General features: G+C 70.9%; 43 protein-coding genes and 3 rRNA genes (1 of these 46 cut by a window edge). 31 read left to right on the top strand and 15 right to left on the bottom strand.

Annotated features, from left to right (window positions below; genetic code table 11):
* The 3 genes from GTY67_RS03535 to fxsA form a co-directional block, all read left to right on the top strand.
* Positions 1-246, top strand: the 3' end of a protein-coding gene (locus tag GTY67_RS03535) for an amidohydrolase (RefSeq protein WP_161277745.1). 1,401 nt of this gene lie to the left of the window's left edge; 246 of the gene's 1,647 nt are visible here — the last part of the coding sequence; the start codon falls outside the window, past its left edge; its stop codon occupies positions 244-246.
* A gap of 539 nt (positions 247-785) precedes the next feature.
* Complete coding sequence (locus GTY67_RS03530) at positions 786-1,553, top strand: polyprenol monophosphomannose synthase (RefSeq protein WP_093692809.1); 768 nt, start codon at positions 786-788, stop codon at positions 1,551-1,553.
* Positions 1,554-1,628: 75 nt separating this feature from the next.
* Complete coding sequence (gene fxsA, locus GTY67_RS03525; RefSeq protein WP_093692810.1) at positions 1,629-2,222, top strand: FxsA family membrane protein; 594 nt, start codon at positions 1,629-1,631, stop codon at positions 2,220-2,222.
* Between the two features lie 152 nt (positions 2,223-2,374).
* On the opposite strand, the gene GTY67_RS03520 is transcribed toward fxsA, so the two are convergent.
* The 4 genes from GTY67_RS03520 to GTY67_RS03505 all read right to left on the bottom strand — a co-directional run bounded on the left by GTY67_RS03520 (position 2,375) and on the right by GTY67_RS03505 (position 5,952).
* Positions 2,375-2,749, bottom strand: coding sequence for an RNA polymerase-binding protein RbpA (locus GTY67_RS03520; protein ID WP_003959706.1), 375 nt, complete (start codon positions 2,747-2,749; stop codon positions 2,375-2,377).
* A 266-nt stretch (positions 2,750-3,015) separates the two neighbouring features.
* Positions 3,016-4,389, bottom strand: a complete 1,374-nt coding sequence (locus tag GTY67_RS03515) for an MFS transporter (RefSeq protein WP_093692811.1) — start codon at positions 4,387-4,389, stop codon at positions 3,016-3,018.
* Between the two features lie 46 nt (positions 4,390-4,435).
* Entirely contained in the window at positions 4,436-5,200 is a 765-nt protein-coding gene (locus tag GTY67_RS03510; protein WP_161277744.1) for a glycerophosphodiester phosphodiesterase family protein, read from the bottom strand.
* Positions 5,197-5,952: a hypothetical protein gene (locus tag GTY67_RS03505; protein WP_161277743.1), complete on the bottom strand. Its 756-nt coding sequence runs from the start codon at positions 5,950-5,952 to the stop codon at positions 5,197-5,199. Before GTY67_RS03505 ends, GTY67_RS03510 begins: the two co-directional genes overlap by 4 nt.
* 102 nt (positions 5,953-6,054) lie before the next feature.
* On the opposite strand from GTY67_RS03505, the gene GTY67_RS03500 reads away from it, so the two are divergent.
* Positions 6,055-7,554 carry a PLP-dependent aminotransferase family protein gene (locus GTY67_RS03500; protein WP_093692814.1) on the top strand — a complete coding sequence of 500 codons (1,500 nt, stop codon included), beginning with the start codon at positions 6,055-6,057 and terminating at the stop codon, positions 7,552-7,554.
* A 189-nt stretch (positions 7,555-7,743) separates the two neighbouring features.
* Here the strand turns inward: GTY67_RS03500 and GTY67_RS03495 are convergent, their stop codons facing one another.
* Together GTY67_RS03495 and GTY67_RS03490 are read right to left on the bottom strand one after the other, a co-directional pair.
* Positions 7,744-9,402 (bottom strand): hypothetical protein, encoded by a 1,659-nt coding sequence (locus GTY67_RS03495; protein ID WP_161277742.1) that lies wholly within the window; start codon positions 9,400-9,402, stop codon positions 7,744-7,746.
* A 37-nt stretch (positions 9,403-9,439) separates the two neighbouring features.
* Positions 9,440-9,634 (bottom strand): hypothetical protein, encoded by a 195-nt coding sequence (locus tag GTY67_RS03490; RefSeq protein ID WP_003970432.1) that lies wholly within the window; start codon positions 9,632-9,634, stop codon positions 9,440-9,442.
* A 322-nt stretch (positions 9,635-9,956) separates the two neighbouring features.
* On the opposite strand from GTY67_RS03490, the gene GTY67_RS03485 reads away from it, so the two are divergent.
* From GTY67_RS03485 to GTY67_RS03455, 7 genes are all read left to right on the top strand, one after another.
* A complete protein-coding gene (locus GTY67_RS03485; RefSeq protein WP_161277741.1) occupies positions 9,957-10,349 on the top strand; it encodes an ankyrin repeat domain-containing protein in 393 nt (130 codons plus the stop codon).
* Between the two features lie 290 nt (positions 10,350-10,639).
* Complete coding sequence (locus GTY67_RS03480) at positions 10,640-12,058, top strand: HEAT repeat domain-containing protein (protein ID WP_161277740.1); 1,419 nt, start codon at positions 10,640-10,642, stop codon at positions 12,056-12,058.
* 57 nt (positions 12,059-12,115) lie between these two features.
* Positions 12,116-12,688 carry a DUF4240 domain-containing protein gene (locus GTY67_RS03475; RefSeq protein WP_161277739.1) on the top strand — a complete coding sequence of 191 codons (573 nt, stop codon included), beginning with the start codon at positions 12,116-12,118 and terminating at the stop codon, positions 12,686-12,688.
* Positions 12,689-12,741: 53 nt separating this feature from the next.
* On the top strand, positions 12,742-16,338 hold the full coding sequence (locus tag GTY67_RS03470; protein ID WP_161277738.1) for a hydantoinase B/oxoprolinase family protein: 3,597 nt from the start codon (positions 12,742-12,744) through the stop codon (positions 16,336-16,338).
* A gap of 105 nt (positions 16,339-16,443) precedes the next feature.
* Positions 16,444-17,970 carry a hypothetical protein gene (locus GTY67_RS03465; protein WP_161277737.1) on the top strand — a complete coding sequence of 509 codons (1,527 nt, stop codon included), beginning with the start codon at positions 16,444-16,446 and terminating at the stop codon, positions 17,968-17,970.
* Between the two features lie 55 nt (positions 17,971-18,025).
* On the top strand, positions 18,026-18,994 hold the full coding sequence (locus GTY67_RS03460; RefSeq protein WP_093692822.1) for a hypothetical protein: 969 nt from the start codon (positions 18,026-18,028) through the stop codon (positions 18,992-18,994).
* A 58-nt stretch (positions 18,995-19,052) separates the two neighbouring features.
* A complete protein-coding gene (locus GTY67_RS03455) occupies positions 19,053-23,807 on the top strand; it encodes a hypothetical protein (RefSeq protein WP_161277736.1) in 4,755 nt (1,584 codons plus the stop codon).
* A gap of 48 nt (positions 23,808-23,855) precedes the next feature.
* Here GTY67_RS03455 and GTY67_RS03450 read toward each other — a convergent pair whose 3' ends face one another.
* Positions 23,856-24,209 (bottom strand): hypothetical protein, encoded by a 354-nt coding sequence (locus GTY67_RS03450; RefSeq protein ID WP_093689595.1) that lies wholly within the window; start codon positions 24,207-24,209, stop codon positions 23,856-23,858.
* Between the two features lie 628 nt (positions 24,210-24,837).
* Between GTY67_RS03450 and GTY67_RS03445 the strand changes: the two genes are divergently transcribed.
* The 4 genes from GTY67_RS03445 to GTY67_RS03430 are packed head-to-tail and all read left to right on the top strand — an operon-like array spanning position 24,838 to position 29,391.
* Complete coding sequence (locus GTY67_RS03445; protein WP_161277735.1) at positions 24,838-27,870, top strand: nitrate- and nitrite sensing domain-containing protein; 3,033 nt, start codon at positions 24,838-24,840, stop codon at positions 27,868-27,870.
* Positions 27,867-28,310 carry a roadblock/LC7 domain-containing protein gene (locus GTY67_RS03440; protein ID WP_093689592.1) on the top strand — a complete coding sequence of 148 codons (444 nt, stop codon included), beginning with the start codon at positions 27,867-27,869 and terminating at the stop codon, positions 28,308-28,310. The genes GTY67_RS03445 and GTY67_RS03440 overlap by 4 nt, the downstream gene beginning before the upstream one ends.
* A gap of 9 nt (positions 28,311-28,319) precedes the next feature.
* Complete coding sequence (locus GTY67_RS03435) at positions 28,320-28,802, top strand: DUF742 domain-containing protein (protein WP_161277734.1); 483 nt, start codon at positions 28,320-28,322, stop codon at positions 28,800-28,802.
* The gene (locus GTY67_RS03430; RefSeq protein WP_093689588.1) at positions 28,783-29,391 is read left to right on the top strand and encodes an ATP/GTP-binding protein; all 609 of its coding nucleotides are present in this window, start codon (positions 28,783-28,785) and stop codon (positions 29,389-29,391) included. The genes GTY67_RS03435 and GTY67_RS03430 overlap by 20 nt, the downstream gene beginning before the upstream one ends.
* 135 nt (positions 29,392-29,526) lie before the next feature.
* Here the strand turns inward: GTY67_RS03430 and GTY67_RS03425 are convergent, their stop codons facing one another.
* The 4 genes from GTY67_RS03425 to GTY67_RS03410 all read right to left on the bottom strand — a co-directional run bounded on the left by GTY67_RS03425 (position 29,527) and on the right by GTY67_RS03410 (position 32,594).
* Positions 29,527-30,717, bottom strand: a complete 1,191-nt coding sequence (locus GTY67_RS03425) for a lipid-transfer protein (RefSeq protein ID WP_161277733.1) — start codon at positions 30,715-30,717, stop codon at positions 29,527-29,529.
* Entirely contained in the window at positions 30,714-31,181 is a 468-nt protein-coding gene (locus GTY67_RS03420; protein WP_202461306.1) for a zinc ribbon domain-containing protein, read from the bottom strand. Before GTY67_RS03420 ends, GTY67_RS03425 begins: the two co-directional genes overlap by 4 nt.
* A 142-nt stretch (positions 31,182-31,323) precedes the next feature.
* Entirely contained in the window at positions 31,324-31,671 is a 348-nt protein-coding gene (locus GTY67_RS03415) for a DUF962 domain-containing protein (RefSeq protein ID WP_161277732.1), read from the bottom strand.
* Between the two features lie 107 nt (positions 31,672-31,778).
* Positions 31,779-32,594, bottom strand: a complete 816-nt coding sequence (locus GTY67_RS03410) for a M15 family metallopeptidase (RefSeq protein ID WP_161277731.1) — start codon at positions 32,592-32,594, stop codon at positions 31,779-31,781.
* Between the two features lie 60 nt (positions 32,595-32,654).
* Between GTY67_RS03410 and GTY67_RS03405 the strand changes: the two genes are divergently transcribed.
* Positions 32,655-33,221, top strand: a complete 567-nt coding sequence (locus tag GTY67_RS03405) for an NUDIX domain-containing protein (protein ID WP_161277730.1) — start codon at positions 32,655-32,657, stop codon at positions 33,219-33,221.
* A 211-nt stretch (positions 33,222-33,432) separates the two neighbouring features.
* Here the strand turns inward: GTY67_RS03405 and GTY67_RS03400 are convergent, their stop codons facing one another.
* On the bottom strand, positions 33,433-35,796 hold the full coding sequence (locus tag GTY67_RS03400) for a glycoside hydrolase family 31 protein (protein ID WP_161277729.1): 2,364 nt from the start codon (positions 35,794-35,796) through the stop codon (positions 33,433-33,435).
* A gap of 214 nt (positions 35,797-36,010) precedes the next feature.
* Between GTY67_RS03400 and GTY67_RS03395 the strand changes: the two genes are divergently transcribed.
* Positions 36,011-37,990: an acetoacetate--CoA ligase gene (locus GTY67_RS03395; RefSeq protein ID WP_161277728.1), complete on the top strand. Its 1,980-nt coding sequence runs from the start codon at positions 36,011-36,013 to the stop codon at positions 37,988-37,990.
* A gap of 75 nt (positions 37,991-38,065) precedes the next feature.
* Positions 38,066-39,016 carry a hypothetical protein gene (locus GTY67_RS03390; protein WP_161277727.1) on the top strand — a complete coding sequence of 317 codons (951 nt, stop codon included), beginning with the start codon at positions 38,066-38,068 and terminating at the stop codon, positions 39,014-39,016.
* Positions 39,017-39,082: 66 nt separating this feature from the next.
* Here the strand turns inward: GTY67_RS03390 and ptsP are convergent, their stop codons facing one another.
* On the bottom strand, positions 39,083-40,753 hold the full coding sequence (ptsP, locus tag GTY67_RS03385) for a phosphoenolpyruvate--protein phosphotransferase (RefSeq protein ID WP_093689572.1): 1,671 nt from the start codon (positions 40,751-40,753) through the stop codon (positions 39,083-39,085).
* A 76-nt stretch (positions 40,754-40,829) separates the two neighbouring features.
* On the bottom strand, positions 40,830-41,279 hold the full coding sequence (locus tag GTY67_RS03380; protein ID WP_161277726.1) for a PTS glucose transporter subunit IIA: 450 nt from the start codon (positions 41,277-41,279) through the stop codon (positions 40,830-40,832).
* A 721-nt stretch (positions 41,280-42,000) separates the two neighbouring features.
* Here GTY67_RS03380 and GTY67_RS03375 point away from each other — a divergent pair.
* The 13 genes from GTY67_RS03375 (at position 42,001) to GTY67_RS03315 (ending at position 57,334) form a co-directional block, all read left to right on the top strand.
* Positions 42,001-43,526, top strand: a 16S ribosomal RNA gene (locus tag GTY67_RS03375).
* Between the two features lie 299 nt (positions 43,527-43,825).
* Positions 43,826-46,950: ribosomal RNA gene (locus GTY67_RS03370) — 23S ribosomal RNA — on the top strand.
* Between the two features lie 79 nt (positions 46,951-47,029).
* Positions 47,030-47,146, top strand: a 5S ribosomal RNA gene (rrf, locus tag GTY67_RS03365).
* Together the 16S, 23S and 5S rRNA genes form the textbook arrangement of a ribosomal RNA operon.
* A 160-nt stretch (positions 47,147-47,306) precedes the next feature.
* Positions 47,307-47,915, top strand: coding sequence for a CDP-alcohol phosphatidyltransferase family protein (locus GTY67_RS03360; RefSeq protein WP_015607274.1), 609 nt, complete (start codon positions 47,307-47,309; stop codon positions 47,913-47,915).
* A gap of 114 nt (positions 47,916-48,029) precedes the next feature.
* Positions 48,030-50,525, top strand: a complete 2,496-nt coding sequence (locus GTY67_RS03355; protein ID WP_015607273.1) for a mannose-1-phosphate guanyltransferase — start codon at positions 48,030-48,032, stop codon at positions 50,523-50,525.
* 100 nt (positions 50,526-50,625) lie between these two features.
* Positions 50,626-51,540 carry a DUF881 domain-containing protein gene (locus GTY67_RS03350; RefSeq protein WP_093694811.1) on the top strand — a complete coding sequence of 305 codons (915 nt, stop codon included), beginning with the start codon at positions 50,626-50,628 and terminating at the stop codon, positions 51,538-51,540.
* Positions 51,537-51,869, top strand: a complete 333-nt coding sequence (locus tag GTY67_RS03345) for a small basic family protein (protein ID WP_003970459.1) — start codon at positions 51,537-51,539, stop codon at positions 51,867-51,869. The genes GTY67_RS03350 and GTY67_RS03345 overlap by 4 nt, the downstream gene beginning before the upstream one ends.
* 5 nt (positions 51,870-51,874) lie before the next feature.
* On the top strand, positions 51,875-52,699 hold the full coding sequence (locus GTY67_RS03340) for a DUF881 domain-containing protein (protein ID WP_161277725.1): 825 nt from the start codon (positions 51,875-51,877) through the stop codon (positions 52,697-52,699).
* Between the two features lie 190 nt (positions 52,700-52,889).
* Positions 52,890-53,675 carry an FHA domain-containing protein gene (locus GTY67_RS03335; protein WP_093694807.1) on the top strand — a complete coding sequence of 262 codons (786 nt, stop codon included), beginning with the start codon at positions 52,890-52,892 and terminating at the stop codon, positions 53,673-53,675.
* Positions 53,676-53,716: 41 nt separating this feature from the next.
* Complete coding sequence (locus GTY67_RS03330) at positions 53,717-54,460, top strand: MerR family transcriptional regulator (protein ID WP_093694805.1); 744 nt, start codon at positions 53,717-53,719, stop codon at positions 54,458-54,460.
* A gap of 53 nt (positions 54,461-54,513) precedes the next feature.
* Positions 54,514-54,987: a bifunctional nuclease family protein gene (locus GTY67_RS03325; RefSeq protein WP_006123076.1), complete on the top strand. Its 474-nt coding sequence runs from the start codon at positions 54,514-54,516 to the stop codon at positions 54,985-54,987.
* Positions 54,988-55,156: 169 nt separating this feature from the next.
* A complete protein-coding gene (locus GTY67_RS03320; RefSeq protein ID WP_018516177.1) occupies positions 55,157-55,783 on the top strand; it encodes a MerR family transcriptional regulator in 627 nt (208 codons plus the stop codon).
* 99 nt (positions 55,784-55,882) lie between these two features.
* Positions 55,883-57,334 carry a DNA polymerase IV gene (locus tag GTY67_RS03315; RefSeq protein WP_093694803.1) on the top strand — a complete coding sequence of 484 codons (1,452 nt, stop codon included), beginning with the start codon at positions 55,883-55,885 and terminating at the stop codon, positions 57,332-57,334.
* Here the strand turns inward: GTY67_RS03315 and GTY67_RS03310 are convergent.
* Positions 57,259-57,627: a PRC-barrel domain-containing protein gene (locus GTY67_RS03310; RefSeq protein WP_093694841.1), complete on the bottom strand. Its 369-nt coding sequence runs from the start codon at positions 57,625-57,627 to the stop codon at positions 57,259-57,261. The two genes, GTY67_RS03315 and GTY67_RS03310, sit on opposite strands and share 76 nt — an antisense overlap.
* Between the last annotated feature and the right edge of the window lie 44 nt (positions 57,628-57,671).

Below are 57,671 nucleotides of genomic sequence, written 5' to 3'. Positions count from 1 at the left end.
GGCGGCTGGCGGGCCATCGGCCGCGACGACGCGGGGCTCCTGGTGCCGGGCGCACCGGCCGACTACGCCGTCTGGCGGACCGCCGAACTCCTGGTCCAGGCCCCCGACGACCGGGTCGCCCGGTGGTCCACCGATCCCCGCTCCGGCACGCCCGGGCTGCCGGATCTCACCCCCGGCGCCGAACTGCCCGTCTGCCTGCGGACGGTGGTCTCCGGACATACGGTCTACGTACGACCGAACGAGTGACGTCGGGAGATTCCGTACCGCCGATCGATGGCACGGCCACGCGTTCACGACCTGCGGATCTTCGGCACTGACCAGGCATTTTGCACAAAAGCCGCAGGTCGCACGGGTGTTGACAGAACGCGCCCACGGGCCGGTAGGTTCGGCCGGGTCCACCACAGGACGTCCGACCGGTTAAACCTCCACGCAGTCGTCGAACGCCGCTGGGTCATGGGGTGGTGCGCCGCACCGGCTCACCGCCACTGACAGCCAGGTTCAGCGCCCGCGCCTCGGGGGCGAGGGAAGGTTTCAGCCGGACGGAGGGTGCGACCCGGGTGGGGCCCGGACGTTCAGTAGACAACGGCTCTCGGTCGACCCGCAGCCAGCGGGTCCCAGGTCGGCCCGAAGGGCGCCGGGCCCCGATCCGCAGTTCCGTCCGTGGTTCTGTCCGCAGTTCCGGCCATCTGCCCGGCCTGTGCCACACGCCCGCGCGACCGGGGAGGACTCCGGCGGCCCCGCGCTGGATATGGTGTCCCCCTGTGTACGGACTTTAAGGGGCAGTAGTGAACGACGGCGGTCAGAGGCAGTTCGGCCCGCTCGGCAAGGTCCTGGTGATCATTCCGACCTACAACGAGGTCGAGAACATCAGGCCGATCGTCGACCGGGTGCGCACGGCCGTGCCGGATGCCGACATCCTGGTGGCCGACGACAACAGCCCCGACGGCACCGGAAAGGCGGCCGACGAGATCGCGGCCGCCGACGGACAGGTCCACGTCCTGCACCGCAAGGGCAAGGAAGGGCTCGGCGCCGCCTACCTCGCGGGCTTCGCCTGGGGCGCCGAGCACGGCTACGGCGTCCTCGTCGAGATGGACGCCGACGGCTCCCACCAGCCCGAGGAGCTGCCCCGGCTGCTCACCGCGCTCAAGGGCGCCGACCTCGTCCTCGGCTCCCGCTGGGTGCCCGGCGGCCGGGTCGTCAACTGGCCCAAGAGCCGCGAGGTCATCTCCCGGGGCGGCAGCCTCTACTCCCGCCTCGCCCTCGGCCTCTCCGTCCGCGACGTCACCGGCGGCTACCGAGCCTTCCGGACCGAGACCCTCCAGGGCCTCGGACTCGACGAGGTCGCCTCCCAGGGGTACTGCTTCCAGGTCGACCTGGCCCGCCGCTCCGTCGAGGCCGGCTACCACGTGGTCGAGGTCCCCATCACCTTCGTGGACCGCGAGGTCGGCGACTCCAAGATGAGCCGGGACATCCTCGTCGAGGCGCTCTGGCGGGTCACCGGCTGGGGCATCACCTCCCGCGCCAACAAGGTCCTGGGCCGCAGGAAAGCCTGACCCTCCGGGGCGTACGGGGTGGTCCATGATCACCCCCTTACGCCGCTTCCACCTCCGTACGGGCACACTGGTTGCATGACGACCGGCACTCCGCCCCCGATCCGTCCCCGGCGCTCGCGCGCCCGTAGATTCCTGCCGCTGGCCCTGGCCGCCTGGCTGGTCCTGGAGATCTGGCTCCTGACCGTGGTCGCCTCGGCCGCGAACGGGCTCACCGTCCTGCTGCTCCTGCTCGCCGGAGCGGTGCTCGGCACCGTGGTGATCAAGCGCGCCGGGCGCCGCGCCTTCAAGAACCTCACCGAGACCCTTCAGCAGATGCCCGGTCAGCCCGGCGCCACGGAGGCCCCGCAGGTCACCGGCGGAAAGGCCTCCAAGGGCAACGGGCTGCTGATGCTCGGCGGCCTGCTGCTCCTGATCCCCGGCCTGATCTCGGACGCGGCCGGTCTGCTCCTGCTGGTCCCGCCCGTCCGTACGCTGATCAGCCGCCGCGCCGAGCAGTCCCTGGAGCGCCGGATGCGGGCCGCGTCCCCCGGCAGCCTCTCGGACGCCTTCCAGCAGGCCCGGATGCACCGGCCGGACGGAAAGGTCGTCCAGGGCGAGGTCATCCGCGACGACGCCGACCAGCCCCCCTCCGGCCCGGACGACGAGCCGCGCCCGCCGCTCACTCCCTGAGGCCCGGGCAGGCCGGCTCCGGACAGGGATAGAGCCGCGGGCCGTGACACACGTTCTGTGTCACGGCCCGCGGCTCTTGTGCTGTGCTGTTGTCGCGCTCAGTGCGGTGTTACGCAGAGTGCGGTGTCACGCAGTGCGGTGGCGCTACGCGGTCAGGCAGACTTCCTGCTGTCCCGCGGGTGCACGGCGATGTTCATGGCTCCGGAGCGCAGAACCGCCAGCCTCTCGGCCAGCACCTCCTCCAGCTCCTCGCGGGTGCGCCGCTCCATGAGCATGTCCCAGTGCGTACGCGCAGGCTTGCCCTTCTTCTCCTCGGGGCCATCCCCGTCCACCAGGAGTGCCTGGGCGCCGCACGCCTTGCACTCCCACTCCGGCGGAATTTCCGCCTCCACCGAGAACGGCATCTCAAATCGATGTCCGTTCTGGCATGCGTACTCCACCGCCTGGCGCGGGGCCAGATCGATGCCGCGGTCCGTCTCGTAGCTGGTAACCACAAGTCGCGTGCCGCGAAGAGCTCGCTCACTCATGAATCGTGCCTCCCGGGCTTGTCGCCCACAGGACAAAATGTCGCTGTCGTCGTCATCCGGTCAACGTCCGGTCGCTGGCAAAGATTCCCGTCGCCGGTCATGCGTCGCCCGTTCGTGCCGCTGCTTTATCTGGGTTGAGTACCCAACCTTGCCCGGTTTGTCACCTCTGGTGGGCGTTGTCACCCAACGGTTGAGCTGTTTACACTCGCAGTAACGGTCCTCCGGGCAGGCCAAAGGCGTACACTACCGGCCTTTGACTTCAACGTCTAAATCCGTTCCGGCACGGGGTTGCCCGCGGCCGTGATCGCACGCCGTACGGGCACCCGCGCGAGCAGCACCGCGCCGAGGGCGAAGAACACGATCAGCGAGATGATCGCCTCCCGGTAGCTGCCGGTCAGCTGGTACGCCAGACCGAACACCAGGGGCCCCAGCCAGCTCAGACCGCGGTCGCTCATCTCGTACGCCGAGAAGTATTCGGCCTCCTTGCCGCGCGGCACCAGATGGGAGAAGAGCGAGCGGGACAGCGCCTGGCTGCCGCCCAGCACGAGTCCGATGGCCGCCGCGAGAACGAAGAAGAAGACGGGCGCGTCGGCGGGCAGCAGATAGGCGGCGATCAGGATCGCGGTCCATACGACCAGCGAGCCCAGGATCGTGTGCTTGGCGCCGTACACCCGGGCGAGCCGGCCCATGCCGAGCGCCCCCGCCACCGCCAGGATCTGCACCAGCAGCACGGCGACGATCAGGGTCGTCTGGTCGAGGCCCAGCTCCTCGGAGCCGTACAGCGAGGCCTGGGAGATCACCGTCTGGATGCCGTCGTTGTAGACGAGGTAGGCGAGCAGGAACGAGAGCGTCAGCGGGTGGCGCCGCATGTCCTTCAGGGTCGCCCTCAGCTGTTTCCAGCCGGAGCCCACCGCCCCCTCGCCGTCCGGCGCCACCCGGCGGTCACGCAGCCTGCGCAGCGGTACGAGGGTGAACGCGCCCCACCACACACCCGCCGACGCCAGGCAGATCCGTACCGCGTCGGACTCCGCGAGACCGAAGGACTCGTGGCCGGTGTACAGGATCAGGTTGAGGACGAGGACCAGGGCGCCGGAGGTGTAGCCGAAGGCCCAGCCGCGCGAGGAGACCGCGTCGCGCTCCTCCGGCTCGGCGATCTGCGGCAGATACGCGTTGTACAGGACCATCGACACGGAGATCGACGCGTTCGCCACGATCAGCAGGAACGCGCCCAGCAGATAGCGGTGGCCGTCCAGGAAGAACATCCCCGCTGTCGCCGCGGCACCTGTATAGGCGGCCGCCGCCAGCAGCGGCTTCTTACGGCCCGTGCGGTCCGCCGCCGCGCCCACGATCGGCATCAGGATGACGGCCACCACGATGGAGGCCGAGACGGAGTACGCGAACAGCGAGCCCGCGCGCACCGGTATGCCCAGCGGGTGGACGAAGCCGTCGGGGTCGGCCGCCGCCTTGGCGATCGACGTCAGATACGGACCGAGGAAGACGGTCAGCACACTGGTGGAGTAGACGGAGCAGGCGAAGTCATAGAAGTACCAGCCGTGCTGCTCCCGTTTGCGGGCCGCCGCCGACCCGTCGCCCGGCGGATTTCCGGCCGGATCTGTCGTTCCTGCGGTTCCGGTGCTCAACCCGCGCCCCCTCGGTTCTCGCGTGCGGACGTGGACGGGCCCGGCGTCAGGCCCAGGCCCCTCGCTCGCTCAGCACCGTACGCAGCGTCTCGATGTGATCGGTCATGATGCCATCCACTCCGAGGTCCAGGAGTGCCGCCATCCGTTCGGGCTCGTTGACCGTCCAGACGTGCACCTGGAGCCCGAGCGCGTGCGCCGTACGGACGAAACGGGCGTCGACCACCGGGATGCCGCTCTGCCGCTCGGGGACCTGCGCGCAGACCGCGCCCGTGCGAAGCGCCGCCGGGATCCCGTACGAGCGCAGCCGCAGCCCCAGGACCCCGCGCACGCCGTACGAGGTGGCCAGGCGCGGGCCCGCCAGGCGGTGCGCGCGGGCCACCCGGGCCTCGGAGAACGAGCCGACGCAGACCCGGTCCCAGGCGTCGGTCCTGCCGATCAGCTCCAGGAGGGGTTCCAGCGCCGGTTCCGCCTTGACGTCCACGTTCCAGCGGGCGTCGGGGAACTCCTCCAGCAGTTCCTCGAAGAGGGGGAGCGGCTCGGTGCCCCCGACCCTGGCCCGGCGCACCTCGCTCCAGGGCAGTGCGGAGATCCTGCCCGTGGCATCGGTGACCCGGTCCAGCGTCGGGTCGTGGAAGGCGACGAGACGGCCGTCCGCCGTCGTGTGGACGTCGGTCTCGAAGTAGTGGTAGCCCGCCGCGGCCGCCCGGCGGAAGGCGGCCGCGGTGTTCTCCACCCCGTCCGCCGCACCGCCGCGATGGGCGAAGGCAAGGGGTGTCGCGTGATCCAGATAGGGGTGGCGGCTCGGTTTCACTGCGGCAGTATGGCCTGCCCGGATGGAGGGGTGGCAACGGGGTCGGGTCCGGCGGGAGTCACGGGGGTGGCCTGTTCGGCGGCTGTCACGCCGGGCGTCGCGGTGGGCGCGGAGCCCGACGGGCCGCTGATGGGTGCCGTGGCGGGTGCGGGCAGTCCGAAGACCCGCAGGAAGAGCTGGGCCAGCGGGCCGATCGCCAGGGCGTACAGGACCGTACCCACCCCGAGTGAGCCGCCCAGCAGGAAGCCGGTGACGACGACGGCCACCTCGATCGCCGTACGGACCAGCCGGATGGAGCGGCCCGTGACCCGGTTCAGCCCGGTCATCAGCCCGTCGCGCGGACCCGGGCCGAAGCGGGCCGCGATGTAGAGCCCGGTCGCCACCCCGTTGAGCACGATGCCCAGCACCATCACCGGGATCCGGAGCCCGAAGCCGTCGAGGTCGCCGACGAGGGCGAGCGTGCCGTCCATGGCCAGGCCGACCACGAAGACGTTGGAGACGGTGCCGAGCCCGGGGCGCTGCCGCATCGGGATCCAGAGCAGCAGCACGATCGCGCCGACGATGATCGAGACGACGCCGATCGAGATGCCGGTCAGCTCCGCGAGGCCCTGGTGCAGGACGCCCCACGGCTCCAGGCCGAGTTCGGCGCGGACGAGGAGCGCCGAACTCGCCCCGTACAGCGTCAGACCGACGTACAGCTGGACCAGCCGCCGGGTGAGGTGGGTGGTGCCACGGGCGGTGGTGCTGGACACGAATTGCCCCCTGGTGTGGTGGTAGTGGACTGCTGCATGTCACTCTGTGGCAGGGGATCGGCCACCAGACATGGCCAATTCGAGGAAGGTGGACTGATTTCGATGGCGCAGTGGACTTCGACCGTGGGGGCGGCCCAGCTCGCCCGGCAGCTCCAGGCCCAGCAGCCCCGGCCCACCGGCCCGGCCGGACGGAAGCCGCCCGCCTACCGTGCGCTCGCCGACGGCGTACGGCTCCTCGTGCTGGAGGGCCGGGTCCCGGTCGCCGCCCGGCTGCCCGCCGAACGCGAACTGGCCCTCGCCCTCTCCGTCAGCCGCACCACCGTCGCCGCCGCCTACGAGGCGCTGCGCGCGGAAGGGTTCCTGGAGTCGCGGCGCGGGGCGGGCAGCTGGACCGCCGTCCCGGCCGGGAACCCGCTGCCCGCCCGGGGCCTGGAACCACTGCCCCCGGAGTCGCTCGGCTCCATGATCGACCTGGGCTGCGCCTCGCTGCCCGCCCCCGAGCCCTGGCTCACCCGGGCGTTCCAGGGGGCGGTGGAGGAACTGCCTCCGTACGCCCACACGCACGGCGACTACCCGGCCGGGCTGCCCGCGCTCCGCCAGATGATCGCCGACCGCTACACCGCGCTGGGCATCCCGACCATGCCCGAACAGATCATGGTCACCACCGGGGCGATGGGCGCGATCGACGCCATCTGTCACCTCTTCGCGGGCCGCGGCGAACGGATCGCGGTCGAGTCCCCCTCGTACGCCAACATCCTCCAGCTGATGCGCGAGACGGGCGCCCGCCTCGTCCCGGTCGCCATGGAGGAGGGCATCGGCGGCTGGGACATGAACCGGTGGCGCCAGGTGCTGCGGGACTCCGCGCCCCGGCTCGCCTATGTGGTGGCCGACTTCCACAACCCGACCGGCGCACTCGCCGACGAGCAGCAGCGCCGCGACCTGGTCGACGCCGCCCGCTCCGCCGGTACCGTCCTGGTCGTCGACGAGACGATGACCGAACTCCGCCTGGACGCCGACACCGCCATGCCCCGCCGGGTCTGCGCCTTCGACCCGGCCGGCAGCACGGTGCTGACCGTCGGCTCGGCCAGCAAGGCGTTCTGGGCCGGGATGCGGATCGGCTGGGTCCGGGCGGCCCCGGACGTCATCCGCTCCCTGGTCTCCGCCCGCGCCTACGCCGACATGGGCACCCCGGTCCTGGAACAGCTTGCCATCAACTGGCTGATGGGTACGGGTGGCTGGGAGCAGGCGGTCGAGATCCGGCGCGACCAGGCGCGCCAGAACCGCGACGAGCTGGTCGCCGCGGTGCGCCGGGAGCTGCCGGACTGGGAGTTCGCGGTGCCGCGCGGCGGGCTGACCCTCTGGGTGCGCACGGGCGGCCTCTCCGGCTCCCGGCTGGCGGTGGCGGGCGAGCGCGTCGGCGTACGGGTGCCCTCGGGGCCGCGCTTCGGGGTGGACGGGGCGTTCGAGGGCTATGTGCGGCTGCCGTTCACGGTGGGCGGCCCGGTCGCGGAGGAGGCGGCGGTGCGGCTCGCGGCGGCGGTGGAGCTGGTGCGCTCGGGCGCGGGTGCGGGGGCGGACGCGCCACGGAGCTTTGTGGCCTGAGGGCCTGGAGGGGCCCGATTGGTCTGAGGGGCCTGACGGGTCTGAGGGATAGGGGAGACGCCTGCGAGTGGGGAGCGGCCCGGCCGAGCGGCGCTGCCGCGCTACGGGAGCACGGACGCCTGCGGGCGGGGAGCGAGCCCTTCCGGCCCGTCTCCCCGCCCGCTGTGTGTCCTTCCGGCTGACCAGGGCTCACCCCTCCGCGATCGCCGCCTGCGCCTTGGCGAGCTGCCCGGTCGGCGCGGCCTCCACGGCCACCGGAACCTGAGCGGTGTCCTCGTCGTCACGCGAGCCGGAAGCGTCGTCGGCCGGTGCGTCGGGCTCGGCGCTCGGCCGCGCGGCGGCGCCCGGCCGCTCCGGCAGCACGTCCAGCACCGCCTGCCGGTGGGCCTCGCTCGCGGCCTCGTCGTACGGGTCCGGGGTCGCCGGTACCTGGAGGCGCAGGACCGGCCCGGTGCCCAGCCGCGCGTACCCCCGGCCGGCCGGGACCTCCGGCGGCGGGGTGGTGTTCGGCTCGGCGCCGAGCACGGCGGTGATCTGCTCGCGGGAGGCGGGGCCGAGGACGACGCGGGCCCGGGTGTGGGTCCGTACGGTCTCCGTGAGGCCGTCCAGGGCGTCGAACTGGTCGGCCAGGACCACGGTCACCCCGGCCGGCCGCCCGTGCCGCAGCGGCACCTGGAGCAGCTCCAGCGGGTCGGTTCTGCCGTCCGCCGCCGCGAGGTGGCCGAGGACGCCGGGGCGGTCCAGCAGGATCCAGAGCGGGCGCTTGACGTCCTCGGGGACCGGGTGCCCGCCCTGCCGGGCCCGGTTGGTGAAGATCAGGCGCCGCTCCGTCTCGTGCGCGGCCCACTCCAGGGTGGCGAGCGCCCCGCCCAGGCCGGACTCGACGGCGAGGACCCCGGTGAGCCCGGTGAGGGCGCCGTGCTCCCCGGTCCCGCTGCCGTCGATGACGAGGACGTCGCCCTGCTGGAGGGCTTGGAGGGCGATGGAGCGGACCAGGGTGGTGGTGCCGCTGCCGGGCTGTCCGACGGCCAGCAGGTGGGGCTCGGTGGAGCGGTTGCCGGTGCGCCAGACGACGGGGGAGGCGTCCACGGTGGTGTCGCCGTCGCGGACGGGGACGGTGCGCCGGACCGCGTCGGGGTCGGTGAACCCGAGGACCGTCTCACCGGGTGCGGTGACGAAGCGCTGGGCGGCGATCGAGGTCGACAGGGGGGCCGGGACGGTCATGACGAGGCGGTTGGCCTCCTCGTCCCAGGCGAAGTGGTACTCGCGGCCGCGCCCCGACTTCGTGTGCAGCAGCTGTTCGATCCGGGACCGCGCGGCGGCCTCGCCGTCCGTGAAGTACGCCGGGTAGGAGACCTGGAGGCGGGTGAGGCGTCCGTCGCCGTCGAAGGCGTACCCGTCGAAGGCCTTCTCCCAGTCGCCGCCGTGGGCGAAGAGCGGATCGGGGTCGTCGGGCACCGAGAAGTACGGCACGAGCGCCTCGTACAGGGCGCGCAGACGGATGGACTCCGCCTCGTCCGGGCCGGTCTTCACGGGGGTCCGCTCCCGCCCCTTCCACGCGGCGGCGCCCATCACCGTGATCAGGGCCAGGATCGGCCCGTACGGCACGAGCGCCACGGCGAGCACGCAGGCCGCGGCCAGGAACAGCTTGGGACCACGCCGTTCCTTGGGGGTCGCGACCCACTTCTGCCGGCCGGACACGGCCAGCAGCCGCAGACCACGCAGGATCGTGATCAGCGGATGGAGCACATCGGTGGCACTGTCGGCGGCCGTGCGCGCGATCTCTCTGCTGCGAGTGATCGAAGCGCTGCCGCTGCTCAGAATGCGGGGGAGTGGTCGCCGGGCCACAGCTGTCTCCTGAAGGGGTGGGAGCGGTTGCGGAGCGTCAGAACTTGATCCCGCCCAGCAGACCGGCGAGGCTCGCCCCGCCTGCCGTGATGCTCGGCGCGATCGCGGTGCCGGCCAGGTAGAAGCCGAACAGCGCGCAGACGATGGCGTGGGACGCCTTGAGCCCGTCCTTCTTGAAGAACAGGAAGACGACGATGGCGAGCAGTACCACGCCCGAGATGGAAAGGATCATGAGCGGATCTCCTGGTTGAGGGGACAGTCACCATGAGTCCTTCCAGGATCACGCGAAGTATCTATACGATAAAAGGTGCAATCGAGTGAATAAGTATCATTTTCACTTGACTGGCCGACGGGAACCTGAGGCCCGCGCGCGGTATTACGGAGTCCGTGCCGGGCAGGAACCATCCGCGGTGATCTTTTGCCGTAACCGGGCCCGGTCATGTCCGACCCGGAGCAGTACCCTGTCGATTCACTCGTACGGCCCCGTGCCGTACACCCCCCGGTCAACAGCGGCGGCGAGAGCCGCCGCACGGTCAAGGAAGGCGGCCCGCGCGATGAGCGAAACTCCCGATCCCGAGGTGGTCGAGCTGGCGACCAAGGTCTTCGGCCTGGCCCGCACCGGCGAGACCGAGGCGCTCGCCGCGTACGTCGACGCCGGCGTCCCCGCCGACCTCACCAACGACCGGGGCGACTCGCTGCTCATGCTCGCCGCCTACCACGGGCACGCCGGAGCGGTCACCGCCCTCGTCGCCCGCGGCGCCGACCCGAACCGCGCCAACGACCGCGGCCAGACCCCGCTGGCCGGAGCCGTCTTCAAGGGCGAGGACGCCGTCATCGACGCCCTGCTCACCGCGGGCGCCGACCCCGCCGCCGGAACACCGTCCGCGCGGGACACGGCCCAGATGTTCGGCAAGGCCGACCTGCTGGAACGCTTCGGTGCCCGTTGAGGCAGGGGCGGGCGCGCCTGCGGGCCCGCCCGCCGAGGGGTCCGCTGACCGGTCCGTCGTAAATGTGGTCGCGGTGGCGAAATGGCTGGGTCATCATGACGTCGCGGGTCCGTTTCGGGCCACCGACGAGAGGCAGAGGAAGATGGTCTACACCAAGCACAAGACGGCGGTCGGCCGATCATGTCGCTGCGCGGCGTAGGGGTGTCCCCCGGACACCCCCTCGTGCCCACGGGGCACGGGGCACAGCACAGTCCCGGTTGCGTCGACAGCTTGATGTGAGGCTCTCTCCCATGTTCGATCCGTTCATAGCGCCGAGCGGCACCCTGCTCGGCCTGCTGCAGAGGGGCCGCGGCGACGGCACGCTCCACGCACTCGCCGCACCGCGCCCCGAGGCCCTCGCGGCCCTCAACCACTGCGTCGTGAGCGACCCCCGTCACGACTGGCAGGTGGAGAACCGCTCCCTCTACTACGCACGCCTGTATCTGGATCTCGACGGCGGCATCGAAGAGATCGAGCGCCACCTCGGCGACCCCGACGACCACACGGACACCGACGACTCCCGTACCGGCCTCGCGCTCTCCGTCCTCGGCCACCTCGCCTCCTACGGACGCGACGACGCCCTCGCGCTGCTCCGCCGCTACGCGGCCACCGGCGCCAACTGGGCCTGGGCCCTCGACGAGCTCGCCCTGCGCGACGACGACGCGGGCCTGCGCTCCCTCGCCCTGCCCGTCCTGGGGCGTTTTCCGGCCACCGAGGAAGGCACCGCCGAGCTCGCCGCCGCCGTACGCGACTCCTTCGAGCCGCGCCCCTGGCGGCTCTGGGCCGACGACCCGCGCGAAGCGGTCGGCGCCCGCGTGCGGGCCGCCACCGAACAGGGCTCGTTCGACCGCTGGCAGCGCCAGATGCGCCCCGGCGGCCCCCGCCCCGGCTGGAGCGTCCAGGCCGTCTTCGACTGGGCCCAGCAAGCCCTGGAACGCGGCAGCGAACTGCACGTCCCCGCGGCCCGCTGCCTCTCCGCCGTCGCCGGACCCGACGACCGTCCCCAGATCGTCGAGGCCGCCCGCAACGGTTCCGACGGCGCCCGCTGCGCCGCCCTGCACCACCTCGCCGAGGCGGCCGACCCAGCCGTCCTCGACCTCATCGAGGCCGCCGCCCTCAGCCCCTCCCGTACGGTCGCCGACGCGGCCGTCGCCGCCTTCGAGCGGATGTGCGGTGACGAGGCCGTGGAACGCGCCCGGCGCTGGGCCAGGCGCCCCGACGCCCTCGGCGCCTCCGCCGCCGGGATCCTCGCCTGCCGCGGCACCGCCCAGGACGCTCCCCAAGTCCTCGGCGCGCTGCGGGAGGCCGTACGCGGCGACGGACCCGACGCCCCCCGGCTCTGGACCCTTGTGGACGGCACCGGCCGCCTCGGCATCGCCTGCGCCGCCCCCGTACTGCGCCACGTCTACCGCGAGACGTCCTCCTCGCACCTGCGGGGCCGGGCCGCCCGGGCCCTCGCCGCCACCGACCCGTCCTTCGCGACCGGCTTCGCGGTGGAGTGCCTGTGGGACTGCGAGGAGACCACCCGCGAGGTGGCCGCCCTGCACGCCGAGACCGGGGACATCCGCGTCGCCGAACGCCTGCGCCGCCTCGCCGCCGACCCGGCCGAGGAGGCCGAGGTGCAGACGGCGGTCCGGAGCCGGATCGGACCGGACGCACCGGCGCTCTGACCGTTGCCGTTCCCGTGGGAGGGGGGCGTTGTCAGACCCCCCTCCTACGCTTCTCACATGGACATCAACGAGTGGTGGGGGCTCGTCGGAAGCGCCCGTGAGGCGGCCGGGGACCGGGCGGACGACCGGGACCTGCCCGACGATCCGCTGCCGGGCGCGCTGACCGATGTGCTCGCGGCCCTGGAGCCCGCCGAGATCGTCGACTTCGCCGCGACGGCGTACGAGGTGACCGCGTCGGCCTACCGGTGGCCCCTGTGGAACGCGGCGTACGTCATCGAGGGCGGCTGCGGTGACGACGGGTTCACGGACTTCCGCGACGGGCTCGTCCTGCTCGGGCGGGAGGTCTTCACCCGGGCCGTGGCCGACCCCGACTCGCTGGCCGGGCTGCCCGTCGTGGTCCGGATGAGCCGTGGGGAGAGCGGCTGGATCGGCTACGAGTCGCTGGCCGGGCCGGTCAGGGAGGCGTACGTGCGCGCCGGGGGAGCGGCCGACGGATTCCACGCGGCCGTGGAGGCGGCCGACCGGGGCCGAATACGGGCCGGGGAGCCGGGCGGCGAGCACTGGGACGCGGAGGACGCCGACGCCACGCGCCTCCACCTGCCCCGGCTGGCGGCACTCTTCCAGGACTGAAGGGGCGGGCCCCTCTCCCTGCGGGTTCGCGCCCGTCGGAACAGAATGGCGCCATGACCGGACGCTGGGAGTTCTGGATCGACCGGGGCGGCACCTTCACCGACGTCGTGGGCCGCCGCCCCGACGGCCGGCTGGTCACCCGCAAGCTCCTCTCGCACGACCCCGGCCGCTACGACGACGCGGCCGTGGCCGGAATCCGCCTGCTCCTCGGCCTCCGCGACGGTGAGCCCGTGCCCGCCGACCGGGTCGCCGCCGTCCGGATGGGCACCACCGTCGCCACCAACGCCCTGCTGGAGCGGCGCGGCGAGCCGACCGTCCTGCTCATCACCGAGGGATTCCGGGACGCGCTGCGGATCGCGTACCAGAACCGCCCCCGTCTCTTCGACCGCCACATCGTCCTTCCGGAGGCCGTCCACGAGCGCGCGATCGAGGTCCCCGAACGTATCGACGCCGAGGGGCACACCGTACGAGCCCTGGAACTCGACGCTGTACGCGGGCAGTTGCGCGCCGCCCACGCCGACGGGCTGCGCAGCGCCGCCGTCGTCCTGATGCACGGCTACCGCCACCCCGCCCACGAGCGGGCCGTCGCCGAAGCGGCCCGCGAGGCCGGGTTCACCCAGGTCAGCACCTCCCACGAGGTCAGCCCCCTGATCAGGCTCGTCCCGCGCGGCGACACCACCGTCGTCGACGCCTACCTCTCACCCGTGCTGCGCCGGTACGTCGACGAGGTCGCCGCCCGGCTGGAAGGCATCCGGCTCCTCTTCATGCAGTCCAACGGAGGGCTGCGCGAAGCCGCCGCCTTCCGGGGCAAGGACGCCGTCCTCTCCGGCCCGGCCGGGGGCGTCGTCGGCATGGTCCGTACGTCGCAGCAGGCCGGACACGACCGCGTGATCGGCTTCGACATGGGCGGCACCTCCACCGATGTGTCGCACTACGCCGGAGAGTTCGAACGGGAGCTGGGCACCCAGGTCGCCGGGGTGCGGATGCGCGCCCCGATGATGAGCATCCACACCGTCGCGGCGGGCGGCGGCTCCCTGCTCCACTTCGACGGCCGCCGCTACCGGGTCGGCCCCGACTCCGCGGGCGCCGAACCGGGCCCCGCCTGCTACCGGCGCGGCGGCCCCCTCACCGTCACCGACGCCAACGTCATGCTCGGCCGCATCCAGCCCGCCCACTTCCCCGCCGTCTTCGGCCCGGACGGCGGCCAGCCGATCGACGCCGACCTCGTACGCGAGCAGTTCGCGGAGCTCGCCGACGAGATCGGGCGCGCCACCGGGGACCGGCCGGCCGAGGCCGAGGTGGCGGCGGGCTTCCTGGAGATCGCCGTGCTCAACATGGCCAACGCCGTGAAGAAGATCTCCGTGCAGCGCGGCCACGACATCACCCGCTACGCCCTCACCGGCTTCGGCGGCGCGGGCGGCCAGCACGTCTGCGCCGTCGCCGACGCGCTGTCCATCGACACCGTCCTCGTACCGCCGCTCGCCGGGGTGCTCTCGGCGTACGGCATCGGCCTGGCCGACGCCACCGCGATGCGCGAACAGTCCGTGGAGGCCGAACTCGACGAGACCGTACGGGAGCGGGTCGAACAGCTCTGCACGGAGCTGGCGGACCGTACACGGGACGACCTGCGCGCCGACGGAGTGCCCGATTCCGCGATCACCACGCGCGCCCGGATCCTGCTGCGGTACGCGGGGACGGACGCGGCGCTCGCGGTGGCGCCGGCCTCCGTGGCCGCGATGAGCGAGGAGTTCACGGCCGCCCACCGCACCCGTTTCGGCTTCACGATGGAGAAGCCGCTCGTCGTCGAGACCGTCTCGGTGGAGGCCACGGGCACCACGGGGGAGCACGGCGCCGACCCTCGTGACCCCGCACCCCGCGAAGGCGCACTCCAGCCCCGCGACACCGTGACGATGTACGCCGGGGGCAGAGAGCAACAGGCGCCGCTCCACCGCCGTGAGGACCTCCGCCCCACCGACACGGTCACCGGGCCCGCCGTCGTGGCGGAGGACGACGCCACCACCGTCGTGGACCCCGGCTGGCAGGCGGCGGGCAGCGCAACCGGCCACCTGGTGCTCACCCGGGCCCGCCCCCGCCCGGAGCGGACCGCCGTCGGCACCCGTGTGGACCCGGTGATGCTGGAGGTCTTCAACAGCCTCTTCATGTCGATCGCCGAGCAGATGGGCATCCGCCTGGAGAACACCGCCCACTCGGTCAACATCAAGGAGCGTCTCGACTTCTCCTGCGCCCTCTTCGACGCCGACGGCAACCTGATCGCCAACGCCCCGCACATCCCGGTCCACCTCGGCTCCATGGGGGAGTCCATCAAGGAGGTGCTCCGGCGCAACGAGGGCACCCTGCGCCCCGGCGACGTGTACGCCATCAACGACCCTTACCACGGGGGCACGCACCTGCCCGATGTCACCGTGGTGACCCCCGTCTTCGAGGGGGACGAGCTGCGGTTCCTGGTGGCCTCGCGCGGCCACCACGCCGAGATCGGCGGCACCACCCCCGGCTCCATGCCCGCCTTCAGCCGGACGATCCACGAGGAGGGCGTGCTCTTCGACAACTGGCTCCTGGTCCGCGACGGCCACCTCCGCGAGGCCGAGACCCGCGACCTGCTCACCTCCGCCCCGTACCCCTCGCGCTCCCCGGACACCAACCTCGCCGACCTCCGTGCGCAGATCGCCGCCAACGAGAAGGGCATCGCGGAACTCCGCCGCATGACCGACCAGTTCGGGGCCGACGTCGTGCGGGCCTATATGGGGCACGTCCAGGACAACGCCGAGGAGTCCGTACGCCGGATCGTCGCCGGGCTCCACGACGGCGGCTTCCGCTACGAGACCGACGCCGGGGCCGAGATCCGGGTGACGCTCACCGTGGACCGGGACGCCCGCAGCGCCGTGATCGACTTCACCGGCACCTCCCCGCAGCAGCCCGGCAACACCAACGCACCCCGCTCGGTGGTGATGGCCGCGGTTCTTTACGTCTTCCGGACTCTCGTAGGGGAGGACATCCCGCTCAACAGCGGCTGTCTGAAACCGCTGGACGTGCGGATTCCGCCCGGTTCGATGCTTGACCCCACCTATCCGGCGGCGACCGTGGCGGGCAATGTGGAGACCTCGCAGGCCGTCACCGGAGCCCTGTACGGAGCACTCGGCGGTCAGGCCGAGGGGTCCGGCACGATGAACAACCTCACCTTCGGCAACGACCGCGTCCAGTATTACGAGACGGTCGCCAGCGGCTCCGGGGCGGGCGACGGCTTCGACGGCACCGACGCCGTGCAGACCCATATGACCAACTCCCGGCTCACCGACCCCGAGATCCTGGAGTGGCGGCTGCCCGTACGCCTGGAGAGCTTCGCGGTCCGGGAGGGCAGCGGGGGAGCGGGGAGGTGGCAGGGCGGCGGGGGTGTGGAGCGCCGGATCCGCTTCCTGGAGCCGGTCACGGTGGCCCTGCTCTCCGGGCACCGCAAGGTCCCGCCGTACGGAGCGGGGGGCGGGGAGCCGGGGGCGCTCGGGGAGCAGTACATCGAGCGGGCGGGCGGCGCGGTGGACCGGCTGGAGGGGTGCGACACCGCCGAACTGGCCGCCGGTGACGTGCTGGTGGTGCGGACACCGGGCGGCGGTGGCTACGGGCCCGCGGGGGCGTGACCGGGGGCGCACGGCACCGCCCGGAAGCCGTGGCGCGGCTGCCGCGCACCGGTCGCATAAACGCCGTTTCGACCGTTGTCAGTGCGAGGACCTAATCTGTCCCTCGTGACTTCGCCTGCCGACACGGAAAACGCTGCGCCGCAGCTCAGCGCGGGGCCGAGGCCTGCCCCGGGCCCCGCCGCCGACGAGGGGCTCTCGCGGCGGCTGCGCGCGCTCGCGTGCACGGCGCCGCTGCACGACCTCGATGTGCGCAAGGCGAATCTGGCCGGTGAGTACACGGTCTACGCCATGGCGGAGGTCGCCCTCGCGGCCATCGACCACGTCACGCTCAACATGGACTTCGACACCGGGGCCGACCACGACCAGATAGTGGCCAGGCTGCTGCCCCGCGTCGGCGCCCAGGCCCCCGACCGCCCCGTCGCCGAGCACGAACGGGTCGCGCGCTGGGTCCTGGAGAACCTGATCAACGTCGGCAGCGTCGACCGAGGCTTCCGCGCGGTCTACGGCACCTTCGGACCCGACGGCGTCTACGTCCGCCGGGACTACGACTTCAAGCTGATCGAGGAGGTCCCCGGCCACGGTGGCACGGTCTACCTCCGCGCCACCGACGAAGCGGTCAACGTCCTCGTCGGCGCCCTGGACACCGATGTCACCAGCGCCCAGATCGCCGCCGAGGTCAAGCTGGAGGTCCTGATCAGCCGGGGCCGCCTCGCCGACGCCCAGCTCGCCGCCGAACAGGCCCGCTACCGCACCGTGCAGTACGCCGAGACGCTCCGCCGCACCCTGGAGGCCACCCGGCGCAACGTCCGCGCGGTCGACTGGCTCACCACCGTCCCGGACATGATCGCCGAAGCCCTGGACCACGTGGCCGACCGCTACCGCCACGAGAACGCGATCCTCACCAACATCCGCAAGGCGCGCGACGAGGCCGAGGACCCCGAGCACAAGCGCCGGGCCGCCGAGCTCGTCGACATCGTCAAGGACTGCATCCGCCGCCACACCCAGCTCCAGTCCCGGCTGCTGGAGGCCGGGCCGCTCTTCCGCGCCGAGCAGGACCGGCAGGCGTTCGCCGCCCCGACCGCCCACGCGGGCCTCGATCTGTACGGGCAGCTCCTCGCCCCGCTCCTCCCGCTCCCCGTCGAACAGTCCACCCGGGCCACCGACGCCTTCTTCGCCCACGGCACCGGCCTGCGCACCCCCACCTCCGTCCGCGTCGGCGACCTCGTCGACATGCTGCTGACCCCGCCGCTGGAGCGGGAGCACCTCGGCATGGAGATGCCCGAGCCGGACCTGATCGCCACCCCGGACGACAGCCGGTTCAGCGACGCCCAGCTGAGCAGCGCCATGGCCCTTCTGGACCTGGAGCACGACGCCCCGCGCAGACTCTCCGGGCTGCTCGCCGAGGCCCGCCGCAGCGACCCCGAGCTGCCCTACCTGGTCGCCCTGCTCGCCGTCCACGCGGCCAGCCCGCCGGTCGGCACCGCCTACCGCCAGGGCGAGCGCCGCCTGCTCTTCGCGGTGGACGACGGCACCGAGCTGGACGACCCCGAGTTCGGCGGCGCCGACCTCATCGTGGGCACCGCCCTGCTGGACGCCGCCGGAATGGCCGCGGACCGCCAGGAGGCCTCATGACCGGCCCCGTACGCCCCGCGCACCCCCACCTGTTCCGCACCGAGGAGTCCCAGCCGTGAGCGACCACGACGCCGAGCACCCCGACGCGTGGACCGAGCCCTCCGCGTACGCCGCCCCCTCGACGACGTACACGGGCTCCTCCACGACGTACGCGGGCGACTCCACGCACCCGCACACCGCCGAGCCCCCCGGCCATGCGCCCGTCACCCCGGCCGACGCCGCCGACGCCGCCCGCCTGGTCTCCTTCGGGCTCCAGCCCAAGCTGCTGCCCGCCCGCGACGCCGAATACGCCGACCTCCTCCGCCGCTACCGGGAGGAGAGCGCCTTCGCCCGGCTCGCCGACGCCGTCGCCACCGGGCTCGGCCTCATCGTCCTGGAGGTCTCCCCGCGCGCCGGGATGGCCGTCACCGCGGGCGAGGACTCCGTCTTCGCCGTCCGCATGGGCGACTACGCCCGCCGCGCCTCCTCCGACGCCGCCGACCGCTTCCTCCACGGCCTGGCCCACCTCGCCGTCGCCGCCCTCGCCTTCCCCCGCCCCGAGGACCTCGCCGACGACGCGTACATCGGCCGCATCACGGTCAACGGCGTCGACGCCTTCGTACGCCAGGCCTGCCGGCGTCTTGAGGAGCGCGCCGAGGAGCAGGGCGACAACACCGACCCCGCCACCGACACCCCCGGCCTCGAATCCGGCTGGCGGATCTACGCCCGCCGCAGCTCCACCGGCGCCACCAAGGACGCCCGCCGCCTCGCCGGATCCACCACCGGCATCATCGGCAAGGCCGTCGCCTTCCTCACCGACTCCGGCTTCCTCCAGCGCACCGGCGACGACGCGGGCGGCGCCTACCGCACCACCGCCCGCTACCAGCTCCAGGTCCGCGACATGGCGGGCAGCGCCGCCATGGCCGAGCTGCTGGAGCTGGGCGTCGTCCCCGTCACCGACGGCTCCGCCACCCTGCTGCCGCCGTCCGACCCCGACGACCTGGAGCTGGCGGCCGACGCGGGCCTGCCCTTCCACTCCTCCTGACCCCGCCCGCACCGCCCAGCTCCACCACCGCTTCTCCGAACGACGAGAGTCCGCCGCCATGTACGAGTTGTCCCGGGTCCGCCTCTACTCCATCGGGCCTGCCGGTGCGCGCTACGCCGACACCGTCCTCGACCTGCGCGGCGTCGGTGAGCCCGTCCCCGACCCGGCCCCCGCCCAGGCGGAGTTCTTCGAGGACGAGCCGGTCGGCCCGCCGCGCCGGCCCGCCCCGGCGGGCGTGCTCTTCCTGGAGAACGGCGGCGGCAAGTCCGTCCTGCTCAAGCTGATCTTCTCGGTGATGCTCCCCGGCCACCGCAACACCCTCGGCGGCGCCAGCTCCGGTGTGCTGCGCAAGTTCCTGCTCGCCGACGACTGCGGCCATGTCGCCCTGGAGTGGCAGCACACGCTGACCGGTGAGTGCGTCGTGGTGGGCAAGGTCAGCGAGTGGCGGGGGCGGCAGGTCTCCAACGACCCGCGGAAGTTCGCGGAGGCCTGGTACTCCTTCCGGCCCGGTCCCGGGCTCAGCCTGGACAGCCTGCCCGTCGCGGAGGCCACCGCCGTCGGCCGCCCCGCCGAAGGGGTCTCCGGAGCCCGGGGCAGGCGCCGCACGATGAAGGGGTTCCGCGACGCCCTGGTGGACGCGGGCAAGTTCTACCAGCACCTCGACGTGCACTGGGAAGAGATCCACGACCGCTGGAACGAACACCTCGGCGACCTCGGACTCGACCCCGAACTCTTCCGCTACCAGCGCGAGATGAACGCCGACGAGGGCGAGGCCGCCGGGCTCTTCGCGGTCAAGAAGGACTCCGACTTCACCGACCTGCTCCTCCGCGCCGTCACCGACACCCGCGACACCGACGGACTCGCCGACCTGGTCAGCGGCTTCGGCAACAAGCTGGGCCGCCGCGCCGAGCTCACCGCCGAACGCGACTTCACCGCGGGCTCGGTGGAGCTGCTCAACCGGATCGTGGAGGCCACCGAGACCCGCGCCCGCAGCCGCGACATCCACGCCGCCGCCGATCGCCGCACCCGCACCCTGGCCCGCCGCCTGAGCGCCCGCGCCGCCGAGGAGCGCGGCCGCACCGCCGAGCTGGCCGAGCGGGTCACCGCCGCCGCCCACACGGTCACCGAGGCCGAGTCCACCCGCGGCCACCGCTCCCTCATCGCCGCCGAACTCGCCTACCGGCACGCCTCCCTGGCTCTGGCCGGGGCCGAGAAGAGCGCCGCCGCCGGACGCAAGGAGCTGGCCGAGGCCCGCACCCTGCACGCCGCCTGGCAGGCCGCCGAAGCCGTCCTGCGCCACCGCGCCGCCGCCGACCGCTCCGCCAGGGTCGCCGTAGCCATCCGCGAGGCCGAGCGCGACGCCGCCCCGGCCCTCGCCGCCCGCGCCACCGCCGCCGCCGACCTCGTACGGGCGCTGCACACCGCCGCCGAGGACGGTGAGCGCGTCGCCAACGAGCAGGAGGAGCGCTCCGAGACCCTCCAGGCCACCGGCGAGCGCGCCCACCGCGACGCCACCGTCGCCGCCACCGAGGCCCAGCGCGCGCGCAGCGAGGCCGGCCACCTGCGCCAGCGCCTCGCCGAGGTGGAGCAGGAGACCGCCGAAGCCGTCCAGGCCGGCTGGCTGGACAACACCGAGCCCGACGCCGACCCGGCCCGCGCCGCCCTGGCCGCCAGCGACGCCGAACAGTCCGCCGTCGCCGCCTGGGACACCGCCCGCGAGGCCGCCCGCGCCGCCGCCGACCACGCCCGTGAGGCGGCGGCCGCCGAGAGCCGCGCCGAGCTGGCCGCCGCCCGCGCCGCCGACGGGGCCAAGGCGGCGGAGCAGAGTTACGAGGACGAGCTGAGGGCCGCCGAGTCGATCGCGGCCGACCCCCGCCTCGCCGACCTGCTCGGCCTGCCCTCCGCCACGGGCGTCCCGCACCCCCGGCGGGGAGCGGGCGAGGAGACACCGGGCGGGGCCCAGCGGGACACCGCCCGCACCGGCCCTCAGAGCGACGGCACCGCCACCGAGGCCGCCCCGGAGGGCGCGGTCGCCCTCGCCGACCAGCCGTCCTCGGCCCACCAGCCGCTCACCGCCCAGGAGTTCGACCGCAGCGCCGACGAGCTGCGCGACCTCCTCGACCAGTCCGTCACCGCCGCCGAGCGCCGCCTCTTCGACCTGCGCACCGCCGCCGCCGACGACGCCCGCATCCTCGGCGCCCTCGGCGAGGGCGGGCTGCTGCCGCCCGGCCCCGACGTCCTGGCCACCGTGGAGTATCTGGGCGAGCACGGCATCCCCGCCCTGCCCGGCTGGCGCTACCTCGCCCAGGCCGTCGACCCGGCCGACCACGCCGCCGTCCTCGCCGCCCGCCCGGAGCTGGTCGACGGCGTCGTCATCACCGACCCCGACGCCCACACCCGCGCCCGCGAAGTCCTCGGCTCCGCCGCCCTGCTGCCCCGCTCCGCCGTCGCCGTCGGCACCGCCGCCGCCCTCCTCGCCCCCGTCCCGGACCCCGCCACCGGCTCCGACGCCCAGCACGACGGCGTCTTCCTCGTCCCGCCGAACCCGGCCATGCACGACGAGCACGCCGCCGACGAGGAGCGCCACGCCCTGCGCTCCCGCGCCGCCGCCCGCGACGAGGACATCAGGGCGCTCGCCGCCCGCCTCTCGGCCGACCGCGCCCTCGCCTCCCGCATCGGCTCCTGGCGCGCAGACTGCCCGCCCGGCATGCTCGCCGAGCTGGCCGAGGCCGCCGCCACCGCCCGTACGGCAGCCGAGAGCGCCGAAGCCGTCCTCGCCGAGGCCCGCACCGCCCGCGCCGAGGCCGACGAGGCCGCCGCCGACACCGCCCGGGTCCGCGAGGAGCGCCAGGAGGCCGCCCAGCGCGCCCGCCGGGTCGCCGACGCGCTGGCCGGGCTCGCCCACCGGCTGCGGGAGCGGGCCCGCTGGCAGGTCCGCCTCCGCGAACTGGTCGACGAGGCCGCCGAGTCCGAGGCCCGCGCCGCCGTCTGCCTGGACCTCGCCCGCTCCGCCGACGAGGACCGCAGGGCCGCCCAGCGCGCCGGGGACGACGCCCGCCGCACCGCCCGAGCCCTGCGCGCCGAACGTGCCGAGATCGCCGGAGCCCCGGAGACCCTCCCGGAGCCCGACGAGACCAAGCCCCGCACCGCGCTGCCCACCCTGCGCGAGGCCTACCGGGCCGCCTCCCAGCTGTACGAGAAGGTCGGCGTCGGCGCCGACCTGCGCGCCGAACAGGCCCGCGCCGAGAGCGACGAGAGCGCCGCCCTCGCCGAGCTGGACCGCCTCACCAACAAGGTCCGCACCCGCGCCGCCCAGCTCCTCGAAGGCACCGACGGAGCCGACGGCCCCTCCCGCCAGGCGGCGGCCGCCCGCGCCGAATCCCACGTACAGCTGCTGGAGACGCGGGCCTCGACCGCCAGCGAGCAGCTGGGCCGGTACCGAGGCGAGGCCGAGCGGCTCGCCCCCGACGACGAGCGGCCGCACCACACCGAGCTGCCCGACGAGCTGGTCCCGGCCGACGCCGAGCAGGCCCAGGCCTTCCTGCGTACGGCCACCGGCGAACTGGCCGCCGCCACCGCCGCGTTGGACACCGCCCGCGCCGCCCACAGCGAGCTGCTCCACGCCCACCGCACCGCCGAGGACTCCGCGGGCGGCTTCGACGAGACCGCCGCCCTCCTGCGCGACCTGCTCCGCGACCACGGTACGGAGGACGGCACCGAAGGCCCCGATCCGTACCCCGGCACCCTGGAGGAGGCCCGGCAGTCCGCCGCCGAGGCCCGCCGCTCCCTGCGCGGCTGCTCCACCGACCTCTCGGCCGCCGAGAGCGCCGTACGGGAGGCGAGCGACATCCTCGTACGGCACGCCAACTCCACCCGCTACGAGCAGGTCCGCACCCCCGCCCGCCAGCAGATCCGCGAACTCCCCGCCTCCGCACTGCCGGAGCACGCCCAGAAGTGGGCCGACGCCTTCGCGCCCCGGCTGCGCGTGCTGACCGACGAGCTGGTCCAGCTGGAGCGCAACCGCGACTCCATCGTCGACCGGCTGCGCGGCCTGGTGGAGTCGGCGCTCGCCACGCTGCGCTCAGCCCAGCGGCTTTCCCAGCTGCCCGAAGGGCTGGGGGAGTGGTCGGGGCAGGAGTTCCTCCGGATCCGCTTCGAGGAGCCCGACCAGGCCACCCTCACCGAGCGCCTCGGCGAGGTCATCGACGAGGCGACGCACGCCGCCCTCAAGAAGAACTCCGACCTGCGCCGGGACGGCATGTCGCTGCTGCTGCGGGGCGTCGAGGCGGCCCTGCGGCCCAAGGGCATCGCGGTGGAGATCCTCAAGCCGGACGCGGTGCTCCGCGCCGAGCGGGTCCCCGTCGGGCAGATGGGCGACGTCTTCTCCGGCGGCCAGCTGCTCACCGCCGCTATCGCCCTGTACTGCACGATGGCGGCGCTGCGCAGCAACGACCGGGGCCGCGACCGCCACCGGCACGCGGGCACGCTGTTCCTGGACAACCCGATCGGTCGCGCCAACGCCACGTATCTGCTGGAGCTCCAGCGCGCGGTCTCCGACGCGCTCGGCGTGCAGCTGCTCTACACGACCGGCCTCTTCGACACGACCGCGCTCGCCGAATTCCCCCTCGTCATCCGGTTGCGCAACGACGCCGACCTGAGGGCCGGGCTGAAGTACATCAGCGTGGAGGAGCACCTGCGCCCCGGGCTGCCGCAGCAGGACCCGGACGGTGAAACGGTCCACGGCGAGATCACGGCGACCCGCATGTTCAAGCGCAGCACCCCGCAGGCAGCGGAGCCGCAGCCGGAGGCGTAACCCCCGGCTCCCGCGGTCCCGATGAGACATCGGGCCCGCGGACCGGCCTCACGCCCGCGAGAGATCCCCGGCGCTCCGGCGGCCGCGTATCCTGCCGCCCGCCTCGTCCCGCTCGGCCGCTCGCGCCGCCCGCTGGGCCCGCCGCCGCTCCCGGCGCATCTGCCGGGCGGTGCTGCTCGGCTCGGACACCACGCCGTAGCGCTGGTTCCACACCTGCCGGGTGACCCAGACGTCCAGCACCGCCCAGGTGGCGACCACCGTGCTGGCCACACTGCTGAGCACCATCGGGAAGGCCAGCCAGGAGCCGGTCAACGTGCTCAGGAAGGCGACCATCGCCTGGATGATCGTCAGCGACATGATGAGGACGGCCCGCACCGCGGCCGTCCGCACCGCATCGGGCATCCGCCGCTTCCTGGCCGGCTCCTCCACCCACAACTGCCGCGGAACCCGCGCCCCGCCCAAGGCATCCGCCCTCGCGGTGCCTACCGGTGCTCCGGCGCTCCCGCGCTCCTGCGTGCTCAAGGTCCTTCAACTCCCCACCACTGTCCGACTTCAGGGTGGCTGCCCGGCTTGCGCCGGTTCTACGCGGGCGGATGGACTCCGTACCGCCGCGCGCGCCCCCGCCCTGCGTCTACCCCGTACATATGGACGAACCACCCGCTCCGAAGATTCCCGCTGAAAGCGGCCTCACGGCCCCAGAAGACTACGGAACGAATAATTCCAGCCAACTGATCCGGGCCCGAACTCAGAGGATCGGTAGGGATCCTCTGTCGCTTTCGCGAATTTCATCTCCGGGAATACCAGGACAACTCATGATCAAATCCCGTCCGGACGGCTGAAAATCATCCGGACGTGTCTTCGAGTTGTCTCTGTGTCAGTAGTAGGCTCGCGCCGTTTATTGACGCAGGACGGACCCTCGCCCCCGTTGGTCCGATGCGCGCCGGTGTCCATACGGCGAACGTCGGGGCAGGGCCGAGGGACGACCGGGAGAAGACCACCCCCGCGGAGCGGGGCCGATCTGGGGGAGGCCATGCGCTTTCGCGGGAAGTCCATCCGCAGGAAGATCGTGGCGTTGCTGCTGGTGCCGCTCGTCTCCCTCACGGGCCTCTGGGTCCTCGCCACCTACGTCACCGGCCGCCAGGCGAGCGAGCTGATGAGCGTCAGCACCACCGTCGACAAGGTGGCCGGGCCCCTGGAGGAAGCCGTCCGGGCCGTGCAGGCCGAACGTCGGCAGACCCTGGTCTTCCTGGCCGACCCCCGCGCCTCCGACGCCCTGCCCCTCCTGCTGAGCCAACGCGCCGACACCGACCGGATCGTGGCGCAGGTCAGGGACAGCGCCCGGCAGAACGACGTCCGTGAGGCACTCGACGCCGAGGCCCGCACCCGTCTCGACGCGATCCTGAGCGCCGTCGACGGTCTGGACTCCCTGCGCGAATCGGTCGAGAAGCGCACCATCGGCCGGGCGAAGGCGCTGGACTTCTACAACGGCCTCGTCGACCCCGCGTACCGCTTCCTCAACGGTCTCCACACCACGGAGAACGGGTCGATGGACAGGCAGATGCGGGCGCTGGTCGGGATATCCCGGGCCCGCGAGATGCTGTCGCGCGAGGACGCGCTGGTCGCATCGGGCCTCATCGCGGGCCGCTTCACCACCGCCGAACTACGCCAGATATCCGGTCTGGTGGCCCAGCGCCAAGTCCTCTACGACGTCAGCCTCGAAAACCTCCCCGCCGCCGAGCGCCGCCGCGTGGAGCAGTTCTGGAGCAGCCCGGACGCCGAACCGCTGCGCACCGCCGAGGACACCCTGATCGCCGCCGGGCCCACCAAGCGCCCCGGCGCCGTCGACACCGAGCGCTGGCAGCAGGCGGCCCCGCCCGTCCTCGACCGGCTGGCCGACGACTCCACGGAGATGGGCCGACGCTTCCAGGACCGCGCGGAACCGGTCGGCCACCGGGTCCTCGCCCAGGCCGGCATCGCCGGAGTCCTCGGCTTCCTGGCCCTGATCGTCTCGATCTTCGTCTCCGTACGCATCGGCCGCGAGCTCGTCCGCGACCTCTCCCGGCTCCGCAAGGACGCCCACGAGGTCTCCGGCGTACGCCTCCCGAGCGTCATGCGCCGACTGGCCGCAGGCGAACAGGTCGACGTCGAGACCGAGGCCCCGCACCTCACCTACGAGCGAGACGAGATCGGCCAGGTCGGCCAGGCGCTCAACACCCTCCAGCGCGCCGCCGTCGAGGCGGCGGTCAAGCAGGCGGACATGCGCCGCGGCGTCTCCGAGGTCTTCGTCAACCTCGCCCGCCGCAACCAGGTCCTCCTCCACCGCCAGCTCACGCTCCTGGACACCATGGAGCGCCGCACCGAGAACAGCGACGAGCTGGCCGACCTGTTCCGCCTGGACCACCTCACCACCCGTATGCGGCGCCACGCCGAGGGGCTCGTGATCCTCTCCGGCGCCGCCCCCTCCCGCCAGTGGCGCAAGCCCATCCAGCTCATGGACGTGGTGCGGGCCGCCGTCGCCGAGGTCGAGGACTACGAGCGCATCGAGGTCCGGCGGCTGCCCCGGATCGGCGTGGGCGGTCCCGCCGTCGCCGACCTCACCCACCTCATCGCCGAACTCCTGGAGAACGCCACCGTCTTCTCACCCCCGCACACCGCGGTCCAGGTGCACGGCGAACGCGTCTCCAACGGCTTCACCCTCGAAATCCACGACCGAGGTCTCGGCATGCCCCCCGAGGTCCTCCTCGACGCCAACCTGAGGCTCGCCGAGACCCCCGACTTCGAACTCTCCGACACCGACCGCCTCGGCCTCTTCGTGGTCAGCCGGCTCGCCCAGCGCCAGAACGTCCGGGTCTCCCTCCAGAAATCGCCGTACGGAGGCACCACCGCGGTCGTGTTCATCCCGGCGGCCCTCCTCACCGACGCCCCGGACACCCACGGCACCGGCTTCCGCCTCGACCGCCGCGCCGAGCGGGCGATCGGCAGCGGCCGCACCAACGGCGACGCCCCGCCCGCGGGCAACACCCCGGCGGGCGGCGACCGCAGGGTCAACGGCCGCTCCGCCGTCCTCTCCCCGGTCCCCACCGGGCTCACCGGACCGGCGGTCCTCGACGGCCCGGTCGAACTGGAAGGCCCGGTCGGCCCCCTGGAGCTGACTGACGACCCGCTGGACCGCGCCTCGGACCCGGCCCTCGATCCGGCCCTCGGGCCCGTACTCGACGGCGTCTCCGATCTGGAGGACACCGAGAGCGAGCGCGGCGGCATCTTCCGCGCCCGCGACCTGCGCCGCGACGACGGCCGGGACCCGCGCGGTGACGACGGCCGGGACCGGCGCACGGACGATAACAGGGACCGGCGCCGAGCGGACAACGGCAAGCCGAGCCGGGGCGACGCCGGTGAGGCCCGCCGCGCCACCGACCGCGAGCAGCACCAGCAGTCCCGCGACCACGGCGAAGGCCCCACCGCCGACGTCCGCCCGATGCGCCCCACGGGCCCGGCACCGCTGCCGCGCCGCACACCGCCGACCCTGGTCACCGACCGGGGCCGCCGCGTGGACGACGGGGACCCGGAGGCCGCCGCCGCCGAGCCGTCCGCGACCGCCCCCCGCACCCCGACCGGCCCGGTCGCCCACACCACCCCCTGGGCCGCCCGCGCCGCCCACCGCCGACCCGCACCGCTCACCACCACCGAACCGCCCCGCACCACCGAACAACGACCCACCACCGAACCACCGCACGCCCCAGAACCACCCCGCACCACCGAGGCACGCCCCGAGAGCCCTCAGGCGCCGACCGCCCCCGACACCGTGGGCGGCCTGCCCCGGCGGATCCGGCAGGCCAGCCTCGCCCACCAGCTCCGCGAGGAGTCCGCCGACCGGGCTCCGTACCGGGCGCCCGTGGACAAGGTCGACGACTACGACCGGGACGCGGACGAAGTACGCAACCGCATGGCCTCACTCCAGCGCGGCTGGCAGCGCGGTCGTCGGCAGAACGCCGAGGACGCACACGACGCGGCCGGCCCCGAGGGAACAGCACCAGGAACCACTCCGGGAGGGGACGGTCGATGACCGCACCGAACGCCGCAGCACCCAACTCCGCACGCCACGGCTCGGGCGAGCTCAACTGGCTGCTGGACGAACTCGTCCAGCGCGTCGCCAGCATCCGCAAGGCGCTGGTGCTCTCCAGCGACGGGCTCGCCACCGGCACCTCGCAGGACCTGACCCGGGAGGACAGCGAGCATCTGGCCGCCGTCGCCTCCGGGTTCCACAGCCTCGCCAAGGGCGTGGGACGCCACTTCGACGCGGGCCGGGTGCGCCAGACCGTCGTCGAACTGGACGAGGCCTTCCTTTTCGTGACGGCGGCCGGCGACGGCAGCTGTCTCGCCGTCCTGGCCGACGCGGACTCCGACGTGGGCCAGGTGGCGTACGAGATGACGCTGATGGTCAAGCGCGTGGGGGCCCACCTGGCCAACGCCCCACGGACGACCGGTCTGCCCGCCGGAGGGTGAGGGCCGGGCATGAGCGCTGACTCCCCCCGGGGCACGAACCCCGGATCCACGGACCGAGGGTCCACCGGCCCCGGGTTCGACGGCCCCGGCCCACAGGGCGCGGCCGCCGACCCCCAGTCCTCGCGTTGGTACGACGCGGAGGCAGGGCCGGTGGTCCGCCCGTACGCCATGACCCGGGGGCGTACCAGCAGCGCCTCCCGGCACCGGCTGGACCTGATCGCCCTCGTCGTGCCCGAACCGGCCGCCGAGGACCCCGGCCGGGACCAGACGCTCGCGCCCGAACATGTCACCATCGTCGAACTCTGTAGCGACATGCCCCAGTCGATCGCCGAGCTCGCCGCCGAACTCGACCTCCCGGTAGGGGTGGTACGGGTCCTGGTCGGCGATCTCGTCGAGGACGAGCTGGTGCACGTCACCCGTCCCGTTCCGCCGGCCGAGCTGCCGGACGTGAACATTCTTCGCGAGGTTATCAATGGCCTTCGGGCGCTCTAGCCGCGTCAAGCAGCGGCCCGTCGAGCCCGTCACCCTGAAGATCCTGGTGGCGGGAGGGTTCGGCGTCGGCAAGACGACCGCGGTCGGTGCGGTCAGCGAGATCAGACCGCTGCGTACGGAGGAGCGCCTGAGCGAGGCGGGCCGCCCGGTGGACGATCTGGAGGGGGTCGAGTCCAAGACCACCACCACGGTCGCCATGGACTTCGGCCGGATCACGCTCCGCGAGGATTTGGTCCTCTACCTCTTCGGCACACCGGGCCAGGACCGCTTCTGGTTCCTCTGGGACGAGCTGGCGCAGGGCGCCCTGGGGGCGGTCGTCCTCGCCGACACCCGGCGGCTGGAGGACTGCTTCGCCGCGGTCGACTACTTCGAACGCCGCCGGATCCCGTTCGCGGTGGCCGTCAACTGCTTCGAGGGGGCTGGGAAGTTCCCCGCCGAGACGGTGCGGGCCGCCCTCGATCTCGACCCCGAGGTCGAGGTGCTGCTGTGCGACGCGCGGGACCGCTCCTCGGTACGCGACGTCCTGGTCGCGGTGGTGGAGCACGCCCTGGAACGTGCCTCACGGGACCGCAGGCCCGTCGCCACCTGACGGCCGACGGCCGTACGCATACGGCCCGTACCCCCGCCGACAGGGGTACGGGCCGCATGGCGTCCGGCGGGCCCGGGCTGTGAGTGTTCTGCGACGGTGACGAGCCGTCAAGTCATGCACGGGCAAAAGGTGTTCTCACCGGGCCGCGATCACCGCCGAGCCGTGCCCGAACAGCCCCTGGTTGGCCGTGATGCCCACCCTCGCACCCGGTACCTGCCGGTCTCCGGCCCGGCCGCGCAACTGCCAGGTCAGCTCGCAGACTTGGGCGATCGCCTGGGCGGGAACGGCCTCGCCGAACGAGGCGAGCCCGCCGCTCACATTGACCGGGATCCGGCCGCCCAGCGCGGTGACCCCCTCCCGTACCAGCTTCGCGCCCTCGCCCGGACCGCAGAGCCCGATGTCCTCGTACCACTCCAACTCCAGTGCCGTGGACAGGTCGTAGACCTCCGCCAGCGACAGATCCTCCGGCCCGATCCCCGCCTCCTCGTACGCCGCCCGGGCGATCGAGGACCGGAAGCTCTCCGGCGACGGCTCCACGGCGACCGCCGAGTCGGTGCCGATGTCCGGCAGATCGAGGACGGTCCTCGGGAACGTCGGCGTCACGGTGGAGACGGCCCGGATCCGCACCGGTTCGGCCACCCCGCGGTGGCGCGCGAACTCCATGCTGCACAGCACCAGCGCGGCACCCCCGTCGGAGGTGGCGCAGATGTCCAGCAGCCGCAGCGGATCGGCGACGACGGCCGAGGCGGCAACCTGCCCGGCGGTCACCGGAGTCCGGTAGCGGGCGTACTCGTTGAGCGCCCCCGCCGCCGCGTTCTTCACCTTGACCAGCGCGAAGTCCTCCGGCGTATCCCCGTACAGCGCCATCCGGCGGCGGGCGTACAGCCCGAAGTACGCCGGGTTGGTCGCCCCGAGGACCCGGAAGCGCAGCCAGTCCGGGTCGTCCGGCCGCTCCCCGCCCGCCGGGGCGAAGAACCCCTTGGGCGCCGCGTCGGCCCCCACCACCAGGACCACGTCCGCCATCCCCGCCAGGATCTGGGCCCGCGCGGTGTTGATCGCCTGCGCCCCCGACGCGCACGCCGCGTAGACGGAGGTCACCCGCGCCCCCTGCCACCCCAGCGCCCGGGCGAACGTCGCCCCGGCCACGTACCCCGGATAGCCGCCCCGGACGGTCTGCGCGCCGACCACCGACCCCACCTCGGGCCACCCGATGCCCGCGTCGTCGAGAGCGGCGCGCGCGGCGGCACGCCCGTACGCGACAAAGCCGCGCCCCCACTTGCCCCACGGGTGCATCCCGGCCCCGAGGACGGCCACATCGCCGGTCACGACAGGGAATCCTTCACCGCGACGGGCCGCCAGTTCCACGTCGTGTGTACGGTGCCGGCCGCCGGGTCCTCGTCCAGGACGCCCGGCACCACTTCCACCACCGAGCCGACGGGAAGATCGTCCACACCCACTCCGGGCGCGGCCTGCCCCAGCACCACCATGCGCTCGGCCGCCAGCTCCACGGCGACCAGGGTGTACGGCGTCCAGGGCACCTCGGGATCGCTGACGTACGGGGGAGGGGGGCGGTAGCGCCCGTCGGTGCAGGACCACACCGTGCCCCGCTTCGACAGCGGCACCTCCTCCAACTCCCCGCCCGGGCAGCCCGGATTGCGGCAGTGGCCGTCCTCGCGGGGGAAGTGGACCGACCGGCACCCCGAGCAGCGCGTGCCCAGCAGCCGGAACTCCTCCTCCGCGGTGTCCTCGGTGAACCAACCGGCCACCACGGGTATGCGCGCTTGCGGCAAAGCCCCTCCCCGGCACTGGATCTGACGGAACGTCAGAAGTGTGCCACGGGCGGCGGCGTCCGGCGAGAGGACCGGCCACGACAGCCCTTCCCCAGTGACCCCCGGCGAGAGGAGCGGCCAACGCAGCCGCTCCGCACGCGGCTCAGCCGTTCTCGGCCAGCCACTTCGCCGCGGTCTCCGCCAGCTCGGCGTCCCGGCCGGCCAGCATCATCCCGATCATCTGCGCGTCCCCGCGCAGCGACCACGCCGGGCGCCCGAACGTCGCCGGGTTGTTCTTCTCGATCAGGAAGTGCGCGGGCCAGGCCGTGCCGTACCCGATCAGCGGCAGCGCTGCCAGATACCGCCTCCGCCCCCGCGCCAGCCCGTAAGCGGTGATCGCGAGGCCGGTGAGCGTGCCGGTCAGATGGACCCAGCGGGTGGCGGCACGGGAGTGCATCGCGACGTAGTAAGGCCAGAATTCCTCGTACGTATCGAACGTCTGCTGTGACATACGGGCACCGTAGTCGCCCGATCGGCAACCGAACACGCCCCTTACGCGTCCGAAAGGAAGAACGGGCGGCCGGAGCCCACGGGGGTGGTCCCGGTCGCCCGTTCTTGTCAGCGCCCGGCGACCGACCGGCGATCGACCGGGAAGTCGAAGTAGGTGTCCGGGAACAGCTCGGGCTTGTAGGTGAAGTGCCACCACTCCTCGGGCAGGTTCACGAACCCCGCCTCGGTCAACGTCCGCTTCAGGAACTGCCGGTTGGCGCGCTGCGCCCCCTGTATGCGGGGATCGTCCGTGTGCGACAGGGTGTCGAAGCAGTCGTAACCGGTGCCCATGTCCACCGAGTTGTCGGGGAACCGCTCACCCTTCGGCGCGAAGCAGGGCGTCAGCCGCTCGCCCGGACGGTACGGCCTGGTCGGCAGGGCCGGCAGCCGCACCAGCGTCAGGTCCACCGTGCTGCCCCTGCTGTGCCCGGACTTCTCCGCGATGTAACCGTCCTCGAACAACCGGCTCTTGTCGACCAGCGGATAGAACTCCCCCTTCATGGACTGGTCGTCGAGGTCCTTCGCCCAGCGCACGAAGTGGTCCACCGCCCGCTGCGGCCGGTAACAGTCGTACACCTTCAGCGAATACCCCTGCCGCAGCAGCCGCTTCTGCGCCAGATGCAGCGCACGGGCGGCGGGCCGGGTCAGGATGCAGACCGGCTGCCGGTAGCCGTCGACGCGCTCACCGAGGAAGGTGTGCGCCGTGGTGTAGCGCATCTCCTGGATGATCGTCGGATCCACCGAACGCAACGCCACGAACCCCTCGGGCGCCTTCGGTTCGGGTCGGGCCTGGGCAGGCGCGGGGGAGACAGCCGAGGTGGCGAGCAGAGCAGTGGCGGCGGCCGCGGTGGCCAGGGCGCGGAGAGCGGTACGCATTCCTGTCATGGGCACACCGTCTATCAGCTTCGCCGCCCCGGCGAAAGGACGATCGGATACAGTCCGCCCGTGTCCGAGCCCACCGACAGCCCCGCCCCGACGACCGGTCGGCAGCCGACCCCGTACGTCAGGGACTCCCACTGCTCCACCTGCGGAGCCCCCTACACCGGCCTGGCCGCCCCCGGCACCTGGCCCCGCACCTGCCCCCGCTGCGGCACCACCGCCTACCGCAACCCGCTCCCGGTCGCCGTGGCCCTGCTCCCCGTGACCGGACCGGGCTCGGCCGGACTCGTCGTCATCACGCGCACCATCCAGCCGCAGAAGGGCGGCACGGCGCTGCCCGGCGGCTTCATCGACCACGCCGAGGACTGGCGCCGCGCGGTCGTCCGCGAACTGCGCGAGGAGACCGGGATCGAGGCCGACGAACAGGACGTCCGCCTCGCCGACGCCCTCAGCGACACCGCCGGCCACCTCCTGCTCTTCGGCCTCCTCCCGCAACGCCCCCTCGCGAGCCTGCCGCCCTCCGTCCCCACCCACGAGACATCGGGGTACGAGATCCTCCACGCCCCGCGCCCGCTGGCCTTCCCGCTGCACACGGAAGCGGTGGACGCCTGGTTCGCGGGCCGCTACGGCTGAGCCTGTTGCCCCGGCGTACGGCTCCGAGGGCGCAGGACCTCTCAGGCACGGGCCCCCGCCCGAAGGCCCCGGCCCCCGGAGTACAGGCCCCCGGCGTACGGGCCTTCGGCCGGAAGGCGGCTCACTCCGGGCCTTCGCCCGGAAGGCGGCCCACCCCGGGCCTGCGGCCGGAAGTTAGCCCACTACGGGCCTGCGGCCAGAAGGCGGCCCGCTACTCCGCCACCCCCCGCACCCGCACCGGAAGCCCCACCGCCCCCGCCCCCTCGCCACCGTCCCGCTCCACCACGACCCGGTCGCCCTCCCACCGCGACACATATCGCTCCACCTCGGCCTCGGCCCACCCGTCACCCGGGTCTCGAACCACCAGCCCGTCCCCGGTGCGCCCAGGCGCCGGCGCCCACACCTCCAGCTCCAGGTCACCGTCGGCGTCCCGCACCGGAACGACGGCCCCCGCCCGGGCCAGCACCGGAACGCGGGAGAGCGGCGCGTCGACCACCACCTGCCCCGGCCCCTCGTACGCCCGCCCGGTCGCCGTGTCGTACCAGCGCCCCCGGGGCAGCCGCACCACCCGCCGGTCCGCCCCGGCCTCCATCACCGGCGCCACCAGCAGTGCATCGCCCAGCAGAAACGTGTCCTCGCACCCCCGCAGCGCCCGGTCACCCGGTGCCGCCCACCACAGCGGCCGCACATAGGGCGCCCCCGACAGCCGCGCCACCTGCGACAGCGTCACGAAGTACGGGTGCAGCCGCTCCCGTTCCACCAGCGCCGCCCGCGCGTGCTCCAGCACCTCGGGCCCGAACTCCCACGGCTCCCGGCGCCCTGCGTCGATCGCCGAATGGGTCCGGAACAGCGGCAGGTACGCGCCCAGCTGGAACCACCGCAGATACAGCTCCGGCGACGGGAACCCGTCGAACCCGCCCACATCCGGACCCGAGTACGGCACCCCGCACAGCCCGAGACCCAGCACCAGCGACAGCGAGGCCCGCAGCCCCGGCCACCCGGTCGACACATCACCGGACCAGGTGCCCCCGTACCTCTGCATCCCCGCCCACCCCGAGCGCGAGAAGAGGAACGGCCGCTCCTCGGGGCGCAGCCGGAGCAGCCCCTCGTACCCGGCGCGCGCCATCGCCAGCCCGTACACGTTGTGCGCCTCGCGGTGGTCGCCGCCCGCGCCCTCCAGGACGTGCCGGGCCGAACGCGGCAGCGACGTATCCCCGAACGCGGCGAACGACACCGGCTCGTTCATGTCGTGCCAGACCCCTGAGAAGCCCTGCGCAAGCCGCTCTTCATACAGAGATCCCCACCATTCCCGCACAACCGGATCGGTGAAATCCGGATAGACGCAGGCCCCGGGCCACACCTCGCCCACCACGACCCGCCCCCGCGCGTCCCGGACGTACGCCCCGCGCTCCCCGAGCGCCACACCCGCGTCGAACACCGCGTCCCCCGGCGCCGCCTTCACCGCCGGATCCACGATCGACACCAGCCGTACGCCCTCGTCGCGCAGCTCCTTCGCCAGCTCGGGCAGGGCAGGGAACCGCTCCCGGTCGACCGTGAACACCCGGTGCGCGTCGTAGTGGTCGATGTCCAGATGCAGCACCGACAGCGGAAGCCCCCGCTCCCGGTACCCGGCCACCACCCGGCGCACCTCCCGCTCACTCCCGAAACCCCACCGGGCGTGCTGCGGCCCCAGCGCCCACGACGGCGGCACCGCCGGGGCGCCCGTCAGCGCCGTCCATCCCCGCAGCACCCGGGCCGGCGTCCCCGCCACCACCCAGCACCGCAGCGGACCGCCCTCCATCCGCACCTCGCACGTGCCCGGCCGGTCGTGCCCGGAGCCCGCGCCCTCCTCGCCCTCGCGCACCACGACCCGGCCCGCCCAGGTGTTGTCGTGGAACGCCAGATGGGTGCCCGCGTCCGACACCACCACCTGCACCGGCATCGTCAGATACAGCGGATCGTCCCCCGGCCCGAACCGCCCGCCCGGGTCCGTGTTCCACAGCCCGTACGCCCCGTCCCGCAGCCGGGGCCCCGACGCCCGCCCGCCGAGCCCGAAGAACCGCGCGTCCGCCGGGACCTCCGACCGCTGCACCCACCGCACCGCGCCCCCGCCCACCGGCTCCCACCAGCGCGGCGGCAGCTCCCGCCGCAGCAGCACTCCGCCCGGCGTCCGCAGCTCCACCGCACCGGTCCGCGACACCACCACGGTCAGCCGCTCGGAAACGACCTGCCAGCCGCCGTCCTTGTCCGGCTCCAGCACCGCCCGCGGATCCGCCGCGGGCACCTCACCCGCCAACGCGTACGACGGCAGCGGATCCGCCCCGTCCCACGCCCAGAACACCGCACCGCCCACCGCCACCCGGATCCGCAGTTCCGAACGGGCGAACCGCACCACACCCCCGCCGGGACCCGGCTCCGCCCCCTCCAGCGCACCGGGCACCCGGGCCCGCTCCGCACCGCGCGCGGGCAGCGCACGCGCATCCGCCGACCGGCGCCGCCAGGCCGCGCGCACCGTGCGCAGCCCCCGTACCGAACCGACCAACCTCACCCGACGCACCAGGTCACGACCGTCCATGGCGCACACCTTGCCACCCGCCCGGACCGCAGAACCTCCCGTTCAACTCCCGTTCACCCGCTCCGGCCGAAGAACCGAAGCCCTCCTCACGCCCGCCCACTCTGGTGCCGAAGACGATCACATGGCATCGTCCGTGTCAGCCGCTCACGCGCACACCCCAGCCCGTGCGCGCCGACACGCCACCCGCGTACCCGTCCAGCCAGGGAGCCGCCCCATGACCTCAGCCACGCCCGACGCCCCCCTCTGGCAACCCAGCCCCGAGCGCATCGAGGCCGCGGCCGTGACCCGCTTCCAGGCGTGGGCCGCGAGCCGCTTCGGAGCTCCGGCCGACGGCGGGTACGAGGCCCTGCACCGCTGGTCCGTCGAGGAACTCGACACCTTCTGGCAGGCCGTCGCCGAGTGGTTCGACATCCGCTTCTCGACGCCGTACGAGAGCGTCCTCGGCGACCGCACCATGCCCGGCGCCACCTGGTTCCCCGGCGCCACCCTCAACTACGCCGAACACGCCCTGCGCACCGCTGAGGACCCGGCCCGCGCCGACACCCCGGCCCTCCTGTACGTCGACGAGACCCACACCCAGGTCCCCATCAGCTGGTCCGACCTCCGCCGCCAGGTCGGCGCGCTGGCCGCCGAACTCCGCGCCCTCGGCGTCACCCCCGGCGACCGGGTCAGCGGCTACCTCCCCAACATCCCGCAGGCCGTCGTCGCCTTCCTCGCCACCGCGGCCGTCGGCGGCGTCTGGACCTCCTGCGCCCCCGACTTCGGCGCCCGCAGCGTCCTGGACCGCTTCCAGCAGATCGAACCCGTCGTCCTCTTCACCGTCGACGGCTACCGCTACGGCGGCAAGGAGCACGACCGTACGGAGACCGTCGCCGAACTCCGCCGCGAACTGCCCACCCTCCGCGCCGTCGTCCACATCCCGCTGCTCGGCACCGACGCCCCCGAAGGCGCCCTCGCCTGGGCCGCCCTCACCTCCGCCGACACCGAGCCGGTCTTCGAACAGGTCCCCTTCGACCACCCGCTCTGGGTCCTGTACTCCTCCGGCACCACCGGCCTGCCCAAGGCCATCGTCCAGTCCCAGGGCGGCATCCTGCTCGAACACTTCAAGCAGCTCGGCCTGCACTGCGACCTCGGCCCCGAGGACCGCTTCTTCTGGTACACCTCCACCGGCTGGATGATGTGGAACTTCCTCGTCTCCGGCCTCCTCACCGGCACCACCGTCGTCCTGTACGACGGCAGCCCCGGCTACCCGGACGTCAGCGCCCAGTGGCGGGTCGCCGAACAGACCGGCGCCACCCTCTACGGCACCTCCGCCGCGTACGTCATGGCCTGCCGCAAGGCCGACATCCACCCCGGCCGCGACTACGACCTCTCCCGCGTCCAGTGCGTCGCCACCACCGGCTCCCCGCTCCCGCCCGACGGCTTCCGCTGGCTCCACGACGAGGTGGCCGAGGACCTCTGGATCGCCTCGGTCAGCGGCGGCACCGACGTCTGCAGCTGCTTCGCCGGAGCCGTCCCCACGCTCCCGGTCCACATCGGCGAGCTCCAGGCCCCGTGCCTCGGCACCGACCTCCAGTCCTGGGACCCGGCAGGCAAGCCCCTCACCAACGAGGTCGGCGAACTGGTCGTCACCAACCCGCTCCCGTCCATGCCGATCCGCTTCTGGAACGACCCCGACGGCTCCCGCTACCACGACAGCTACTTCGACATGTACCCCGGCGTCTGGCGCCACGGCGACTGGATCACCATCACCGACCACGGCTCGGTGATCATCCACGGCCGCTCCGACTCCACCCTGAACCGCCAAGGCGTCCGCATGGGCTCCGCCGACATCTACGAGGCCGTCGAACGGCTCCCCGAGATCCGCGAGTCCCTGGTCATCGGCCTCGAAGAACCCGACGGCGGGTACTGGATGCCGCTCTTCGTCCACCTCGCCGAAGGCGCCACCCTCGACGACGACCTGCGCGCCGCGATCAAGGCGACCATCCGCGAGAACCTCTCCCCGCGCCACGTACCGGACGAGGTCATCGAGGTCCCCGCCATCCCGCACACCCTCACCGGCAAGCGCATCGAGGTCCCGGTCAAGCGCCTGCTCCAGGGCACGGAGCTGGCCAAGGCGGTCAACCCGGGCTCGGTCGACAACCTCGACCTGCTCCACTTCTACGCCGAACTGGCCGCGAGCCGCCGCCGCTAGGAGCTTGTCCGGGCCCGTTGTCAGTCCCCCTGATTACTCTGAGTGAGCAAAAGTTCACCGCGCACAGGGGGACACATGGCGCAGCAGGAAAACACCAAGCGCACCATCAAGCCGCACACCAAGCGCAGCTCGAAACGCGGCACCACACCACACGGCACGACCCTGCGACGCACACTGCGCCGCGAAGCCCCCAGCACCGTCGGCCTCCTGGTCGACGAGCAGGACTTCGCGGCCATGCGGCGCTACCGCACCTTCCCCTTCGACGACCACACCGCCTATCTGCACCAGGTCGAGGGCCTGCTCAAGGCACTGACCGCCCAGGGCATGCACACCACGATCGCCCTCTTCGACCCCGAGGACTACGCCGAGTTCTGCGCGGAGTCCGGACTCGACGCGGACACCGGCGCCAGCCGCAGCCGCTTCACCGCCGAGATCGCCGCCGCCGGAGCAACCGTCGCCTACACCGGCCAGAGCCTGACCGAGCTCATCCCGCTCCTGGTCTCCCGCGCGGTCCGCCAGGCCACCTGGGAGTACGCCACCCTCCTCCTCGCCGACCTCGGAGCGTGCGCGGACTGCGGCCAGGACATCGGGCGTGCGGCCTTCGACCGGGCCTCCCACCTCCTGATGCGCCTGCTGGAGGCGGCCGGACCGGGCACCCACCACCTGGTCTGCTCCACCCCGACGGAGAACGACCAGCTCCTGGCGGTGCTCCACACCCACCGCGACGCCACAGGCCCGGCCCGCCTCGACACCTCGGAAGGAGCGGAGTTCGCCACCGTGCTCGCGGTGGCGATCGCTCTGGAGACACCCGGGGGAGTGGTGCTCCGCACCAGCACCCCCGACAGCCCGGACCGCGTCCACGGCTGGCGACTGGCCCACGGCGCCCTCGCCCCGCTCACCGCCGGGGAGGTCTTCAACGCCTACTGCACCGACGCCGACACGGGGGAGCCCGTCTCCCCGGAATCCGGCGTGGAATATTGCGCCGGATTCGACATCGGAGCCGACCCTGCGGAACCCCACCGCTGACCCGACACACAGCAGGAGGGGCTCCCCGCCACCAGGCGGGAAGCCCCTCCGACAGACGCGCCGCGACTACTCGCCGGACAGCACAGCCTGGGCCGCGCTGCGCGCCTCGTCGGCCGAGTCGGCCGAGCGGGCCGCGTTGGCCGCACGCTCGCACTGGGCCAGCGTGTACTTGGCCAGCGTTGCGCGCACGTAAGGAATGGACGCGGCACCCATGGAGAGCGAGGTGACACCCAGACCGGTCAGCACACAGGCCAGCAGCGGATCCGCGGCGGCCTCACCACAGACACCGCAGCTCTTGCCCTCGGCACGGGCCGCCTCGGCGGACAGCGCGACCAGATCCAGCAGCGCCGGCTGCCACGGGTCCTGGAGCCGCGACACCGCGCCCACCTGACGGTCGGCCGCGAAGGTGTACTGCGCCAGGTCGTTGGTGCCCAGCGACAGGAACTCGACCTCCTGGAGGATCGACCGCGCCCGCAGAGCCGCGGACGGAATCTCCACCATCGCGCCGAACTTCGCCTGCAACCCCGCCTCACGGCACGCGTCCGCGAACGCCTTGGCGTCGATGCGGTCGGCCACCATGGGCGCCATGACCTCCAGGTACACCGGCAGACCCTCGGCCGCCTTCGCCAGCGCGGTCAGCTGGGTACGCAGCACCTCTGGGTGGTCCAGCAGGCTGCGCAGCCCCCGCACACCCAGCGCCGGGTTCGGCTCGTCGGCCGGCGTCAGGAAGTCCAGCGGCTTGTCGGCCCCGGCATCCAGCACGCGGACGACGACACGCCCCTCGGGGAACGCCTCCAGCACCGCACGGTAGGCCGCGACCTGCTTCTCCTCGGAAGGAGCCTGCTTGCTGTCGTCCAGGAAGAGGAACTCGGTGCGGAACAGCCCGACACCCTCGGCCCCCGCCTCGACCGCCGCGGGCACATCGCCCGGACCGCCGACATTGGCGAGCAACGGCACCTTGTGCCCGTCCGACGTGGCACCGGGACCGGTCGAGGAGGACAGAGCCGCCTTACGAGCAGCCGCCGCGGCCTCCATCTCCTCACGCTTCTCGGCGCTCGGGTTCACGAAGATCTCGCCCGTGCTGCCGTCCACCGCCACGACCGTGCCCTCGGCCAGCTCACCGGCGCCGGGCAGAGCCACCACGGCCGGAACGCCGAGCGCCCGGGCCAGGATGGCGCTGTGGCTGGTCGGCCCGCCCTCCTCGGTGACGAAGCCGAGCACCAGGGCCGGGTCGAGAAGCGCCGTGTCGGCCGGCGCCAGATCGCGCGCGATCAGTACGTACGGCTCGTCGCTGTCCGGCACCCCGGGCATCGGAACCCCGAGCAGCCGCGCCACGATCCGGTTCCGTACGTCGTCGAGGTCGGCGACCCGCCCCGCCAGGTACTCACCGGCGTTGGCCAGCAGCGCCCGGTACGCGGCGAACGCGTCGTACACCGCGCGCTCGGCGGTGCTGCCCACGGCGATCCGCCGCTCGACATCGGACATCAGCTCGGGGTCCTGCGCCATCATGGCCTGCGCCTCGAGCACGTGCTGTGCCTCGCCGCCCGCCAGATTGCCGCGCGCGACGAGATCGGCGGCCACGGCCTCCACCGCCTGCCGGGCACGCCCCTGTTCGCGCCCCGCCTCCTCGGTGGGAATCGATTTGGCGGGCGGCTCCAGCACCGCCGTACCCATGTGCCGAACCTCGCCGATGGCCACACCGTGGCTCACGCCGACGCCTCGCAGCGTTGTCTCCATTTCACCCGTCTCCGGTTGTGCGGCGACCGAGTCACCGCGGTGGTTGTGCAACTGGCCTGTCACTGCGCCCGAAGCGCTACTGCCAGCCGAACAGCGTGTCGCCGACCTTCACGTCCCCGTCCCCACGGACATCGGAGAGCGACTCGGCGGTCGCCTCCAAGGCCACGATCGGGCAGATGGGTGACTTGCCGGCCTCCTCGACGCCGACCGGGTCCCAGCGCACGATGCTCTGGCCCCGGGTCACCGTGTCCCCCTTGTTGACGAGCAGCTCGAAGCCCTCGCCGTTGAGCTGGACGGTGTCGATACCGAGGTGCGTCAGAACCCCGTGCCCGTCGGCGTCGACGACGACGAACGCGTGGGGGTGCAGGGAGACGACGATGCCGTCGACAGGCGATACGGCCTCGGAGGGCTCACGTACGGGGTCGATGGCGGTGCCGGGACCGACCATCGCGCCGGAGAAGACCGGGTCGGGAACCGCGGTGAGTCCGATGGCGCGTCCAGCAAGAGGGGACGTCACGTTGGTCATGGGGAGCCTCCCAGGGGGTGGAGATTCAGGTGTCGCCGCCGCGGCTGATGTGGGGACGGCGTACTGCTCAGCAGAGTAAGTCATATGAAGTCCCGGTTCCGCCCGAGACCGCCCGGTTGACAGGCCTAGGGGTGCACCGCAAGCGATTTGCCTCGATCCCCGGCGGCCTGTACTGTCGTACTCCTGCCTGACCCCAACGCGACTTTGAGTCGGGGGTCGGCGGCGACCTTCAAGCCCAGATCCTAACCCTGAACCCTTCTTCGGCATGCCCGTGGGACGTGGTCAAGGGAACGGAAAAGGCCTGATAGAGTCGGACTCGCCGAAAGGGAAAACCGCGAAAGCGAATTACCTGGAAGCGAAAATCGGCAAAACCGCTTGACCCGCTTCGGCCGGGAATCGGACACGAAAGAGTCTGATAGAGTCGGAAACGCAAGAGCAGGAAAGAAAAACGAAGGGAAGCGCCCGGAGGGCCCCAGTGAAACGGGACCGAAGGAAGCGTCCGTTCCTTGAGAACTCAACAGCGTGCCAAAAGTCAACGCCAGATATGTTGATACCCCGGCCTGCACCTGGTGCAGGTTGGTGGTTCCTTTGAAAGTCCTGCACCGGGTCGCTTCGGCGGCACACGGGCAGGCAATTACACAGCGAGGACGCTGTGAACAACGGGTCTTATTCCGACCGGTTGTTCCGCTCTCGTGTGTGTGCACCCGATTACGGGTAAACATTCACGGAGAGTTTGATCCTGGCTCAGGACGAACGCTGGCGGCGTGCTTAACACATGCAAGTCGAACGATGAAGCCCTTCGGGGTGGATTAGTGGCGAACGGGTGAGTAACACGTGGGCAATCTGCCCTTCACTCTGGGACAAGCCCTGGAAACGGGGTCTAATACCGGATAACACTCTGTCCCGCATGGGACGGGGTTAAAAGCTCCGGCGGTGAAGGATGAGCCCGCGGCCTATCAGCTTGTTGGTGGGGTAATGGCCTACCAAGGCGACGACGGGTAGCCGGCCTGAGAGGGCGACCGGCCACACTGGGACTGAGACACGGCCCAGACTCCTACGGGAGGCAGCAGTGGGGAATATTGCACAATGGGCGAAAGCCTGATGCAGCGACGCCGCGTGAGGGATGACGGCCTTCGGGTTGTAAACCTCTTTCAGCAGGGAAGAAGCGAAAGTGACGGTACCTGCAGAAGAAGCGCCGGCTAACTACGTGCCAGCAGCCGCGGTAATACGTAGGGCGCAAGCGTTGTCCGGAATTATTGGGCGTAAAGAGCTCGTAGGCGGCTTGTCACGTCGGATGTGAAAGCCCGGGGCTTAACCCCGGGTCTGCATTCGATACGGGCTAGCTAGAGTGTGGTAGGGGAGATCGGAATTCCTGGTGTAGCGGTGAAATGCGCAGATATCAGGAGGAACACCGGTGGCGAAGGCGGATCTCTGGGCCATTACTGACGCTGAGGAGCGAAAGCGTGGGGAGCGAACAGGATTAGATACCCTGGTAGTCCACGCCGTAAACGTTGGGAACTAGGTGTTGGCGACATTCCACGTCGTCGGTGCCGCAGCTAACGCATTAAGTTCCCCGCCTGGGGAGTACGGCCGCAAGGCTAAAACTCAAAGGAATTGACGGGGGCCCGCACAAGCAGCGGAGCATGTGGCTTAATTCGACGCAACGCGAAGAACCTTACCAAGGCTTGACATATACCGGAAAGCATCAGAGATGGTGCCCCCCTTGTGGTCGGTATACAGGTGGTGCATGGCTGTCGTCAGCTCGTGTCGTGAGATGTTGGGTTAAGTCCCGCAACGAGCGCAACCCTTGTTCTGTGTTGCCAGCATGCCCTTCGGGGTGATGGGGACTCACAGGAGACTGCCGGGGTCAACTCGGAGGAAGGTGGGGACGACGTCAAGTCATCATGCCCCTTATGTCTTGGGCTGCACACGTGCTACAATGGCCGGTACAATGAGCTGCGATGCCGCGAGGCGGAGCGAATCTCAAAAAGCCGGTCTCAGTTCGGATTGGGGTCTGCAACTCGACCCCATGAAGTCGGAGTTGCTAGTAATCGCAGATCAGCATTGCTGCGGTGAATACGTTCCCGGGCCTTGTACACACCGCCCGTCACGTCACGAAAGTCGGTAACACCCGAAGCCGGTGGCCCAACCCCTTGTGGGAGGGAGCTGTCGAAGGTGGGACTGGCGATTGGGACGAAGTCGTAACAAGGTAGCCGTACCGGAAGGTGCGGCTGGATCACCTCCTTTCTAAGGAGCACTTCTCACCAAGCCTCGGTTTGGTCAGAGGCCAGTACACCGGCGAGTGTTCGGTGCTGGTTGCTCATGGGTGGAACGTTGACTATTCGGCACGACAGGTTGGTTGTCACTAGTACTGCTTCGGCGTGGAACGTGGGGATGGATCGGTCGGGTCGGGCACGTTGTTGGGTATCTGAAGGTACGGCCGTAGAGGTCGCCTTCGATCCGGCCCCAGTGAACTCGTCCTCAGGGACGGGGTGGTGGGTGGCTGGTCGTTGTTTGAGAACTGCACAGTGGACGCGAGCATCTGTGGCCAAGTTTTTAAGGGCGCACGGTGGATGCCTTGGCACCAGGAACCGATGAAGGACGTGGGAGGCCACGATAGTCCCCGGGGAGCTGTCAACCAAGCTTTGATCCGGGGGTTTCCGAATGGGGAAACCCGGCAGTCGTCATGGGCTGTCACCCGCTGCTGAACACATAGGCAGTGTGGAGGGAACGAGGGGAAGTGAAACATCTCAGTACCCTCAGGAAGAGAAAACAACCGTGATTCCGGGAGTAGTGGCGAGCGAAACTGGATGAGGCCAAACCGTATGCGTGTGATACCCGGCAGGGGTTGCGCATACGGGGTTGTGGGAGTTCTCTTGATCAATCTGCCGATTGGTCGGCAAGTCAGAAACCGTTGATGTAGGCGAAGGACATGCGAAAGGTCCGGCGTAGAGGGTAAGACCCCCGTAGCTGAAACATCAACGGCTTGCTTGAGAACCACCCAAGTAGCACGGGGCCCGAGAAATCCCGTGTGAATCTGGCGGGACCACCCGCTAAGCCTAAATATTCCCTGGTGACCGATAGCGGATAGTACCGTGAGGGAATGGTGAAAAGTACCGCGGGAGCGGAGTGAAATAGTACCTGAAACCGTGTGCCTACAAGCCGTGGGAGCGTCGCTGTATGTGCTTGCACATGCAGTCGTGACTGCGTGCCTTTTGAAGAATGAGCCTGCGAGTTAGCGGTGTGTAGCGAGGTTAACCCGTGTGGGGAAGCCGTAGCGAAAGCGAGTCCGAATAGGGCGAACTAGTTGCACGCTCTAGACCCGAAGCGGAGTGATCTAGCCATGGGCAGGTTGAAGCGGAGGTAAGACTTCGTGGAGGACCGAACCCACCAGGGTTGAAAACCTGGGGGATGACCTGTGGTTAGGGGTGAAAGGCCAATCAAACTCCGTGATAGCTGGTTCTCCCCGAAATGCATTTAGGTGCAGCGTCGTGTGTTTCTTGCCGGAGGTAGAGCACTGGATAGGCGATGGGCCCTACCGGGTTACTGACCTTAGCCAAACTCCGAATGCCGGTAAGTGAGAGCGCGGCAGTGAGACTGTGGGGGATAAGCTCCATGGTCGAGAGGGAAACAGCCCAGAGCATCGACTAAGGCCCCTAAGCGTACGCTAAGTGGGAAAGGATGTGGAGTCGCAGAGACAACCAGGAGGTTGGCTTAGAAGCAGCCACCCTTGAAAGAGTGCGTAATAGCTCACTGGTCAAGTGATTCCGCGCCGACAATGTAGCGGGGCTCAAGCGTACCGCCGAAGTCGTGTCATTCCAGCATGTACCCCCAACGGGGGCTGGGATGGGTAGGGGAGCGTCGTGTGCCGGGTGAAGCAGCCGCGGAAGCGAGTTGTGGACGGTTCACGAGTGAGAATGCAGGCATGAGTAGCGATACACACGTGAGAAACGTGTGCGCCGATTGACTAAGGGTTCCTGGGTCAAGCTGATCTGCCCAGGGTAAGTCGGGACCTAAGGCGAGGCCGACAGGCGTAGTCGATGGACAACCGGTTGATATTCCGGTACCCGCTTTGAAACGCCCAGTACTGAATCAGGCGATGCTAAGTCCGTGAAGCCGGCCCGATCTCTTCGGAGTTGAGGGTAGTGGTGGAGCCGATGAACCAGACTTGTAGTAGGTAAGCGATGGGGTGACGCAGGAAGGTAGTCCAGCCCGGGCGGTGGTTGTCCCGGGGTAAGGGTGTAGCCCGTGTGGTAGGTAAATCCGTCACACATGCAGGGTGAGACCTGATGCCGAGCCGATTGTGGTGAAGTGGATGATCCTATGCTGTCGAGAAAAGCCTCTAGCGAGTTTCATGGCGGCCCGTACCCTAAACCGACTCAGGTGGTCAGGTAGAGAATACCGAGGCGTTCGGGTGAACTATGGTTAAGGAACTCGGCAAAATGCCCCCGTAACTTCGGGAGAAGGGGGGCCATCACTGGTGATAGCACTTGCTGCTTGAGCTGGGGGTGGCCGCAGAGACCAGCGAGAAGCGACTGTTTACTAAAAACACAGGTCCGTGCGAAGCCGTAAGGCGATGTATACGGACTGACGCCTGCCCGGTGCTGGAACGTTAAGGGGACCGGTTAGTGCACTTTCGGGTGTGCGAAGCTGAGAACTTAAGCGCCAGTAAACGGCGGTGGTAACTATAACCATCCTAAGGTAGCGAAATTCCTTGTCGGGTAAGTTCCGACCTGCACGAATGGCGTAACGACTTCTCGACTGTCTCAACCATAGGCCCGGTGAAATTGCACTACGAGTAAAGATGCTCGTTTCGCGCAGCAGGACGGAAAGACCCCGGGACCTTTACTATAGTTTGATATTGGTGTTCGGTTCGGCTTGTGTAGGATAGGTGGGAGACTGTGAAGCGGCCACGCCAGTGGTTGTGGAGTCGTCGTTGAAATACCACTCTGGTCGTGCTGGATGTCTAACCTGGGTCCGTGATCCGGATCAGGGACAGTGTCTGATGGGTAGTTTAACTGGGGCGGTTGCCTCCTAAAGAGTAACGGAGGCGCCCAAAGGTTCCCTCAGCCTGGTTGGCAATCAGGTGTTGAGTGTAAGTGCACAAGGGAGCTTGACTGTGAGACCGACGGGTCGAGCAGGGACGAAAGTCGGGACTAGTGATCCGGCAGTGGCTTGTGGAAGCGCTGTCGCTCAACGGATAAAAGGTACCCCGGGGATAACAGGCTGATCTTCCCCAAGAGTCCATATCGACGGGATGGTTTGGCACCTCGATGTCGGCTCGTCGCATCCTGGGGCTGGAGTCGGTCCCAAGGGTTGGGCTGTTCGCCCATTAAAGCGGTACGCGAGCTGGGTTTAGAACGTCGTGAGACAGTTCGGTCCCTATCCGCTGTGCGCGTAGGAATATTGAGAAGGGCTGTCCCTAGTACGAGAGGACCGGGACGGACGAACCTCTGGTGTGCCAGTTGTCCTGCCAAGGGCATGGCTGGTTGGCTACGTTCGGAAAGGATAACCGCTGAAAGCATCTAAGCGGGAAGCCTGCTTCGAGATGAGTATTCCCACCCTCTTGAGGGGTTAAGGCTCCCAGTAGACGACTGGGTTGATAGGCCAGATGTGGAAGCCCGGTAACGGGTGGAGCTGACTGGTACTAATAGGCCGAGGGCTTGTCCTCAGTTGCTCGCGTCCACTGTGTTAGTTCTGAAATAACGAACGGCCGTGTTTTCATCCGGTGTTGGTTAATTTCATAGTGTTTCGGTGGTCATTGCGTTAGGGAAACGCCCGGTTACATTCCGAACCCGGAAGCTAAGCCTTTCAGCGCCGATGGTACTGCAGGGGGGACCCTGTGGGAGAGTAGGACGCCGCCGAACAATTTTTCCGGGAAAGCCCCGCACCGTATGGTGCGGGGCTTTTCTGCGTTCCCGGGCCCGTGCTGGTCCCCGTCTCCGCCCACCCCTGTGCAGGTGCCGGCCGAGGCTGAGGGTAAGGTCGGGGAGCATCATTCGCACGTTCTTCACAGGAGGCTCCCGGGTGGAGGTCCAGGAGACTCGGGTCCAGACGGACCGGGTCCTCACCATCCCCAACATCCTCAGCATGGCTCGCCTTGTCGGGGTACCGCTCTTCCTGTGGCTGATTCTCCGCCCCGTGTTCGGCGGCCCCAACAGCGACGGCTGGGCGCTGCTGGTGCTGATGCTCAGTGGCATCAGCGACTATCTCGACGGCAAGCTCGCCCGCCGGTGGAACCAGATCAGCAGTCTCGGCCGGCTCCTGGACCCGGCTGCGGACCGTCTCTACATCCTCTCGACCCTTCTCGGCCTCACCTGGCGTGAGATCCTGCCGCTCTGGCTCACCGCGGCTCTGCTGGCCCGTGAGCTGATGCTGCTCGTGATGGTGGCCATCCTGAGGCGCCACGGTTATCCGCCGCCGCAGGTCAACTTCCTCGGGAAAGCTGCAACTTTCAACCTGATGTACGCGTTCCCCTTGTTGCTGCTCAGCGACGGTAGTGGTTGGCTGGCTACCGTGGCCGCCATTTTCGGATGGGCGTTCGCAGGATGGGGTACAACGCTGTATTGGTGGGCAGGGATCCTCTACGTGGTCCAGGTCCGCCGGCTCGTCAAGGCGGATGCAGTAGCCGATTGAGCTCGTTGATGCGGTGCCGTGCAGTGTGGCCGGTCCGCAGTGTGATGTCTTGAATGTGATGCCCCGACGGGCGAACTCGGCTGACCGTCGTCTCTCTAGGAGGACGTTACCGACATGAAGGCCGTCGTGATGGCTGGTGGCGAAGGCACGCGCCTGCGCCCCATGACCTCGAGCATGCCCAAGCCGCTCCTGCCCGTGGCCAATCGGCCGATCATGGAGCATGTACTGCGGCTTCTCAAGCGGCATGGGCTCAATGAAACAGTAGTGACCGTCCAGTTCCTGGCCTCCCTCGTCAAGAATTATTTCGGGGACGGCGAGGAGCTCGGGATGGAGCTCACCTATGCCAACGAGGAGAAGCCACTCGGCACTGCGGGGAGCGTGAAGAACGCCGAGGAGGCGTTGAAGGACGACACCTTCCTCGTCATTTCCGGTGACGCGCTCACCGACTTCGACCTCACCGACCTCATCGCCTTCCACAAGGAGAAGGGCGGACTCGTCACGGTCTGTCTGACCCGGGTCCCCAATCCGCTGGAATTCGGCATCACCATCGTCGACGAGAACGGCCAGGTCGAACGCTTCCTGGAGAAGCCGACCTGGGGCCAGGTCTTCTCGGACACGGTGAACACGGGCATCTATGTGATGGAGCCCGAGGTCTTCGACTACGTCCAGGCCGACACCTCCGTCGACTGGTCGGGTGATGTCTTCCCCCAGCTGATGAAGGAAGGCAAGCCGATCTACGGCTATATCGCCGAGGGCTACTGGGAGGACGTCGGTACGCACGAGAGCTATGTGAAGGCCCAGGCCGATGTCCTGGAGCGCAAGGTCGACGTGGAACTCGACGGCTTCGAGATCTCGCCCGGTGTGTGGGTGGCCGAAGGCGCGGAGGTCCACCCGGACGCCGTGCTCCGCGGGCCGCTGTACATCGGTGACTACGCCAAGGTCGAGGCGGACGTCGAAATCCGGGAGCACACCGTCGTGGGCTCCAACGTCGTCGTCAAGACCGGCGCCTTTCTTCATAAGGCCGTGGTCCACGACAACGTCTACATCGGACAGCACAGCAACCTCCGGGGCTGCGTGGTCGGCAAGAACACCGACATCATGCGGGCGGCCCGGATCGAGGACGGCGCTGTCATCGGTGACGAATGCCTGGTCGGCGAGGAGTCGATCATCCAGGGCAATGTGCGGGTGTACCCGTTCAAGACCATCGAGGCCGGTGCGTTCGTCAACACCTCGGTGATCTGGGAATCCCGTGGGCAGGCGCATCTCTTCGGGGCGCGCGGCGTCTCCGGCATCCTGAACGTCGAGATCACCCCCGAGCTGGCGGTCCGGCTGGCCGGCGCCTACGCCACGACCCTCAAGAAGGGGTCGACAGTTACCACCGCGCGTGACCACTCCCGAGGCGCCCGCGCGCTCAAGCGGGCCGTCATCTCGGCGCTCCAGGCCAGCGCCATCGACGTACGCGACCTGGAGAACGTACCGCTGCCCGTGGCCCGGCAGCAGACCGCGCGAGGCAGCGCGGGCGGCATCATGATCCGTACGTCACCGGGCGTGCCCGACTCGGTGGACATCATGTTCATCGACGAGCGGGGCGCCGACCTCTCGCAGGCGCAGCAGCGCAAGCTGGACCGGGTCTACGCCCGCCAGGAGTACCGCAGGGCCTTCCCCGGGGAGATCGGGGACCTGCACTTCCCGTCCAGCGTCTTCGACTCGTACACCGGCTCCCTGCTCCGCAACGTGGACATCGCGGGGATCGCCGACTCCGGGCTGAAGGTCGTCGTGGACGCCTCCAACGGGTCCGCCGGGCTCGTTCTGCCGAGCCTCCTCGGGCGGCTCGGCGTGGACGCCCTGACGATCAACCCCGGACTCGACGAGTCGCGGCCCACCGAGTCCGCCGAGACGCGCCGGGCCGGCCTCGTCCGGCTCGGGGAGATCGTGTCCTCGGCGCGGGCGGCCTTCGGCGTCCGGTTCGACCCGGTCGGTGAGCGGCTCTCCCTCGTGGACGAGCTGGGCCGGATCATCGAGGACGACCGGGCCCTGCTGGTCATGCTGGACCTCGTCGCCGCCGAGCGGCGCAGCGGACGCGTCGCCCTGCCGGTGACGACCACGCGCGTCGCCGAGCAGGTGGCGGCCTACCACGGCACCCAGGTGGAGTGGACGACCACCTCGCCCGACGACCTGACCCGGGTGGGACGCGAAGAGACCACCATCTTCGGAGGAGACGGGCGCGGCGGGTTCATCGTTCCCGAATTCAGCAGCGTCTTCGACGGGACGGCCGCTTTCGTCCGGCTCATCGGACTCGTCGCGCGGACCCAGCTCACCCTGAGCCAGATCGACGCCCGTATCCCGCGGGCCCACGTCCTGCGTCGCGACCTCGCGACGCCCTGGGCGGTCAAGGGCCTCGTCATGCGCAGCGTCGTCGAGGCTGCCGGGGACCGCAGCGTGGACACCACGGACGGCGTCCGGGTGGTCGAGGCGGACGGACGGTGGATCATGGTGCTGCCCGACCGGGCGGAGGCCGTCACCCATCTGTGGGCGGAAGGCCCGGACGACGCCTCGGCGCAGGCGCTGCTGGACGAGTGGTCCGCCGTGGTGGAGAGCGCGGGCGAGTGACCTGGTGAAGCCGGTGCACCGGAACTCCCCCTCCAGGGCGTTCCGGTGCACCGGTGGGGCCATTCGGCGGCAGCCGTGGTGACGTGCGACGATGTGCGGCATGTCGCAGCAGCCCCCCGATCGGAGCACACCCTCGCCGCCCGCACGCCCCGACGCCTCCATGTCGCTGCTGAACAATGTGATGGACCACAGCCTCGACGAGGGTTACGCGGAGGCCTCGGCCCGCCGCAGGGCCGACGGGAGCGCGGGGCTGCCCCGTACGCTCAAGTCGAAGCTCGGCCTCGCCGCCGGCCTCGTGGTGGCCGCTCTCGTGGTCACCCTCGGTGCCGCCGAGGCGCGGGTGTCGGCGCCGGTCGTCGCGAAGGAACGCGAAGAGCTGATCGACCGCATCAACGCCGAGACCCGGGCGGCCGACACCCTGGAGTCGGACGTCGACAAGCTCCGTAGCGATGTGAGCGAGCGGCAGCGCAAGGCGCTGGAGCAGCACGGCGGGGACCAGGGGGAGCTGGTGGCCCTGCTCTCCGGGGCGACCCCGGTGGAGGGCCCCGGGGTGAAGCTCGTCGTGGACGACGCCAAGAACACCGATCAGGGCGGTGGCGGCCCCCGTGAGTCGTCGAGTTTCGCCGACACCGGCCGGGTGCGCGACCGGGACATGCAGCGGGTCGTCAACGGCCTGTGGGAGTCCGGCGCCGAGGCCATCGCCATCAATGGGCAAAGGCTGACCGCGCTGTCGGCGATCCGCGCCGCGGGCGACGCCATACTGGTCGACAACCGGCCGCTCGTACCGCCCTATACGGTGCTCGCGGTGGGGGACGGGAAGAATCTCGCCGCCGCGTTCCGGGACAGTGCCGACGGCCAGTACCTCAACGCGCTCAAGGAGAGCTTCGACATCCGCACCACCTTGTCCGATCAGGCGGAGGTGCGGCTCCCGGCCGCACCGAGCCTGATCGTCCGTACAGCAGAGCCGAAGGCCGCCGGCAGTGATGCGGCAGAATCAGGGAAGGGCACATCGTGATCGCCGTACTGGGCCTCGTCGTGGGAGTCGTGGTCGGACTGTTGGTCCGGCCCGAGGTTCCGGCGGTGGTCGAGCCCTATCTCCCGATCGCCGTGGTCGCCGCACTCGACGCGGTCTTCGGAGGTCTGCGGGCCATGCTGGACGGCATCTTCGTCGACAAGGTCTTCGTGGTGTCGTTCCTCTCCAACGTCGTGGTCGCCGCGCTGATCGTGTTCCTCGGCGACAAACTGGGTGTCGGCGCCCAGCTCTCCACCGGTGTGGTGGTCGTGCTCGGCATCCGGATCTTCTCCAACGCCGCCGCGATCCGCCGGCACGTCTTCCGGGCTTGAGGCCGATGAACAACGACGAGAACCCCCGCAGCGACCAGCCGGAGCGGCCCGACGCCGGTGCGTCCGGGGCCCGGGACGTGCCCGTGCAGCCGCCCGCGCCCGCCGAGGAGCCCTCCGGACGCCAGAGGCTGCTCGCGGGCCTGTGGCCGCCCCGGGTGAGCCGGGCCCAACTCATCGTCGCCGTGCTGCTGTTCGGGCTCGGGCTGGGGCTGGCCATCCAGGTGCGGTCCACCAGCGACGACAGCACCCTGCGCGGAGCGCGCCAGGAGGACCTGGTACGGATCCTCGACGAGGTCGACGACCGGACCCAGCGCCTGGAGGACGAGAAGCAGCGTCTGGACGCCCAGCGCACCGAGCTGGAGAACAGCTCGGACCAGGCCGAGGAGGCCCGGAAGCAGACGCTGGAGAAGGAACGCCAGCTGGGGATCCTCGCGGGTACGGTGGCGGCGCACGGCCCCGGCATCACGCTGACGATCAGCGACCCGTCGGGCGCGGTCGCCGCCGACAAGCTCCTCGACACCATCCAGGAGCTGCGCGCGGCCGGGGCCGAGGCCATCGAGGTCAACGGCGTCCGGGTGGTGGCCAATACGTACTTCGCCGGGGGCGGCGGTGACATCCAGGTGGACGGCAAGAAGATCGAAGCACCGTACGAGTTCAAGGTGATCGGCAAGCCGCAGGACCTGGAGCCCGCCCTCAACATCCCCGGCGGTGTGGTGCAGACGCTGGAGAAGGAGCAGGCCACGGCGGTCGTGGAGCGTTCCGACGACATCGTCGTCGACGCCTTGCGAGCGGCGAAGCGGCCTGACTACGCTCGGTCGTCGTCCCCGTGATCGCGCCGGGCCGGAGGGCCGGTGGACGAGGGCGGGAGGTTGCGGGGGGTCGGCGCACCGGATTGGTGGTGCGTGGTGGAAACTGTCGGGTGGATACGGACGTTGTGAAGATGTCCGGGTCGGCAGGTGTGTTCATTCAGGGTTCGTCCTGCCCCACGGGCGGGTCTATGTCGGTCAAGGGGAATCGCCCGTGAAGTTTTTTGCGAAGTTGTTCGGGAAGAGCGCGCGCGAGGACAGCAACAGTGCTGCCCGCCACCGTGCTCCGCGCCACGGCCAGGGCGAGGAGCACGAGGCGGAGCGTCCGCTCTTCCGCGATGAGGTGTCCGGTGACGCCACGCAGGCTGGGCTCAGCGTGTCGTCCGTTGACCCTGCCGGTGCCGGCGGCATAGGTTTCGGCGAACCATCAACCTCACGTTCGGGTGGAGGGTTCACCCCGGAGGGCTCGTCGATGCCGGTCTGTACGAGGTGCGGCCACCGCAATGCGGAGGCCAGCCGATTCTGCTCCAACTGCGGCGCGCCGCTGCGGGGCGGTGTCCCCGAGCGTGCCTCGGAGACGACGTCCACCATCTCCATCTCCGGTCTTGAGGCGTACGAGGCCGAAGCGACGGGTCAGACGGCCCTGCCCTCGCTCTCCCCGGAGGCCCAGGCCGCCGTCGACGCGCTGCCCGGAGGCTCGGCGCTGCTGGTCGTGCGCCGCGGTCCGAACTCCGGCAGCCGCTTCCTCCTGGACAGCGACCTCACCACCGCCGGACGTCACCCGCAGAGCGACATCTTTCTCGACGACGTGACCGTGTCGCGGCGTCATGTGGAGTTCCGCAGGGGTCCGGACGGTAGCTTCACCGTGGGCGACGTCGGCAGCCTCAACGGCACCTATGTCAACCGTGAGCGCATCGATTCGGTCCTGCTCTCCAACGGCGACGAAGTCCAGATCGGAAAGTACCGCCTGGTCTTCTACGCGAGCCCGCGGGGCGTGTGACCAGCCCCCGGATCCGTCCGGGGGGACCCCCAGGAAGGCCCATGCTGCGAACACCGACAGGCGGTGCCGGTGACGGCACCGCCACCGCGGACGCGCGCTGGGTGAGCATCGGTACGGTGCTCACCCGACTGCGCGAAGAGTTTCCGGAAGTCACGATCTCCAAGATCCGCTTCCTGGAGGCCGAGGGGCTCGTGGAGCCGCAGCGGACTCCGTCCGGGTACCGGAAGTTCGCGCCCGGCGATGTGGAGCGCCTCGCGCAGGTCCTCCGTATGCAGCGGGACCACTATCTGCCGCTCAAGGTCATCCGGGAGCACCTGGACGCCCTCGCCCGGGGGGAGCAGCCCGCGCTGCCCTCGCCGGGCGCCCAACGGGATCTCGGCGACGGTGTGTGGGAGACCGGCCCCTGTGCGGCGACCGCCGCGCGGATCGGGCGCGCCGAGCTCCTGGCGGCCGCCCAGGTCGACGAGGAGCAGCTGGAGGAGTGGGAGTCCTACGGGCTCATCGTCCCGGCTCCTGAGGGCGGCTACGACGCCGAGATGGTGACCGTGGCCAAGCTGGTGGCGGATCTGGGGCGATTCGGTCTGGAACCGCGCCATCTGCGCGCCATGCGCGCCTCCGCCGACCGTGAGGCGGGACTGGTGGAGCAGCTGGTCGCACCGCTGCGCCTGCACCGGAATCCGCAGACCAGGGCCCACGCCGAGGCCACGGCGAACGAGCTGGCGGAGCTCTCCGTACGGCTGCACGCGGCGCTCGTCCAGAGCGCTCTGCGCACCCGTCTGCACTGACCTCGGGGGAGCCCGACTACCCAAACATGGCGAGCACGTCCTAGGGTTGCTGTGTGAACGAGCTCGACGTTGTCGGTGTCCGGGTGGAAATGCCCTCCAACCAACCGATCGTTCTCCTGCGTGAAGTGGGAGGCGACCGGTACCTCCCCATTTGGATCGGTCCTGGGGAGGCGACCGCCATTGCCTTCGCCCAGCAGGGCATGGCTCCGGCCAGGCCGCTGACCCATGACCTGTTCAAGGATGTGCTCGAGGCCGTGGGCCAGGAGCTCACCGAGGTCCGGATCACGGACCTTCGCGAAGGGGTCTTCTACGCGGAGCTCGTCTTCGCCAGCGGGGTCGAGGTGAGCGCCCGGCCGTCCGACGCCATAGCGCTCGCCCTGCGGACCGGCACGCCGATCTACGGCAGTGACGGCGTGCTGGACGACGCGGGCATCGCGATCCCCGATGAGCAGGAGGACGAGGTGGAGAAGTTCCGCGAATTCCTCGACCAGATCTCACCGGAGGACTTCGGTACGAACAGTCAGTGACCCGTCCCGCAAAGGTGTCGTCAGCGCATCCGACAAGCCTTTCCCCGAAGCGAGACACGGGAAACCACCCTCAGGGTGATTATCACTCGGCGTGCCGAGTGTGGCGATCGTTGACGCACCCCCAGTGACTGCCTACCTTCGAGTGGGCAGGTCAAGGACGGAGGTCGGCGTGAGAAGCAGCGGCGACGGTACGGCGGCGGGTGGGCCGTATCCGCAGCACGGCAGTGGAGCCGACCACGCCATCAGGCAGCCGGTTCAACCGGCGGCGGTGGCAGCGGGCGGCGTGGCAGCGGCGAGCGATGCAGGCGACATCGGCTATCGCGGACCGACGGCGTGCGCGGCGGCGGGGATCACCTACCGCCAGTTGGACTACTGGGCGCGTACGGGGCTGGTGGAGCCGAGCGTGCGGCCGGCCTACGGGTCGGGGACCCAGCGTCTCTACAGTTTCCGGGACGTGGTCCTCCTCAAGATCGTCAAGCGGTTCCTGGACACCGGGGTCGCTCTCCAGAACATCCGCACCACGGTCCAGCACCTGCGGGCCCGGGGGTTCCAGGATCTTGAGCGCATGACGCTGATGAGCGACGGGGCCACGGTCTACGAGTGCTCCTCGCCCGACGAGGTCGTCAGCCTCCTCCAGGGTGGTCAGGGCGTCTTCGGGATCGCCGTCGGCGTCGTCTGGCGGGATGTGGACGCGGCGCTCTCCCAGCTGCACGGCGAGCGGGTCGACACCGGTGAGACCCTCATCGGCAACAACCCGGCCGACGAGCTGGCCCGGCGCCGCAACCGCGCCGGCTGAGCGGCTGAGGGCAACAGGACGGTACGGAACGGGGCGGCCCGGCACTCCACGGAGTGCCGGGCCGCCCCGTTGTCAGTGGCGTAAGGCAGCATCGGAGGTGTGAGACCCGCGCCGACCATCCTCCACCTGGACATGGACGCCTTCTACGCCTCGGCGGAGCAGGCAGCCAAGCCCAGCCTGCGCGGGAAAGCGGTCGTCGTGGGCGGCCTCGGTCCTCGCGGGGTCGTCGCCACCGCCTCGTACGAGGCACGGCTTCTGGGCGTGCACTCCGCGATGCCGACGGCCCAGGCCAGACGGCTCGCGCCGAACGCCGCCTATCTGGTGCCCCGCTTCTCGCTGTACCGGGCGGTGAGCGAGCAGGTGATGGAGCTGCTCGGGCGGCTCTCGCCGCTGGTGGAGCCGCTGAGCCTGGACGAGGCCTTCGTCGACCTGGAGGCGGGCGGGGTCGCGGACGACTCGGTGTCGGCCCGCAGGACGGGGGAGCGGCTGCGTACGGCCATCCGGGAGGTGACCGGGCTCAGCGGGTCGGTCGGACTCGCCGGTTCCAAGATGCTCGCCAAGATCGCCTCCGAGCAGGCCAAGCCGGACGGCCTGGCGCTCATAGAGCCGGGCACCGAGCGCGAGCTGCTGGCCCCCATGTCCGTACGGACCCTGCCGGGCGTCGGACCCGCCACCGGGGACCATCTGAGACGCGCCGGAATGACCACCGTCCACGACCTGGCGGAGGCGGGCGAGGCGGAGCTCGTACGGCTCGTCGGCAAGGCCCACGGCCACGGTCTCTACCGGATGGCGCTGGGGCTGGACGACCGGCCGGTGGTCGCCGAGCGGGATGCCAAGTCCGTATCGGTGGAGGACACTTTCGATGTGGACCTGCACGACCGGGTGCGGGTGCGCGCGGAGGTGGAGCGGCTGGCCGTGCGGTGCGTGGAGCGGCTGCGGTCCGCCGACCGGTCGGGGCGCACCGTGGTGCTGAAGGTCCGCCGGTACGACTTCTCCACCCTGACCCGCTCCGAGACCCTCAGAGGCCCCACGGACGACCCCACGGTGGTCCGTGAGGCGGCCGCGAGGCTTCTGGAGGCCGTCGACACCACCGGGGGCGTACGGCTGCTGGGCGTGGGCGTCACGGGGCTCGCGGACTACACCCAGGAGGACCTGTTCGCGCAGGCTGCGGACGCCCGGGAGCTGGCGGCGCGGGCGGAGGAGGCCGAGAAGCCGGTGGTGGACGACGCCGGACCGGTGGAGGTGGAGCCCGAGCGGGAGAGCGCGGAACAGCTCGCCGCCCGGCGCTGGCCCGCCGGACACGACGTACGCCATGCGGTGCACGGGCACGGCTGGGTGCAGGGGAGCGGGGTGGGCCGGGTGACGGTGCGGTTCGAGGAGCCCGGAGGGCCGGTCGGCCGGGTTGTCACCTTCCGTATCGACGACCCGGAGCTGAGCCCGGCCGATCCGATGCCGCTGGTCCGCGACCCGGTCGACTACTCCTCCTGGCCGGCCAGCCTGCCGAAGTCGCGGTCGGGGCCGGTCTCCGCCGGCGGGGAGTCCAGACCGTAGTGGCGGTAGAGCTGGAGCTCCTGCTCGGGGGAGAGGTGGCGGCCGACACCGAAGTCGGGGGCGCCCTTGATCAGCGCGCGGTCGAACGGGACCCGCAGCTCGTCCTCGACGAATTCGCTGGGCTCCAGCGGCACGAAGGCATCCCTGCTGAAGAGGCCGGTGCGGACGGCCGCCCACTCGGGCACGCCCGTCGCGTCGTCGAGATAGACCTCGTCCACCGTTCCGATCTTGGCGCCCTTGCGATCGAAGGCCTTGCGGCCGATCAGGCGGCGCGGGTCGATGTCGGTCTGCACGGTGCCTCCCACTGGTCGCCACTGGCTCAAGGGGGCCCCTCGTC

The sequence above is a fragment of the Streptomyces sp. SID8374 genome (assembly GCF_009865135.1).
Lineage (GTDB): Bacteria > Actinomycetota > Actinomycetes > Streptomycetales > Streptomycetaceae > Streptomyces.
This window is presented reverse-complemented; position numbering and strand designations above follow the sequence as displayed.

Excerpts from the sequence above, each read along its gene's own strand:
- fxsA (WP_093692810.1), top strand. The coding sequence starts at position 1,629 with ATGACGACCGGCACTCCGCCCCCGATCCGTCCCCGGCGCTCGCGCGCC.
- GTY67_RS03520 (WP_003959706.1), bottom strand. The coding sequence starts at position 2,749 with ATGAGTGAGCGAGCTCTTCGCGGCACGCGACTTGTGGTTACCAGCTAC.
- GTY67_RS03500 (WP_093692814.1), top strand. The coding sequence starts at position 6,055 with ATGGCGCAGTGGACTTCGACCGTGGGGGCGGCCCAGCTCGCCCGGCAG.
- GTY67_RS03490 (WP_003970432.1), bottom strand. The coding sequence starts at position 9,634 with ATGATCCTTTCCATCTCGGGCGTGGTACTGCTCGCCATCGTCGTCTTC.
- GTY67_RS03485 (WP_161277741.1), top strand. The coding sequence starts at position 9,957 with ATGAGCGAAACTCCCGATCCCGAGGTGGTCGAGCTGGCGACCAAGGTC.
- GTY67_RS03480 (WP_161277740.1), top strand. The coding sequence starts at position 10,640 with ATGTTCGATCCGTTCATAGCGCCGAGCGGCACCCTGCTCGGCCTGCTG.
- GTY67_RS03475 (WP_161277739.1), top strand. The coding sequence starts at position 12,116 with ATGGACATCAACGAGTGGTGGGGGCTCGTCGGAAGCGCCCGTGAGGCG.
- GTY67_RS03470 (WP_161277738.1), top strand. The coding sequence starts at position 12,742 with ATGACCGGACGCTGGGAGTTCTGGATCGACCGGGGCGGCACCTTCACC.
- GTY67_RS03455 (WP_161277736.1), top strand. The coding sequence starts at position 19,053 with ATGTACGAGTTGTCCCGGGTCCGCCTCTACTCCATCGGGCCTGCCGGT.
- GTY67_RS03450 (WP_093689595.1), bottom strand. The coding sequence starts at position 24,209 with ATGCCCGATGCGGTGCGGACGGCCGCGGTGCGGGCCGTCCTCATCATG.
- GTY67_RS03445 (WP_161277735.1), top strand. The coding sequence starts at position 24,838 with ATGCGCTTTCGCGGGAAGTCCATCCGCAGGAAGATCGTGGCGTTGCTG.
- GTY67_RS03440 (WP_093689592.1), top strand. The coding sequence starts at position 27,867 with ATGACCGCACCGAACGCCGCAGCACCCAACTCCGCACGCCACGGCTCG.
- GTY67_RS03435 (WP_161277734.1), top strand. The coding sequence starts at position 28,320 with ATGAGCGCTGACTCCCCCCGGGGCACGAACCCCGGATCCACGGACCGA.
- GTY67_RS03430 (WP_093689588.1), top strand. The coding sequence starts at position 28,783 with ATGGCCTTCGGGCGCTCTAGCCGCGTCAAGCAGCGGCCCGTCGAGCCC.
- GTY67_RS03415 (WP_161277732.1), bottom strand. The coding sequence starts at position 31,671 with ATGTCACAGCAGACGTTCGATACGTACGAGGAATTCTGGCCTTACTAC.
- GTY67_RS03410 (WP_161277731.1), bottom strand. The coding sequence starts at position 32,594 with ATGACAGGAATGCGTACCGCTCTCCGCGCCCTGGCCACCGCGGCCGCC.
- GTY67_RS03400 (WP_161277729.1), bottom strand. The coding sequence starts at position 35,796 with ATGGACGGTCGTGACCTGGTGCGTCGGGTGAGGTTGGTCGGTTCGGTA.
- GTY67_RS03395 (WP_161277728.1), top strand. The coding sequence starts at position 36,011 with ATGACCTCAGCCACGCCCGACGCCCCCCTCTGGCAACCCAGCCCCGAG.
- GTY67_RS03390 (WP_161277727.1), top strand. The coding sequence starts at position 38,066 with ATGGCGCAGCAGGAAAACACCAAGCGCACCATCAAGCCGCACACCAAG.
- ptsP (WP_093689572.1), bottom strand. The coding sequence starts at position 40,753 with ATGGAGACAACGCTGCGAGGCGTCGGCGTGAGCCACGGTGTGGCCATC.
- GTY67_RS03380 (WP_161277726.1), bottom strand. The coding sequence starts at position 41,279 with ATGACCAACGTGACGTCCCCTCTTGCTGGACGCGCCATCGGACTCACC.
- GTY67_RS03355 (WP_015607273.1), top strand. The coding sequence starts at position 48,030 with ATGAAGGCCGTCGTGATGGCTGGTGGCGAAGGCACGCGCCTGCGCCCC.
- GTY67_RS03350 (WP_093694811.1), top strand. The coding sequence starts at position 50,626 with ATGTCGCAGCAGCCCCCCGATCGGAGCACACCCTCGCCGCCCGCACGC.
- GTY67_RS03340 (WP_161277725.1), top strand. The coding sequence starts at position 51,875 with ATGAACAACGACGAGAACCCCCGCAGCGACCAGCCGGAGCGGCCCGAC.
- GTY67_RS03330 (WP_093694805.1), top strand. The coding sequence starts at position 53,717 with ATGCTGCGAACACCGACAGGCGGTGCCGGTGACGGCACCGCCACCGCG.